At 64.9% G+C, this 55,864-nt stretch carries 54 protein-coding genes and 1 tRNA gene (1 of these 55 cut by a window edge); 32 read left to right on the top strand and 23 right to left on the bottom strand.

All coding sequences use genetic code 11. The features are described 5' to 3' along the window. On the top strand, window positions 1-524 hold the 3' portion of the coding sequence (gene mnmH / locus WIT60_RS14215; RefSeq protein WP_339584542.1) for a tRNA 2-selenouridine(34) synthase MnmH. 568 nt of this gene lie to the left of the window's left edge; the window shows 524 of its 1,092 coding nt (coding positions 569-1,092); its start codon lies off the left edge, out of view; it ends in the stop codon at window positions 522-524. Between the two features lie 30 nt (window positions 525-554). Here mnmH and WIT60_RS14210 read toward each other — a convergent pair whose 3' ends face one another. Both WIT60_RS14210 and WIT60_RS14205 read right to left on the bottom strand, forming a co-directional pair. Next, entirely contained in the window at window positions 555-2,261 is a 1,707-nt protein-coding gene (locus WIT60_RS14210; protein ID WP_339584541.1) for an alkaline phosphatase D family protein, read from the bottom strand. 127 nt (window positions 2,262-2,388) lie between these two features. Continuing rightward, window positions 2,389-4,233, bottom strand: a complete 1,845-nt coding sequence (locus WIT60_RS14205) for a bifunctional metallophosphatase/5'-nucleotidase (protein ID WP_339584540.1) — start codon at window positions 4,231-4,233, stop codon at window positions 2,389-2,391. A 133-nt stretch (window positions 4,234-4,366) separates the two neighbouring features. Between WIT60_RS14205 and WIT60_RS14200 the strand changes: the two genes are divergently transcribed. The 3 genes from WIT60_RS14200 (at window position 4,367) to trmL (ending at window position 9,387) form a co-directional block, all read left to right on the top strand. Further along, window positions 4,367-5,992: an HDOD domain-containing protein gene (locus tag WIT60_RS14200; protein WP_339584539.1), complete on the top strand. Its 1,626-nt coding sequence runs from the start codon at window positions 4,367-4,369 to the stop codon at window positions 5,990-5,992. Window positions 5,993-6,148: 156 nt separating this feature from the next. After that, window positions 6,149-8,908, top strand: coding sequence for a bifunctional diguanylate cyclase/phosphodiesterase (locus WIT60_RS14195; protein ID WP_339584538.1), 2,760 nt, complete (start codon window positions 6,149-6,151; stop codon window positions 8,906-8,908). Window positions 8,909-8,916: 8 nt separating this feature from the next. Further along, window positions 8,917-9,387 (top strand): tRNA (uridine(34)/cytosine(34)/5-carboxymethylaminomethyluridine(34)-2'-O)-methyltransferase TrmL, encoded by a 471-nt coding sequence (trmL, locus tag WIT60_RS14190; RefSeq protein WP_339584537.1) that lies wholly within the window; start codon window positions 8,917-8,919, stop codon window positions 9,385-9,387. A gap of 27 nt (window positions 9,388-9,414) precedes the next feature. Here trmL and WIT60_RS14185 read toward each other — a convergent pair whose 3' ends face one another. The 4 genes from WIT60_RS14185 to WIT60_RS14170 form a co-directional block, all read right to left on the bottom strand. Further along, window positions 9,415-10,419 carry an NAD(P)H-dependent glycerol-3-phosphate dehydrogenase gene (locus WIT60_RS14185; protein ID WP_339584536.1) on the bottom strand — a complete coding sequence of 335 codons (1,005 nt, stop codon included), beginning with the start codon at window positions 10,417-10,419 and terminating at the stop codon, window positions 9,415-9,417. A gap of 4 nt (window positions 10,420-10,423) precedes the next feature. Beyond that, complete coding sequence (gene secB / locus WIT60_RS14180; RefSeq protein WP_339584535.1) at window positions 10,424-10,873, bottom strand: protein-export chaperone SecB; 450 nt, start codon at window positions 10,871-10,873, stop codon at window positions 10,424-10,426. A gap of 232 nt (window positions 10,874-11,105) precedes the next feature. Then, complete coding sequence (gene grxC, locus WIT60_RS14175; RefSeq protein WP_339584534.1) at window positions 11,106-11,366, bottom strand: glutaredoxin 3; 261 nt, start codon at window positions 11,364-11,366, stop codon at window positions 11,106-11,108. A 115-nt stretch (window positions 11,367-11,481) separates the two neighbouring features. Further along, window positions 11,482-11,898, bottom strand: coding sequence for a rhodanese-like domain-containing protein (locus WIT60_RS14170; RefSeq protein WP_339584533.1), 417 nt, complete (start codon window positions 11,896-11,898; stop codon window positions 11,482-11,484). 118 nt (window positions 11,899-12,016) lie between these two features. On the opposite strand from WIT60_RS14170, the gene gpmA reads away from it, so the two are divergent. Continuing rightward, window positions 12,017-12,760, top strand: a complete 744-nt coding sequence (gpmA, locus tag WIT60_RS14165) for a 2,3-diphosphoglycerate-dependent phosphoglycerate mutase (RefSeq protein WP_320362110.1) — start codon at window positions 12,017-12,019, stop codon at window positions 12,758-12,760. Between the two features lie 19 nt (window positions 12,761-12,779). Here the strand turns inward: gpmA and WIT60_RS14160 are convergent, their stop codons facing one another. From WIT60_RS14160 to lysS, 10 genes are all read right to left on the bottom strand, one after another. Then, window positions 12,780-13,784 (bottom strand): endonuclease/exonuclease/phosphatase family protein, encoded by a 1,005-nt coding sequence (locus WIT60_RS14160; protein WP_339584532.1) that lies wholly within the window; start codon window positions 13,782-13,784, stop codon window positions 12,780-12,782. Window positions 13,785-13,844: 60 nt separating this feature from the next. Then, the gene (locus WIT60_RS14155; protein ID WP_339584531.1) at window positions 13,845-14,750 is read right to left on the bottom strand and encodes a carbohydrate kinase family protein; all 906 of its coding nucleotides are present in this window, start codon (window positions 14,748-14,750) and stop codon (window positions 13,845-13,847) included. 21 nt (window positions 14,751-14,771) lie between these two features. Continuing rightward, entirely contained in the window at window positions 14,772-16,148 is a 1,377-nt protein-coding gene (locus WIT60_RS14150) for a zinc-ribbon and DUF3426 domain-containing protein (protein ID WP_339584530.1), read from the bottom strand. 9 nt (window positions 16,149-16,157) lie between these two features. Further along, window positions 16,158-17,102 (bottom strand): 50S ribosomal protein L11 methyltransferase, encoded by a 945-nt coding sequence (gene prmA, locus WIT60_RS14145; protein ID WP_339584565.1) that lies wholly within the window; start codon window positions 17,100-17,102, stop codon window positions 16,158-16,160. 19 nt (window positions 17,103-17,121) lie between these two features. Beyond that, window positions 17,122-18,471 carry an acetyl-CoA carboxylase biotin carboxylase subunit gene (gene accC / locus WIT60_RS14140; protein ID WP_339584529.1) on the bottom strand — a complete coding sequence of 450 codons (1,350 nt, stop codon included), beginning with the start codon at window positions 18,469-18,471 and terminating at the stop codon, window positions 17,122-17,124. 15 nt (window positions 18,472-18,486) lie between these two features. After that, a complete protein-coding gene (accB, locus tag WIT60_RS14135) occupies window positions 18,487-18,954 on the bottom strand; it encodes an acetyl-CoA carboxylase biotin carboxyl carrier protein (protein WP_339584528.1) in 468 nt (155 codons plus the stop codon). A gap of 81 nt (window positions 18,955-19,035) precedes the next feature. Then, entirely contained in the window at window positions 19,036-19,485 is a 450-nt protein-coding gene (aroQ, locus tag WIT60_RS14130) for a type II 3-dehydroquinate dehydratase (RefSeq protein ID WP_339584527.1), read from the bottom strand. Between the two features lie 139 nt (window positions 19,486-19,624). Continuing rightward, window positions 19,625-20,293: a TlpA family protein disulfide reductase gene (locus tag WIT60_RS14125; protein WP_339584526.1), complete on the bottom strand. Its 669-nt coding sequence runs from the start codon at window positions 20,291-20,293 to the stop codon at window positions 19,625-19,627. Window positions 20,294-20,328: 35 nt separating this feature from the next. Continuing rightward, on the bottom strand, window positions 20,329-20,919 hold the full coding sequence (locus WIT60_RS14120; protein ID WP_445207708.1) for a hypothetical protein: 591 nt from the start codon (window positions 20,917-20,919) through the stop codon (window positions 20,329-20,331). A gap of 121 nt (window positions 20,920-21,040) precedes the next feature. Then, window positions 21,041-22,567: a lysine--tRNA ligase gene (gene lysS, locus WIT60_RS14115; protein WP_339584524.1), complete on the bottom strand. Its 1,527-nt coding sequence runs from the start codon at window positions 22,565-22,567 to the stop codon at window positions 21,041-21,043. 65 nt (window positions 22,568-22,632) lie between these two features. Between lysS and WIT60_RS14110 the strand changes: the two genes are divergently transcribed. From WIT60_RS14110 to WIT60_RS14085, 6 genes are all read left to right on the top strand, one after another. Continuing rightward, on the top strand, window positions 22,633-24,009 hold the full coding sequence (locus WIT60_RS14110) for an MATE family efflux transporter (RefSeq protein ID WP_339584523.1): 1,377 nt from the start codon (window positions 22,633-22,635) through the stop codon (window positions 24,007-24,009). Window positions 24,010-24,116: 107 nt separating this feature from the next. Then, window positions 24,117-24,776, top strand: coding sequence for an LbetaH domain-containing protein (locus tag WIT60_RS14105; RefSeq protein WP_339584522.1), 660 nt, complete (start codon window positions 24,117-24,119; stop codon window positions 24,774-24,776). Beyond that, window positions 24,773-25,948, top strand: a complete 1,176-nt coding sequence (locus WIT60_RS14100) for a glycosyltransferase (RefSeq protein ID WP_339584521.1) — start codon at window positions 24,773-24,775, stop codon at window positions 25,946-25,948. Before WIT60_RS14105 ends, WIT60_RS14100 begins: the two co-directional genes overlap by 4 nt. Before the next feature lie 43 nt (window positions 25,949-25,991). After that, a complete protein-coding gene (locus tag WIT60_RS14095) occupies window positions 25,992-27,092 on the top strand; it encodes a glycosyltransferase family 2 protein (RefSeq protein WP_339584520.1) in 1,101 nt (366 codons plus the stop codon). A 21-nt stretch (window positions 27,093-27,113) separates the two neighbouring features. Continuing rightward, entirely contained in the window at window positions 27,114-28,292 is a 1,179-nt protein-coding gene (locus WIT60_RS14090) for a DegT/DnrJ/EryC1/StrS family aminotransferase (protein WP_339584519.1), read from the top strand. 30 nt (window positions 28,293-28,322) lie between these two features. After that, a complete protein-coding gene (locus WIT60_RS14085; protein WP_339584518.1) occupies window positions 28,323-28,919 on the top strand; it encodes a sugar transferase in 597 nt (198 codons plus the stop codon). 21 nt (window positions 28,920-28,940) lie between these two features. Here the strand turns inward: WIT60_RS14085 and WIT60_RS14080 are convergent, their stop codons facing one another. Next, window positions 28,941-29,822, bottom strand: a complete 882-nt coding sequence (locus WIT60_RS14080) for a metal-dependent hydrolase (protein WP_339584517.1) — start codon at window positions 29,820-29,822, stop codon at window positions 28,941-28,943. Between the two features lie 211 nt (window positions 29,823-30,033). On the opposite strand from WIT60_RS14080, the gene WIT60_RS14075 reads away from it, so the two are divergent. The 10 genes from WIT60_RS14075 (at window position 30,034) to groL (ending at window position 40,312) form a co-directional block, all read left to right on the top strand. Then, a complete protein-coding gene (locus WIT60_RS14075; protein ID WP_339584516.1) occupies window positions 30,034-30,978 on the top strand; it encodes an SDR family NAD(P)-dependent oxidoreductase in 945 nt (314 codons plus the stop codon). A 203-nt stretch (window positions 30,979-31,181) separates the two neighbouring features. Then, the gene (locus WIT60_RS14070; protein ID WP_339584515.1) at window positions 31,182-32,228 is read left to right on the top strand and encodes a sulfate ABC transporter substrate-binding protein; all 1,047 of its coding nucleotides are present in this window, start codon (window positions 31,182-31,184) and stop codon (window positions 32,226-32,228) included. A 211-nt stretch (window positions 32,229-32,439) separates the two neighbouring features. Then, window positions 32,440-33,465: a sulfate ABC transporter substrate-binding protein gene (locus tag WIT60_RS14065; RefSeq protein WP_339584514.1), complete on the top strand. Its 1,026-nt coding sequence runs from the start codon at window positions 32,440-32,442 to the stop codon at window positions 33,463-33,465. Between the two features lie 30 nt (window positions 33,466-33,495). Further along, window positions 33,496-34,338 (top strand): sulfate ABC transporter permease subunit CysT, encoded by an 843-nt coding sequence (gene cysT, locus WIT60_RS14060; protein WP_339584513.1) that lies wholly within the window; start codon window positions 33,496-33,498, stop codon window positions 34,336-34,338. Window positions 34,339-34,352: 14 nt separating this feature from the next. Continuing rightward, window positions 34,353-35,261: a sulfate ABC transporter permease subunit CysW gene (gene cysW / locus WIT60_RS14055; RefSeq protein WP_339584512.1), complete on the top strand. Its 909-nt coding sequence runs from the start codon at window positions 34,353-34,355 to the stop codon at window positions 35,259-35,261. Next, entirely contained in the window at window positions 35,258-36,316 is a 1,059-nt protein-coding gene (locus WIT60_RS14050; RefSeq protein ID WP_339584511.1) for a sulfate/molybdate ABC transporter ATP-binding protein, read from the top strand. The genes cysW and WIT60_RS14050 overlap by 4 nt, the downstream gene beginning before the upstream one ends. Further along, window positions 36,313-37,251, top strand: coding sequence for a CysB family HTH-type transcriptional regulator (locus tag WIT60_RS14045; RefSeq protein ID WP_339584510.1), 939 nt, complete (start codon window positions 36,313-36,315; stop codon window positions 37,249-37,251). The genes WIT60_RS14050 and WIT60_RS14045 overlap by 4 nt, the downstream gene beginning before the upstream one ends. Before the next feature lie 225 nt (window positions 37,252-37,476). Beyond that, window positions 37,477-38,127, top strand: a complete 651-nt coding sequence (gene bluB / locus WIT60_RS14040) for a 5,6-dimethylbenzimidazole synthase (protein ID WP_339584509.1) — start codon at window positions 37,477-37,479, stop codon at window positions 38,125-38,127. 185 nt (window positions 38,128-38,312) lie between these two features. Beyond that, the gene (locus tag WIT60_RS14035) at window positions 38,313-38,603 is read left to right on the top strand and encodes a co-chaperone GroES (RefSeq protein ID WP_339584508.1); all 291 of its coding nucleotides are present in this window, start codon (window positions 38,313-38,315) and stop codon (window positions 38,601-38,603) included. Window positions 38,604-38,659: 56 nt separating this feature from the next. Continuing rightward, a complete protein-coding gene (groL, locus tag WIT60_RS14030) occupies window positions 38,660-40,312 on the top strand; it encodes a chaperonin GroEL (protein ID WP_339584507.1) in 1,653 nt (550 codons plus the stop codon). 106 nt (window positions 40,313-40,418) lie between these two features. On the opposite strand, the gene WIT60_RS14025 is transcribed toward groL, so the two are convergent. Then, window positions 40,419-40,586, bottom strand: a complete 168-nt coding sequence (locus WIT60_RS14025; protein ID WP_339584506.1) for a DUF3149 domain-containing protein — start codon at window positions 40,584-40,586, stop codon at window positions 40,419-40,421. Window positions 40,587-40,716: 130 nt separating this feature from the next. On the opposite strand from WIT60_RS14025, the gene WIT60_RS14020 reads away from it, so the two are divergent. After that, on the top strand, window positions 40,717-42,972 hold the full coding sequence (locus WIT60_RS14020) for a patatin-like phospholipase family protein (RefSeq protein ID WP_339584505.1): 2,256 nt from the start codon (window positions 40,717-40,719) through the stop codon (window positions 42,970-42,972). A gap of 12 nt (window positions 42,973-42,984) precedes the next feature. Here WIT60_RS14020 and WIT60_RS14015 read toward each other — a convergent pair whose 3' ends face one another. From WIT60_RS14015 to WIT60_RS14005, 3 genes are read right to left on the bottom strand one after another with little or no spacing between them, the layout of a single operon-like run. Continuing rightward, window positions 42,985-44,127, bottom strand: coding sequence for a protein-glutamate methylesterase/protein-glutamine glutaminase (locus WIT60_RS14015; protein ID WP_339584504.1), 1,143 nt, complete (start codon window positions 44,125-44,127; stop codon window positions 42,985-42,987). 15 nt (window positions 44,128-44,142) lie between these two features. Continuing rightward, entirely contained in the window at window positions 44,143-44,865 is a 723-nt protein-coding gene (gene cheD, locus WIT60_RS14010) for a chemoreceptor glutamine deamidase CheD (protein ID WP_339584503.1), read from the bottom strand. A 26-nt stretch (window positions 44,866-44,891) separates the two neighbouring features. Beyond that, window positions 44,892-45,719, bottom strand: a complete 828-nt coding sequence (locus WIT60_RS14005) for a CheR family methyltransferase (RefSeq protein WP_339584502.1) — start codon at window positions 45,717-45,719, stop codon at window positions 44,892-44,894. 272 nt (window positions 45,720-45,991) lie between these two features. Here WIT60_RS14005 and WIT60_RS14000 point away from each other — a divergent pair, with 272 nt between their 5' ends. The 3 genes from WIT60_RS14000 to WIT60_RS13990 are packed head-to-tail and all read left to right on the top strand — an operon-like array spanning window position 45,992 to window position 48,000. After that, window positions 45,992-46,738, top strand: coding sequence for a GGDEF domain-containing protein (locus WIT60_RS14000; RefSeq protein WP_445207707.1), 747 nt, complete (start codon window positions 45,992-45,994; stop codon window positions 46,736-46,738). Window positions 46,739-46,746: 8 nt separating this feature from the next. Then, entirely contained in the window at window positions 46,747-47,547 is an 801-nt protein-coding gene (locus WIT60_RS13995) for a MinD/ParA family protein (protein WP_339584501.1), read from the top strand. A gap of 33 nt (window positions 47,548-47,580) precedes the next feature. Continuing rightward, the gene (locus tag WIT60_RS13990) at window positions 47,581-48,000 is read left to right on the top strand and encodes a group II truncated hemoglobin (RefSeq protein ID WP_339584500.1); all 420 of its coding nucleotides are present in this window, start codon (window positions 47,581-47,583) and stop codon (window positions 47,998-48,000) included. 42 nt (window positions 48,001-48,042) lie between these two features. Here the strand turns inward: WIT60_RS13990 and WIT60_RS13985 are convergent, their stop codons facing one another. Beyond that, window positions 48,043-48,744 carry a Smr/MutS family protein gene (locus WIT60_RS13985; RefSeq protein ID WP_339584499.1) on the bottom strand — a complete coding sequence of 234 codons (702 nt, stop codon included), beginning with the start codon at window positions 48,742-48,744 and terminating at the stop codon, window positions 48,043-48,045. A gap of 21 nt (window positions 48,745-48,765) precedes the next feature. Further along, window positions 48,766-49,434: a RadC family protein gene (gene radC, locus WIT60_RS13980; RefSeq protein ID WP_339584498.1), complete on the bottom strand. Its 669-nt coding sequence runs from the start codon at window positions 49,432-49,434 to the stop codon at window positions 48,766-48,768. Between the two features lie 269 nt (window positions 49,435-49,703). On the opposite strand from radC, the gene WIT60_RS13975 reads away from it, so the two are divergent. The 7 genes from WIT60_RS13975 to WIT60_RS13945 all read left to right on the top strand — a co-directional run. Further along, the gene (locus WIT60_RS13975; RefSeq protein ID WP_339584497.1) at window positions 49,704-50,165 is read left to right on the top strand and encodes an FKBP-type peptidyl-prolyl cis-trans isomerase; all 462 of its coding nucleotides are present in this window, start codon (window positions 49,704-49,706) and stop codon (window positions 50,163-50,165) included. A gap of 1 nt (window position 50,166) precedes the next feature. Next, a complete protein-coding gene (ispH, locus tag WIT60_RS13970; protein WP_339584496.1) occupies window positions 50,167-51,153 on the top strand; it encodes a 4-hydroxy-3-methylbut-2-enyl diphosphate reductase in 987 nt (328 codons plus the stop codon). 31 nt (window positions 51,154-51,184) lie between these two features. Continuing rightward, complete coding sequence (serS, locus tag WIT60_RS13965; RefSeq protein ID WP_339584495.1) at window positions 51,185-52,486, top strand: serine--tRNA ligase; 1,302 nt, start codon at window positions 51,185-51,187, stop codon at window positions 52,484-52,486. Between the two features lie 78 nt (window positions 52,487-52,564). Next, a tRNA-Ser gene (locus WIT60_RS13960) sits at window positions 52,565-52,655 on the top strand. Window positions 52,656-53,513: 858 nt separating this feature from the next. Next, window positions 53,514-54,146, top strand: a complete 633-nt coding sequence (locus WIT60_RS13955; protein ID WP_339584494.1) for a hypothetical protein — start codon at window positions 53,514-53,516, stop codon at window positions 54,144-54,146. Continuing rightward, entirely contained in the window at window positions 54,143-54,625 is a 483-nt protein-coding gene (locus WIT60_RS13950; RefSeq protein WP_094478839.1) for a hypothetical protein, read from the top strand. The genes WIT60_RS13955 and WIT60_RS13950 overlap by 4 nt, the downstream gene beginning before the upstream one ends. A gap of 318 nt (window positions 54,626-54,943) precedes the next feature. Further along, window positions 54,944-55,864 (top strand): IS1595 family transposase (locus WIT60_RS13945; RefSeq protein WP_339581920.1); only part of this gene is annotated, 921 nt, incomplete at its 3' end.

Raw genomic sequence — 55,864 nt, 5'->3', positions numbered from 1 at the left:
TCGACTTCGAGAACCGTCTGGTCATCGACTTGCTCAAGCAGCGCGCGCGTGGCCATGCCAGCCTCGTCCTCGAAGATGAGGGCACCCACATCGGACGCTGTGCCCTGCCTCTGGTGTTGAGACAGGCCATGGCCCAGGCACCGATGGTGTGGCTGGAGGTGCCCTTTGCCGAGCGCGTCGACCGCATCCTGCGCGACTATGTGGTGGCGCAGCATGCCGACTTCGTCGCCGTGTTTGGCGTGTCCCTGGGGGACGCGTCTTACCGCGCACATTTGCTGGGCAGCCTGGCGAAGATTGCGCAGCGCCTGGGAGGCGAGCGTTACCAGAGTCTGCACACCCTCATGCAGGCGGCTCTGGAGGCGCCGGGAGCGGGTGACCTGACCCTGCACCGCGAATGGATCACGGCACTCCTGGGTGGCTACTACGATCCGATGTATGCCTACCAACGGCAACAGAAAGCCGACCGCATCGCCTTTGCTGGCGCGGCTGCCGAGGTGCTGGCCTACCTGCAACGGCCACGCTGAAGGCCAGGCGACGCAGGCGAGAGACGGCCGTCAGACCGGTTGAGCGGGATACACGTGCCGCACGGTCTCGGCAACTGTGTATTGACGTGCAGAGATGGTGTTGACGAAGACCCAGTCGCCGATCACCGAGGTGGGCGTGAAGGTCATCTTCAGGAAGCCTCGGCGCGATGGGTCCATCCACTTCAGATCGTCCACCACGTTCTCGAAGATGGCCTTGACCTGCACGGACGGAATCGCCGACAGGTACTCTTCCAGACCCGGTGAACTGACGCTGGCCGTGGCGAACTCGGCGCCCACCTGTGTGCCCGCCAAGGCGCTGTTGACATAGCCCGCCAGTTTCAGATCCGAATGCCAGGCATTGTGCGTGTCACCCGCCAGGGTGATGATCGGCTTTTGCAGCTGATAGGCCGTCATCAGCACGGTTTCACGTGCCGCGGGATAGCCATCCCAGGCATCCAGGTTGTAGCCCAGCTTGGGCTGACTCATCAGGGCCTGTTGGGTCTCCGTGCGCGCACCCTCGGGGGTGGCCTTGGCGGTCAGGTAGTCGGTCACGGCTTGCGCGGCCGCGGTCACATCGCCCCCTTCCAGGGTGCTCAATACCGAGATGGGGAAGGCCATGTTCCCCATCAACACCTGCTGGCCCAGCACCTGCCATGTGGCACCGGACTGGGCCATCTGGCCTTGCAGCCAGCCCAGTTGGGTGCTGCCCAGCAACTGGCGGGTCGGCGAGGCCAGGGTGGCCTGGGCTGTGCTCGCCGTGGCCGGATTGAGCAAGTCGCCAAAGCCCACCTGCTGGTCACGGCCGATCAGACGGGTGTCCAGCATGTGCAGGCTCAGCAACTGACCAAAGTCGAAGCTGCGGTAGATGACGGCGGGGTCACTGCCCGTGCGGATCGGCATCCACTCGTGGTAGGCCTGCAAGGCGGCCTGCTTGCGGTCAGCGAAGCTGCCCTCGGTCTGCGGATCGTGGTTGTCCGCCCCGTCCTTGTAGGCATCGTTGGCAATCTCATGATCGTCCCAGACGGCGATCATCGGCATCCGGGCATGCAGGGCCTTGCTGTCCGGATCCGACTTGTACTGGGCGTGGCGCAGGCGGTAATGGCTCAGCAGCGTCAGCTCTTGCGCGGGTTGCGACACACGGCCCAGGGCCGCGGCATTGGCCGAGGCATAAGCCGGGCTGCCGTCGGCGTTCGTGGCGCCGTACTCGTAGATGTAATCACCCAGATGCACCGCAAACTGTGCATCCGAGCGGGCCGCCTCGGCATACACGTTGAAAAAACCTGCCGGGTAATTGGCGCACGAGAACACCGCCAGTTTGACCTCGCTGACACTGCCGGTGGGCAAGGTGCGTGTGCGGCCTACCGGTGACACATGGCGTCCCACACGGAAGCGGTAGAAGTATTCGCGGTTGGCCACCAAACCCGTCGCATCCACCTTCACCGTGAAGTCATGGTCGGCGCTGGCCTGGGTTTGCCCCTGGCTCACGATCTGCTGGAAGGCATTGTCCGTGGACACCTCCCAGACCAGGGGCACCGCCTCGCTGCGGTCCGGGTAGCGGGCATGCGTCCACAAAATCACCCGGTCAGACAGAGGGTCGCCGCTGGCCACACCATATTGAAAAGCGGGCGGCGCATCGTCGCCCCCACCGCAGGCTGACAGCGTCAGCCCTGACGTGCCTGCCGCAGAAAGCGCGGCCAGTTTGATGACGAAATCACGACGTGAAGCAGAGTGAGACATGGCTGCACACAGGCAAATGGAAGGGAGCAAGATTGCCCGATGGGCATGACGGTGGCATGACGGCGGAGGGCGCCCTGCCACGACACACCCCGGCCCGCGCCGGGCGGGCCTGAGCGGGCGGTGGGGGTCAGTCGGCGGCCAGCGTCACACCTGCCTTGGTGATCACGGTCTTGTGCGCGTAATCGCCGCGGGCGGGGCGGCTGATGCTTTGTCCCAGAGCGGTTTGCGCCTGCACATAGTCCACGAAGGTCTGGGTGTACAGCAGGTAGTTGTTCACGTAGTTGCCGCTCGCATAGATCGGACCAAAGGAGGTGTAGCCATCCTTGCCGCTGGCGATGAAGTCATTCGTGGCTACGGTGTAGACCTTGACCAGGCTCAGGTTCGACCAGGTACCCGTCTGGCGATCACGCACCTCCAGGTTGCTGAAACGTGCACCCTTGGCCTGGCTCATGTCGAGATCCCATCGCAGGCCTGCCGCATAGGGATGCCCGCCGTCCGACAGCCCGCCATCCAGGTGGCCCGATGCGGCATCCTCCAGAACGTCCTTCAGCTGTTGACCGGTGACCTTCATCTCCACCAGCACATTGGTGAAGGGCAGCAGGGTGAAGGCCGTGTCCATGCTCAGCGTGCCTGCCGCCACGGCAATGCGCACACCACCGGCATTTTGAACCGCCACATCCGCGGCCAGGCTGCCCGCCAGGAAGGCCTCTGCGACGATCTGTGTGATGTCGCTGCCGCGTGCAAACTGGGCGGAGCTTTCGCAACCGGCCACCCCGGCCGAGCGGGTGGTGCCGGGTACACGGACGAGGCACAGGGCCTGCGAGGCGGTGCCGATGGTTTCGGCCTTCTTCACGGCCACCTGGTCGGCATAGGTCTTCAAGAGCGTGCTGGCCGCCGTGTCCGGGTTGATCACGCGCACCGCCGGGCTGCGTTGCAGGCTGCTCAGGATGGCGGCTTGCGTGGTCTCATCGACCGCGCTGCCGCCACGCTTGAAGTTGGCCCCCACCAGCAAGGAGGCCTGGCCGCTGCACGCGCTGATCTCTCCCTTGTCGTTGAAGCGCAGCCTCAACTCGCCGATGGCCTTGGCGTACTCCCAGGCCTGGGCCACACACACCGGCTTGCCATCCTTGTTGGTGACCTGGGTCGGGTAGGCGCCCGAGCTGCTCAGGCCGAAGGCCTGGAAATCCCCCAGCAGGGAGTGCGAGTCACCGCCCACGATCGCATCCACATCGGTCAGTTGCGTGGCCAGGGCCTTGTCGGCTTCATAGCCCATGTGACTCAGCACCACGAAGTGGCGCACGCCCTGTGCCTTGAGCGTGTCGATGGTGCGTTGGGCGGCCGTCGCCTCGTTTTCGAACACCGTGGTGGCCAGCGGCCGTGAGGACTGGGTGGTCTTGCCCTGTATCGTCAGACCGATCACGGCCACACGCACACCTTGAATGGTCCTCAGGGTGTAGGGTTGGATGTAGTCGTTGCTGCGCTGGCTGGCCAAAGGCGTGCCCACCTGAGGTGTCACATTGGCCGCCACGATCGGCGTCTGACAGCTTCCGGCGCGCAGGTGATCCAGAAACACCTTCAGGCCTGCATCGCCATCGTCGAACTCGTGGTTGCCCAGCGTCATGGCGTCAAAGCAGACGGTGTTCATCAAGTCCGCGTCAGCCTGTCCCTTGAACAGCGTGTAGTAGAGCGTGCCGGTGATGGCATCGCCGGCGTGCAGCTTGATGACATCGCTGCGGTTGGCGTAGCTGTGGAAGGCACTGGTCAACCGGGCAAAGCCGCCGAGTTCCACCTGGGTGTCCACGCCGTCGATCTTCAAGGTGGTGTCTGCAAACGGGGCCAACTGCGAGTGCGTGTCATTGACGTGGGCCACGGTCACGTCCACAGGAGGGAAGGTGGGCGCATCCGAACCACCTCCGCAGGCGGTGAGGGCGGCGACGGACAGGGCCAACAAAAGCGAGGTGTGGGGTTTCATGAGGCAGCGTGATGACAGTTTCTGTAACGATCTGTCGATGGTGCGCAGGCCCCGTGAAATCCCCATGACATGCGGATGATGGGCTGATGACGGAGACCTTGAGGTCTAATTGGGGATCGAGGACACTCCCACCATGCCGGTCAGTTCGCCCACCCCACCCGTATCCACCGAAGAAGAAGCCCATCTCACGCTGGAGTACCTCTTGCGTCGCATGCGCTTCAAGAGCGACTTTCCCGCCCTGGGCACTTCGATCACACGCATCCAGGCTTTGTCCGGCTCCGAGAGCGAGAGCCTGCACACGCTGTGCGATGAAATCCTCAAAGACGTGGCGCTCACGCAAAAGCTCTTGCGTGTGGTCAACACGGCCCATTACCGCCGTGCCGGCACCGATCCCATCAGCACCATTTCGCGCGCTGTCAGCCTGATCGGCCTGGCCGGTGTGCGCAACCTGGCACTGTCCCTCATGTTGCTCGAGCACATGGAGGACAAGGTCCATGCGCAGCAACTCAAGGTCGAGTTCTTGCGCACCGTCATGGCAGGCACGCTCGCCAGCGAGTTGTCGCACCAGCCTCGCGAGGCCGAAGAGGCCTTTCTGGGCGCCCTGTTTCGCAACCTCGGTCGCCTGCTGGTGGCGTTTTACCTGCCTGAAGACGCCGAGCAGATCCGCGTCCTGACCTCTGGCGAAGCCGAGTCGGGCGAGCGCCTGACCGACGCACAGGCCTCCCACAAGGTCCTGGGCGTCAACCACGAGCAGCTGGCCGGGCACGTCGGCAAGAGCTGGGGGCTGCCCGACGGTTTGCTGGCCTGCATGCGCTCGCCCGAAGGGCGCGTCCCCACCCGTTCGCTGGCGGCCCGCCCCGAGCGCCTGTGGTGGCTGGCCAGCATGGCCAACCAGATGGCGCAGACCATGCTCGATACCGAGCCGGTCCAGCTGGGCGATGCCCTCAACGACATCGCACGCACCTACGGGGCCGCCCTGGATGTCACCTCCGGCGAGGTCAGCCAGGCTGCCGGGCGAGCCCGCAAGCGGCTCACCGAGTTGACCCAGGCGCTCAACCTGAATGTGCCAGCACGCTCTCCCGGTGAGCGCCTGCTCGACACCTATTACGTCGATGCCCCCAACAGTGGTCAGGGCGAGGGCCCCAGCCCCGATGCCCTGGGGCTGGGCGACGACAGCGGCACCCTCGCACCCGAGCTGCCGCCCCCCGCCGTCGACACGGCCAGCATCCTTTCCAACGGCATCCAGGACATCACCAACTCCCTGGTCGAGTCTTTCCGTCTCAACGATGTCTTGCAGATGATCCTGGAGACCATGTTGCGGGCACTTCACTGCCGTCGTGTGATCTTCTGCCTGCGCGATGCCCGCACGGGCCAGCTCACCGGCCGTCTGGGGTTGGGGGAGGGGGCGGACGCGGTCAGCGCCTTGTTCAAAGTGCCGCTGGTCCTCCGCCCGGGTGACACCCCCGATTTGTTCTCGGCCGTTTGCCTCAAGCAGGTGGACACCCTGATCGCAGATGCCAGCGCGCCCAACATCGTCAACCGGCTGCCCACCTGGTTCCGCGACCGGGTCCAGGCTCCGACCTTCCTGTTGCTGCCACTGGTCATGAAACGAGCCGGTCAGCCCGACATGGTGCTGGGCCTGATCTATGCCGACAAGGGGCAGGTGGACAGCCTGCAGATCAGCGACAAGGAGCTGTCGCTGTTGCGAACCCTGCGCAACCAGGCTGTGATGGCCTTCCGTCAGGCCGCCAGCGGCTGAATTCTTGTGCCAGATCAAGTCTGGCAACTGGATGCACGGTAGGATCCACCCCCTCGTCCGGGGGGTCTCCGCGGCGCGGTGAACGATGTTGACGGGGTGGATCTTGCAGGACGGATGGCTGGGTTGTTGGGACGTGCGCGTCAAGCGGAGAGGGGCATGAGCGGCACGGCCTGGCGCTGGCCTCAGCCTGCACGCACGCTGCCCACCGATCGCATGGCGGCCGCCGCCAGCACCCAGCCCGTCCGCTTGATCCTGCAGGTTCTGCGGCCCGCTGCGCTCGCGCTCCTGGCCGTCGTGGCGCTCTTCCTGTTTGGTGTCTCGCGCTACCTGCACAGCGTCGAGGTCCGCCGGACCGAGGCCTTTGCTCAGCATGCGGTCGCCATGTGGCAGCACCTGCGTGAGCAGCAACTGGGTCAATTGCGCCTGTTGTCCACCAACCTGACCAGTGATCCCCTCATCGCCCAGGCCATGCGTGAGGCCGATGTCCCACGCCTGCAGGCCCTGATCCGGGAGCGCTTCGCCTCCCTGCGCCAAAGTCACGGCGTCTCACACGGCTACTTCATTGATCCGCAACGCCAGGTGTTGCTGCGTGCGCATGACCCCGGTCACCGCGGTGACCTCATTGAGCGTCGCACCCTGCTCGACGCCATGTCCACCGGCAAGCCCGTGGGCGGCATGGAGTTGGGGGCCTTGTCCACCTTCACCTTGCGCCATGTCCAGCCGTGGTTCGTGGACGGCGTGCTCATTGGCTACCTGGAGCTCGGCTCCGACGCCGACTGGTTCATCCACGAACTCAAGCGGCTGCTCAAGCAGGACATGGCCCTGCTGATCGACAAACGTCACACCAGCGAAGCCCGCTACAAAGCGGGGCAACGCGTCTTTCACCTGCCGGGGCAATGGGGCGATGATGCCCAGGTCGTGGTGCTGGGCCAGACCTTGCCGCACCTGCCCGGTGGGCTGCTGCCAGCGTGGCGTGAACTGGCCTTGCAAGGGGCTGGCGGCGTCATGGATGTCAGCGATGCCAGCCAGGCTTGGTCGGTGGCGGTGCGCCCGCTCACGGACCACGGCGGGCGCGAACTGGCGTCCTTGGCCGTGCTGCGCGATGTGGCCGCCGAGCGGGCCGAAGAGGCGCATCAGCGCCTCAACCTCGCTGCGGCCGGGACCGCTGTGGTGGCCTTGCTCATGTGCGTGCTCTTTTTGCGCGTGCGCGCCGCCGAAGACTGGATTCGGCAATCGGATGCGGCCCTGCGTCTGGCCGCAGCCGCCTTCGAATCGCAAGAGGGCATCATGGTTCTCGACGAGCGGGGGGCCATCTTGCGCGTCAACCAGGCCTTCACCGACATCACCGGCTACAGCTTCGACGACGTGAGGGCGAAGCGGCTGGATGCCTTGCGTGCACCGGATTGCCCCGCCCCCCTGACGGCGCACATCCAGCAGCAACTGCGCCAGCACGGCCACTGGTTGGGGGATGTGCGCAGCCAACGCCGTCAGGGGCAGACCTTCGATGCCCGTCTCAGCCTCACCCTGGTGCGAGGGCAAGGCCGTGAGCCCAGCTTGTGCGTGGGCAGCTTCTCCGACGTCACCGAGCACAAGGCCGCCGAGGCCCGCATCGAGCAACTCGCGTTCTTTGACACGCTCACGGGGCTGCCCAACCGACGCCTCTTGCAGGACCAGTTGCAGCAGGTCCTGGTCGCGTGCCGACAACAAGGGCAGACCGGTGCGGTGCTCCTGATCGATCTGGACGACTTCAAAACCCTCAACGACACCCTCGGTCACGACATGGGCGATTTGCTGCTGCAGCACATGACCGCCCGCCTGCAGACCTGTCTGGGCGAGCAGGACACCCTGGCCCGTTGGGGTGGGGACGAGTTCGTCGTCGTGATGCAGGGGCTCAGCCCCGTCCGTGCGGAAGCCGAGGGGCAAGCCCGCTCGCTGGCGGCGCGTTGCCTAGGACTGCTGTCGCAGTCTTGCGACTTGGCCGGGCAGGAGTACCACACCAGCTGCAGCATCGGCGTCACATTGTTCGGTGCGGCGATCCCGCTCAGCCTCGACGAGTTGATGCGCCAGGCCGACCTGGCCATGTCCGAGGCGAAGCAGGCGGGCCGTCACACGCTGCGCTTCTTTGACCCCGAGATGCAAGCCGCCTTGAACCGCCGGGCGGCGCTGGAGGCCGACATGCGTCGCAGCCTTCAGCGTGAGGAGTTTCGACTGCACTATCAGCCCCAGGTGGACGCCACGGGGCGCATCTTCGGTGCCGAAGCCCTGGTCCGTTGGCCGCATCCCGAGCGCGGCATGATCTCGCCGGCCGAGTTCATCCCCGTTGCCGAGCACGCCGGCCTCATCCTGCCACTGGGTGAATGGGTGCTGGAGACGGCGTGTCGCCAGCTGGTCGCCTGGGCGCGTGAGCCCGGCTTGGCCCACCTCACCGTGTCGGTCAACGTCAGCGTGCGACAGTTCCGTTTGCCCGATTTCGTCGACATGGTGCTTGGCGTGCTGGCCCGCACCGGCGCCAACCCGCATCGCCTCAAGCTGGAGCTGACCGAGAGCGTCCTGATCGACGACATGGAGGCGGTCATCGAGCGCATGGGCACGCTCAAGGGGCATGGCGTGGGCTTCTCACTCGACGACTTCGGTACCGGCTACTCGTCGCTGGCCTACCTCAAACGCCTGCCGCTCGACCAGCTCAAGATCGACCAGTCCTTCGTGCGCCACGTCCTCAGCGACCCGCACGACGCCTCGATTGCCCGCACCGTCGTGGCCCTGGCCGACGCCATGGGGCTGGCAGTCATCGCCGAGGGTGTGGAAACCGAAGCCCAGCGCGACTTCCTGCTGCAACATGGCTGCCGCTGCTACCAGGGCTACCTGTTCGGCCGACCCATGTCGGCGGCGGCGTTTGCGCAGTGCGTGCAGGGATAATGCGGGCCATGTTCCGCATCGTCCTCGTCGAACCCGAAATCCCGCCCAACACGGGCAACGTCATCCGTCTGGCGGCCAACACCGGCTGCGAGTTGCACCTGATCGAGCCGCTGGGCTTTTCGATGGACGACAAGTTGTTGCGCCGCGCAGGCTTGGACTATCACGAGTACGCGCCGGTGCGTCGCCATGCCAGCTGGCAGGCCTTTCTCGAGGCGATGCAGCCCGACCCCAGCCGCATGTTTGCCTTCACCACGCGCGGCAGTCGCCCTTTTGGCGAGGTGGCCTGGCAGCCGGGCGATTGGTTCGTGTTCGGTTGTGAAACGCGGGGCCTGGACCCCGCCTTGCGCGACGGCTTCCCACTGGTGCAACGCGTGCGCCTGCCGATGCGTCCGGAGCAGCGCAGCCTGAACCTGAGCAACGCCGTGGCCGTGGCGGTCTTTGAAGCGTGGCGTCAAAACGGCTACGCGGGCAGCGTCTGAGCTGACCCGCGCAGTCTCGGCCTCAGTTCAGAAAGCGCCGCCCTCGGCCTTGGCCTCGCGGCTCATCAAGGCACCCACGGCTTGCGCCGGGCTGAGGCGGTCGTCCAGCACGGCCACCACCGCTTCGGTGATGGGCATGGACACGCCCAGGCTCTGCGCACGCTGCCACACGGTGGCGGCGCTGTAGACCCCTTCGGCCACATGGCCCAGGTCCTGCAGGATCTGCGGGAGCTTCTTGCCCGTGGCCAGTTGCAGCCCCACGGTGCGGTTGCGCGACAGATTGCCGGTGGCCGTCAGCACCAGGTCGCCCAAGCCCGACAGGCCCATGAACGTGTCGGCACGGGCGCCCAGGGCCACGCCCAGGCGGGTCATCTCGGCCAAGCCACGCGTGATCAGCGCGGCGCGGGCGTTCAGCCCCAGGTTCAGGCCATCTGCAATGCCGGTGGCAATCGCCAGCACGTTCTTGACGGCGCCTCCCACCTCCACGCCGATCGGGTCGGTCGAGGTGTACACGCGCAGGCTGTCGGAGTGGAAGGCGGCCACAGCCTGTTCGGCCAAGGCCGTGTCACGGCTGGCTGCCACCAGGGCGGTGGGCTGGCCCAATGCCACCTCGTTGGCAAAGCTTGGGCCCGACAGCACACCGTTGCGTGCGTGCGGACGCAAGGCTTCGGCAATCTCGCGGCCCAGGCGGCCACTGCCTTTTTCAAAACCCTTGCACAACCACAGCGCGGCGGCATCGTCGGGTAAGCTTTGCAGCATGCTGCCCAGCGCCGCCATGGGTGTGCCGATGATGACCAACCCGTCAGTGCCACGCGCATGCGCCACGGCCTCGTTCAGGTCGTGGGTCAGGCGCAGGCTGTCAGGAAACGGTGCGTCGGGCAGATAGCGCGTGTTGCAACGCGCCGCCTGCATGTCGGCGACCTGTGCGGCGTCGCGGGCCCACAGCAGCACCTCGGGGTGGTGCCGCGCGGCGCTGATGGCCAGCGCCGTGCCCCAGGCCCCGGCTCCCAGAATGGCGAGCTTGGTGCCCATCCGCTCAGGCGTTGCCGGCGGCAGCGGCTTGCTGCAGCTGGGCTTCGTACATGGCCTGGAAATTCACTTCGGTCAGGTGCACGGGCGGGAAGCCGGTGCGGTTGATCACGTCGGCCACGGTGGCGCGCAGGTAGGGGTAGACGATCTGCGGGCAGGCGATGGCGATGATCGGCTGCATCTGCTCTTCCGGCACGTTGCGGATCTCGAACAGACCGGCTTGCTTGGCCTCGACCAGGAACAGGGTCTTGTCATTGACCTTGGTGGTCACGGTGGCGGTCACCGACACTTCGTACAGACCGTCTTGCACCGGCTCGGCGTGCAGGTTCAGCTGCACGTCCACCTGGGGCTGGCCTTGTTCCAGCAGGATCTGGGGTGCATTCGGCAGTTCCAGCGACAGATCCTTCAGATAGATGCGCTGAATGCTGAACGAAGGTTGGTTGGCTTGGTCGCTCATGAGAAATCCTTGGTGTGCGGGTGATCAATCCAGGGCGCTGCACATGGCACGAAAAGTTCAGGCCAGTCAGGCAATCGCCAAGGATTATGAACCAGCCCGATGACGCCTCTGTTGGGCGCAAGTCATGACACCCGAGGAAGTCTCGGCGTGTGGCCCCCACAAACAGGCGGGGGCGGGGCGCAAGAGCGCGTGGATGCCCGCCAGACGGGCTGTGTCAGCTCGGTGCGTGGTCTCAGTCGCCGTTGAGCAGCGGCAGCAGGCCGCCTTGCTGATCCAGGGCGATCAGGTCATCGCAGCCGCCCACGTGGGTCTCACCGATGAAGATCTGCGGCACGGTACGGCGGCCCGTGATGGTCATCATGTGCTCGCGCTGCGCCGGATCCAGGTCGATGCGGATCTCTTCGATGGCCTCGACCCCACGCTGCTTGAGCAGCATCTTGGCCCGCTGGCAGTAGGGGCAGACCTGGGTGGTGTACATCTTGACGGCTTGCATGGTGTCGTGGATTCGGTGAAATCAAAAAAATTGGGACGGCAGAGAGATTGTCTCCGCAGTCCCAAGTCCGCCTGATCTGTGTGGAGATCAGGCACCTGTGGCAGGCAGGTGGCGATCAGGCCTTTTCGGTCGGCAGGTGCGCTTCGCGCCAGGCCTTCAGGCCCCCCGACAGCGACTGGGCGTTCTCGTAACCCATCTTCTTCAACTGCGCCACGGCGCGGGCCGAGCGCGTACCGGCCGCGCACACCACCACCAGCGGCAGGGCCTTGTTCGACGGCAGGCCCTTGCCTTCGGCCAGCTGACCCAGCGGGATGTTTTTGGCGCCGGTGACGTGAGCGGCGGCAAACTCGGCCGGCTCGCACACGTCGATCACCACGGCCTTTTGTTTGTTGATGAGCTGGACAGCCTGTGTCGGTGTCAGGCCGCCGCCTGCGCCGCCCGACCGGATCTGCTGCCACAGCAAGATGCCGCCCGATGCGGCAGCGGCCACGATCCAGTACCAGTTGGCTGTGATGAAGCTCGAAGAATTCATGCAAGTGCTCTCTTGTCTGTCCGCGAGCAAGATGCCACGGGTCGTGCGCGATTATAAAATCGCTGGTTGCCCGGCCGGTCTGCACCGGCCCACTTTCACCTCGATGGGATCGCACGTCATGTACAAACTCGTCCTGATTCGCCACGGCGAATCCACCTGGAACCTCGAAAACCGCTTCACCGGCTGGGTCGACGTCGATCTGACGCCCACCGGCGTGTCGCAGGCCATGTCGGCAGGTCAGCTGCTCAAGGCCGAGGGCTACGAGTTCGACATCGCCTACACCTCGGTGCTCAAGCGTGCCATCCACACCCTGAACTACTGCCTCGACGAGATGGACCGCATCTGGTTGCCGGTGGTCAAGAGCTGGCGCCTCAACGAGCGCCACTACGGTGGCCTGCAAGGTCTGAACAAGGCCGAGACCGCCCAGAAGCACGGCGACGCGCAGGTGCTGGTGTGGCGCCGCAGCTATGACACCCCGCCGCCAGCGCTGGATGCCAACGACCCGATGGGCCAGCGTCAGGACCTGCGTTACGCCGGCCTGCAGCCTGATCAGATTCCGCTGACCGAGTGCCTCAAGGACACCGTGGCCCGCGTGCTGCCGTACTGGAACGAAGAGATCGCCCCGACCATCAAGGCTGGCAAGCGCGTCGTGATCGCTGCCCACGGCAACTCCATCCGCGCCTTGGTCAAGTACCTGGACAACATCAGCGACGACGACATCGTCGGCCTGAACATCCCCAACGGCATCCCGCTGGTGTACGAACTGGACGCCGATCTCAAGCCCATCAAGCGCTACTACCTGGGCGACGCCGAAGCCGCTGCCAAGGCCGCCGCGGCCGTGGCCACGCAAGGCAAGGCCTGATCGGCCAATCAGGTCAGCCTCAGTCGGCTGACCAGATCAAGGGGCAGTGGTCGGAGAGTTGTCGGCCACGGTCCTGTGGGTCATACGACAGGCGCGTCATCCGCAAGGTGGCGCGCCTGTTCTCATATCGGGCCTTCAGGCTGTCGCTGAGCAGGATGTCGTCGATGTAGCGGCTGTGCCGGTCATCGGCATCGCAGGGCAGATACGGTTGACCAGCGGTGACACGGTGCAGCACGGCGCCGCGAGGCTGATCGTCGCTCCAGGCGGGCAGCAGGTTCAGCGGCGCGTTTTCGTCCGGGCCGGCCGCGCGGCGCTCATCCTGGTCCAGGTGGCGGTTGAAGTCGCCCAGGATGGCAAACGCCACGCCTTCCCGCACGCGTTGGTCGATCCATGCCTCCACCACCGGGGCCTGGCGTTGCAGCCCGCGACAGGAGCTGAACTCACGGTCCAGGTCGCCGCGGAAACAGCCGCTTTTCAAATGCACATTGAGCAGGCGGATCTCGTGGGCCGTGCCGGGGTAGATCGTGAGGTCGGCGCCGGCGCGTGAGCCCCCGTCTACATCCAGCGCGCTGAGCTCACCATTGCAGCGGTAGGGCACGCCCTCTCGGATGGCAAAGCCCACTTTCTGTGGGTGCGCGCGGCGCTCAAAGCAGTCCAGCTTCCAGCCTTGGCGAAACACCTGCCGAGCGGCCTCGGGGCCGTCCACCTCCTGCAGTGCCACCACATCCACGCGGCGCGGGGTGTGCAGGGTCTGTGCGGTACGCGCCAGCGCCTCCAGATCGGCCTGGGTGCGTGCGGGCGGGGGCGTGCGACCCGGCGTGCAGGGCAGGGCGCGTTCATGGCTGCGCGGCTGCTGGCGTTGGCAGCGCACGCTCAGTTCGGCCTGGGTGGCCGGAGTCATCAGCCACTCCAGGTTCCAGGTGGCCAGGCTCAGGCTCGCACCCGTCGCGGTCATGCGGCCACCGTCAAACCAGCCCGCATGGGCTGACCAGGCACCCACCGCGGCCAGGCACAGGGCAGCCATCCATCGGCGGGGGTGAGCCCCGCGTTTGCGACGCACGTTCGTGTCTCAGGCGCGGCGCGCTCAGACGCCCAGCGCAGCGCGGTCGAGCGTGTAGTTCTGCGGGCCGGCCACAGCGATCTTGATGGCGCCAATGCGGTTGGCCAGCGCCACCGACTTGACCAGGTCCCAGCCTTGCGACAGACCGAACAGCAGGCCGCCACGGAATGCATCGCCACAGCCGGTCGGGTCGACCACGGCCGCGGCCTTGACGCCGGGCACATGGGTGACCTCACCCTGCACATACACATTGCAGCCCTCGGCACCCAGGGTCTCGATCAGGCCGCGCAGGTGACCGCGCGACAGCTCTGCCAGGCTCTGGCCGGTGCGCTCGGCCAGCATCTTGCCTTCGTAGTCGTTGACCGCCACCCAGCTGGCCTGGCTGACGAAGCGCAGCAGTTCCTCGCCGTTGAACATCGGCAGACCTTGGCCCGGATCGAACACGAAGGGGATGCCGGCGGCCTGCAGTTGTTCGGCGTGCTCGATCATGGCGTCGCGGCCATCCGGGGCCACGATGGCCAGCTGGATCGCCGGGTTGGCTTCGATGCGCTGGATGTGGGCCTGGCCCATCGCACCGGGGTGGAAGGCCGTGATCTGGTTGTTGTCCTGGTCGGTGATGATGATGGCCTGGGCCGTGTAGTCGTTCTCGACCGTGTGCACGTGCTGCAGGCTGATGCCGAGGTTTTCCAGGTGGTTGCGATAGAGCACGCCGTCCTTGCCCAGCGTGGCCATGATCAGCGGCTCGCCGCCGAGCTGTTGCAGGCTGTAGGCGATGTTGCCGGCGCAGCCCCCGAACTCCTTGCGCATCGAGGGCACCAGGAAGGACACGTTCAGGATGTGCACCTGGTCGGGCAGGATCTGCTGCGCGAAACGGCCGGGGAAGGTCGTGATGGTGTCAAAGGCCAGGGAGCCGCAGATCAGGACGGACATGGTGGGTCTCGTGTAAGGGAATCAGGGGTAGAACAGCTCGGCGGTGTAGCCGGCGGGCTGCAGGGTCGGGGCGCGGAGGTGCCAGACCAGCGTGGTGCTGCGCTGCGGGGGCACGGCACTCGGGCGCGCCCCAAAGCGTGTCGGGGGCTCGCCACCGTCGTGCCACAGGGCATCGGTGGGCGAGAAGCTGCGTCGGGCCACCACGCTGCCGGCGATGTCGGTCAAGGTCAGGTCGACGTTGGGCCAGGCCACGGCCACGTTGGCGCGGTTGCGCACCACCACGGTCAGACGGTAACGGTGCGGCCCCTCGGAGTCGGCGCGCAGCAAGGTCGCGCTGTCCACCTGCAGGTCGTCGATGCGCAGGGGCGGCCGCAGCGTGCAGTGCGCCAGTTCGCACCACGAGGTCAGGGCGTCACGCCAACTCGGGTGTTGGGCGGCCAGGTTGTCGCGGAACTGGTGCACGATCTGCGCGCCCAGGGACAGCAGCAGGGCCAGGGACAAGCCGGTGAGCACGCCACGAACCGAGGGCTGGCGCCAGAAGGCTTGCCGTTGCGCCTGACGGATGAAGGCCGGCGTCTCGGTCTGGGGGATGGCTCGGGAGGCTTTCTTGGGGGCGGGCTTGGCCGAAGTCTTGGAGGGCGCGGCCGGGGGGGGGCTCAAAGGTGCAGGGGCCGAAGGCGGGCTCTCCTGGGATGCTGAAACGAAGCGCGAGGCTGATGGCGTCGCCTCGTCGCTGGGCTCGGAAGCGGTCGGCATGGCCAGACCGTGGGCTTCGGCCTCGGCATCCAGCAGCGCGTCGGGCGGGAACTCGGCGTCGGCGAATTCTGGGCCCGGTGTGCGGTGGCGCGGCACGGCCCGCTCCCGGCTCGACGGCATCAGGTAGCGTGAGTCCAGGGCATCGGCCTCGTCGGTACTGGGCAGATCGGACTCTGGCAGCGGTGGGGGTGCCAGCGGGGAGGGGGCGGACGCGCTTGGCGCGGAACGGACGGGCGGAGGCGGCTCGTCAAAGGCCGCCGGCGCAGGTCGGCGACCCCAGCTCATCTCTTCCGCGGGGACCCGGGTGTCGAGCTCGAAGTCGGTGGTGGCCGGTACGGGCCGGGGCGGCTCGGGCGGCAACTCGTCTTCGGTCAGGCGGCCGAAGCTTGGCGCTGGGGCAGGCTGAGGTGGCGGTGCCGCAGGGGCGGCACGCGGTGCACTGACCGCGGCCGGCTCAGGCGTCGGAGGTGCCGGCGTACGGCGAGGCGGTGGCGCCTCGCTGTCCATGTCGAACAGGGTCGGCAGGGCGTTGAAGACCTCATGACAGCGGCCACAACGCACCCAGCCTTCAGAGACCTTCAGTTGGTCTTCGACGATCTTGAAGATCGTGCCACAGTGGATGCATCGGGTCGCCAGGCTCATAAGGCCCGTTTATGCCATTGATTTGGCCGGTTTTTGCGCCGTCATGAGGATCCACCCCTCTTCGGCGTTGGCGACCTGCAACTGCAGGCCCACTTCCGCGTAGGCGTCCTTGAGCTCCTGCTCCTGGCGCGCCAGGATGCCGGCGAGCACCAGATGGCCACCTGGTGCCACGTGACCGGCCAGCAGCGGCGACAGCATCTTCAGCGGCGTGGCCAGGATGTTGGCCAGCACCACCGGGTAGGTAGCCTGGGCTTCGCCGATCACATCGGGCAGGCCGGCCACGATGGGCAGGCTGCCGTCGGCGGCCTTCAGGTGCGCCAGGTTGGCTTCGGCATTGGCCACCGTGGCCTCCACCGCGGCCGGGTCAATGTCGACCGCGTCCACCACGCCCGAGCCATGCAGGGCTGCGCCAATGGCGAGGATGCCCGAACCACAACCGTAGTCCAGCACGCGCTGGCCCTGGTAGGCCGCGCTGTTTTGCGCGATCCACTTCAGGCACATGCGGGTGGTGGGGTGGGTGCCAGTGCCAAAGGCCAGGCCTGGGTCCAGGCGCATCACCGTCTTCGCCTCAGGGGGGACTTCGTGCCAGGTCGGCACGATCCAGAAGCTGTCGGTGATGGGCACGGGCTTGAACTGGGACTGCGTCAGGCGCACCCAGTCCTGCTCGTCCACCGGCTGGATGCCCTGGACATGGATGTCCGTGGCCCAGTCCTGCGCCAGGATCAGGGTGGCGGCCTCCAGGGCCTCGGCCTCGCTCGGGAAGAGGCACTTCAGGGTCGAGCGCTGCCAGGCTTCTCGGGGCACCGGCATGCCGGGCTCGCCCCACAGGGCTTCTTCGTGCTCGGTGTCGGCGTCGGCGTCTTCCACCGAAACCGACAGGGCGTCGATTTCCATGAGCGCATCGCTCAGGGTTTCGACTTCGGCCTCTTTGGCCAGCAGGGTCAGTTCAAACAATGCCATGGGTGTGCTGACCTCAACGCTTGCGCGCTGCCATCCAGTTTTCGAGGTAGTGGATGTCGGTGCCGCCTTCGACGAACTTGGCGTCCACCATCAGCTCGCGGTGCAGCGGGATGTTGGTGTTGATGCCTTCGACCACGGTCTCCGACAGGGCGGTGCGCATGCGGGCCAGTGCCTGGGCACGCGTATCGCCGTGCACGATGATCTTGCCGATCATCGAGTCGTAGTTGGGCGGCACGAAGTAGTTCGTATAGATGTGCGAGTCCACGCGCACGCCGGGGCCACCGGGGGCGTGCCAGGTCGTGATGCGGCCGGGCGAGGGAATGAACTTCACCGGATCTTCGGCGTTGATGCGGCACTCGATGGAGTGGCCGCGCAGCTCGATCTGGCGTTGCGTGAAGGGCAGCTTTTCGCCGGCCGCCACGCGGATCTGCATCTGCACGATGTCCACGCCGCTGACCTGTTCGGTCACCGGGTGTTCCACCTGCACGCGGGTGTTCATTTCAATGAAGTAGAACTCGCCGTTTTCATACAGGAACTCGAAGGTGCCCGCACCGCGGTAGCCGATCTTCTTGCAGGCGGCGGCGCAGCGGTCGCCCACCTTCTCGATCAGGCGACGGGGGATGCCCGGGGCCGGCGCTTCTTCGATGATCTTCTGGTGACGGCGCTGCATGGAGCAGTCGCGCTCGCCCAGCCACACGGCGTTCTTGTGCTGGTCGGCCAGGATCTGGATTTCGATGTGGCGCGGGTGCTCCAGGAACTTTTCCATGTAGACCTGCGGGTTGCCGAAGGCGGCACCGGCTTCGGTCTGCGTGGTCTGCACGGCGTGCAGCAGGGCGGCTTCGGTGTGCACCACGCGCATGCCGCGGCCACCACCACCACCGGCGGCCTTGATGATGACCGGGTAGCCGATGGAGCGGGCGATGCGGATGATTTCCTTGGGGTCGTCGGGCAGGGCGCCTTCGGAGCCGGGCACGCAGGGCACGCCGGACTTGATCATGGCCTGCTTGGCCGAGACCTTGTCACCCATGATGCGGATGGACTCGGGGGTCGGGCCGATGAAGGTGAAGCCGGACTGTTCGACGCGCTCGGCGAAGTCGGCGTTCTCGGACAGGAAGCCGTAGCCGGGGTGGATGGCCTCGGCGTCGGTCACTTCCGCGGCCGAGATGATGGCCGGCATGTGCAGGTAGCTCTGGGCCGAGGGGGCCGGGCCAATGCAGACGGCTTCGTCGGCCAGCTTGACGTACTTGGCGTCGCGGTCGGCTTCGGAGTAGACGACGACGGACTGGATGCCCATCTCGCGGCAGGCCCGCTGGATGCGCAGGGCGATCTCGCCGCGGTTGGCGATCAGGATTTTCTTGAACATGGCGAAGTCCCCGCCTTATTCAATGATGAACAGAGGCTGGCCGTATTCGACAGGTTTGCCGTTTTCCACCAGGATCTTGGAGATCACGCCGTCCTTGTCGGCTTCGATCTCGTTCATGATCTTCATGGCTTCGATGATGCAGACGGCCTGACCGGCCTTGACGGTGTCGCCCACTTCGGCGAAGGCCTTGGCGCCCGGGCTGGAGGCGCGGTAGAAAGTGCCGACCATCGGCGAGGTCACCACGTGACCAGTTTCGACAGCAGGTGCGGGGGCTGCAGCGGCGGCCGGGGCGGCTTCGGCAGCGGCCGGGGCAGCCGCAGCAGCGGCGACCGGGGCGGCTTGCGGAGCAGCCTGCATCATGACCACGGGGGCGGCACCCGCCTTGACGATGCGGACTTTGCCGTCGGCCTCGGTGATTTCCAGCTCCGAGACGTTGGACTCGGAGACGAGGTCGATCAGTGTTTTGAGTTTACGCAGGTCCATGGTGTTTGACTCCAGCAAAGCAGTGAGCGGTGTGCGCTCAGTAGAAACAGGCGACAGTGAGCGCGATCCGTGTGGGATCGGTCAGCCGCGAGACGGGGCGCCCAGACGGTCCAGGGCGGCGTCGAGGGCATGGCGATAGCCCGCCGCACCCAGCCCCACGATCACGCCTTCGGCGAGATCGGAGAAATAAGAGTGGTGACGGAAGGGCTCGCGCCGGTGAACATTGGACAGGTGCACTTCGATGAAGGGCAGGGCCACGCCAGCCAGGGCATCGCGCAGGGCCACGCTGGTGTGCGTGAAGGCTCCGGGGTTGATGACGATGAAGCGCGTGCCGTCGGTGCGTGCGGCGTGGACGCGGTCGATCAGGGCGCCTTCGTGGTTGCTCTGAAACGAGGTGAGCGTGGCGCCGCGCTGCATGGCGTGTTCGGCCAGGCTGCCGTCAATCTGCGCCAAGGTGGTCGACCCGTAAACCTCAGGTTCGCGGGTGCCCAACAGGTTCAGATTGGGGCCGTGGAGGACAAGAACTTGCATGTGCTTCTGGCAAACCCTTACACCGATACTGCAACGGTGGCAGAAGTTAGGCCAAGAAAATCAAAGTAGGCGGATTTTAGCCACAAATGATTGGGCGACCAGATATTTCTTGAGTCTGACTGGATGTCGGGGTTTTCGGTCAGACCGGCTGGATGCGCCGGGCCTGTTCGCTCAGTCGCGCCAGATCGGTGGCGCCCATGATGCGATGTCGAACGCGTCCTTGTGCGTCGATCAGGACCGTGAAGGGCAGGCCCCCCACGGTGTTGCCCAGGGTCTGGGCGAGTTCGGTGCCGCCAAAGCCGGCGAGCCCGATGTCGAATCCTACCTGTACTTTGGCCAGAAATTCGCGCACCGGTGTCGGGCCGTCCACCGCCAGTCCGACGACTTTCCAGCCTTTTGCGCTGAATTCGCGGTGGAAGCGGTCCAATTCCGGCATTTCCTTGACGCAAGGGGGGCACCAGGTGGCCCAAAAATTCAACACGATCGGATGACCTTGCAGTGCACGCCAAGCGAGCGGGGCGCCTTGAGGGGTGTCGAATTGCTGCTGCCAGAAGGCGGCGGTGAGCTGGTCGCCCTCGATCAGCGGTGCGCTGGCGGGCACCTCGGCGGAGGGGGGCTCCTGCTCAGCCGCGGCGGTGTCGGTGGCGGGGAGGCTGTTCCTGCGCCAGGCCAGCCAGCCGCCAGCCAGTGCCGCGCCGAGTCCCGCCGTGACCAGCAGCGCCCGGCGTGCCTGTCCGCGCTGGGAAGCGGCCGACGAGGGCGTCGCGGACGAGGCAGGAGCGGCGGGCAGGTGGCGGCGGGCGGTCATGGGAGGCGGCAGTGGGTGTGGGAGGGGCGGGCGCGTCAGGAGGCGATGTCCAGCAGGCGGCGCAGGGCGGGCAGGTCGCCGCGCTCGCTGCGACCTTGGGCATCGGGTTTGAGCGCGCCGCGCAGGTCGTCGGCATCCAGGATGGTCAGGTGCAGGCCAATCGGCTCGTTCAGGGCTGGGCAGGGCACGGTCAGGCTCAGGCGGTCCACCGGCTGGCCGCGTGGGCCGGGTGCGCTGCCGACGTCGTAGTCCACGCCCTGGTTGAGCAGCATGATCTCGGCGGACTTGCTGTCGTCGCAGTAGAGCTGCAGGTGGATGTCGTTCAGGCGGGTGGCCGTGCCGCGCCAGACGGCACCGGTGAGGTGGGGACGGAACTCCGCCAGGCGTTCCATCCAGAGCGCCGCCAGTTCGCGCAGGGCGCGCAGTTCGGCGGGCTGGGTGTCGGCACAGAACACCTGCAGGTATTCGAACACGGCCGACTCCACCTGGTCGTTGTCCGGCAGGTCGCCCCGGCCGGTCAGGCCCAGTTGTTTGGCGGCACGGCGCTTGGCGGGGCCGTACTCCATGCCTTCTTCCACGACGATGCGGGCGGCGGTGTGGGCGATTTCGATGCTGGCGCTGCTCATCATGGGGGCATTGTGACCGGTCTGCAGGTCAACCGGCGAGGGACATGAAAAAGCCCGGTCTGCGCGAGGGCAGCCGGGCTGTGTCAGTTCGCGTCGCAGGCCGCATGGGCGGCCCGGGCGATCAGCTTTCGCGGCGCAGGGCCGGGAACAGGATCACGTCGCGGATGTTGGGTGCGTCGGTCAGCAGCATCATCAGGCGGTCGATGCCGATGCCGCAGCCACCCGTCGGGGGCAGGCCGTATTCCAGGGCGCGGATGTAGTCGGCGTCGAAGTACATGGCCTCTTCGTCGCCGGCATCCTTGGCGCTGGCCTGGGCGGCAAAGCGGGCGGCCTGCTCTTCGGGGTCGTTCAGCTCAGAGAAGCCGTTGCCGTATTCGCGGCCGGTGATGAACAGCTCGAAGCGCTCGGTGATGCTGGGGTTGCTGTCCGAGGCGCGGGCCAGCGGCGAGACTTCGACCGGGTAGTCGATGATGAAGGTCGGCTGCCACAGCTTTTCTTCCACCACTGCTTCGAACATGCCGAATTGCAACTCGGCCAGGTTCCAGCGGGCCGGGGGCTCTTCGCCCAGGCTCTTGAGCTTGTCGTGCAAGAAAGCAGCGTTGTCGGCCTGCTCCGGCGTCAGGCCGGCGACCTGGATCAGCGAGTCACGCACCGTCAGACGGGCGAAGGGCGACTCCAGGTCCACTTCCTTGCCGCCGTAGGTGATCTTGGCGGTACCGACGGCCGCACGGGCCGCATGGCGCAGGATGGACTCGGTGAAGTCCATCAGGTCGTGGTGGTTCCACCAGGCCGCGTAGAACTCCATCATGGTGAACTCGGGGTTGTGTCGCACGGACACCCCTTCGTTGCGGAAGTTGCGGTTGATTTCGAACACGCGCTCGAAACCACCGACCACCAGGCGCTTGAGGTAAAGCTCGGGCGCGATGCGCAGGAACATCTCCTGGTCGAGTGCGTTGTGGTGGGTGATGAAGGGCTTGGCGTTGGCGCCGCCAGGGATGGGGTGCATCATCGGCGTTTCGACTTCCAGGAACTGGTGGTCGACCATGAAGGCGCGGATCGAGGCGATGGCCTTGGAGCGGGCGATGAAGCGGGCGCGCGACTCTTCGTCGACGATCAGGTCCACGTAGCGCTGGCGGTACTTCTGCTCCTGGTCGGTCATGCCGTGGAACTTGTCGGGCAGCGGACGCAGGGCCTTGGTCAGCAGACGGATCTTGGTGACCTTGATCGACAGCTCGCCGGTCTTGGTCTTGAACAGGGTGCCCTCGGCGCCCAGGATGTCGCCCAGGTCCCAGTGCTTGAAGGCCTGCAGGGCGTCGGGGCCGACGGCGTCCAGGGTCACATAGACCTGGATGCGGCCGGTGGCGTCTTGCAGGGTGCCGAAGCAGGCCTTGCCCATGACGCGCTTGAGCATCAGGCGGCCGCCGACGCTGGCGGTGATGCCCTGGGCTTCCAGTTCGGGCGCTTCGGTGCCGTCGTGGGCGGCGTGCAACTGGGCGGCGCGGTCGGCCGGCTTGAAATCGTTGGGGAATGCCACGCCCTGGGCACGGATGGCGGCCAGTTTCTCGCGGCGCTCGGCCACCAGTTTGTTGGTGTCGATCGTGGGTTCCGGAGCCGTTTCGTGCGGGAGATGGGTGTGGGACGTGGTCATGGTGGCGGCAAAAGTGGAGTCGGCCAAACCCTCGATTGTATGAAACCGTGGGCACAATGAGGGCCATGTTTGTGCAAGATTCCGATTCCCACGCTGCGACGACCGGTTGGCGCCGGCTCTGGCAGGCCTTGCCGAAGGCGGCGCTGGGCAATCTGGTGGCGAAATTGCTGATGGTGAGCCTGGGGCTGGCCATCACGGTGATGGTGGCGCGCCAGGGGCCGCGGGTGCAGGGGGCGTTTGCGCTGTTCGTGGCGGTCGAAGCCGGCTTGCTGACCTTGTTTTCGGGGCTGGGGCTGTGGCTGGCCCGGCAGATGTCGCAGCAGGCCGACGCGCGGTCTGCACGCACCCTGCCGATGTTGCGCGGCGTGTTGCGGGCGGCGGTGGGCCTGGGGGCGGTGGCCTCGCTGGGGCTGCTGGCGCTGTCCTGGGGGGCCAAGAGCCTGCCGTATTCGCAGTTGTGGTTGCTGGCGCTGGCGGCGCCGTTCCTGTTGCTGGTCCCCACGGCCACCGGCCTGTGGCTGGGCGAGGGGCGCATGTGGCCGATCAACCTGGCGCAGGTGGCGGCACCGGCCTTGGTGCTGGGCGGCCTGGCGGGCGTGGCCTGGATCGGCGAGGGCACGACGCGCAGCACCTCCATGGTCGTGCTGGTGCTCACGGCCTGGGTGAGTGGCAAGTCCCTGGTCGCGGTGCTCACGGCCATCTACGCCTTGCGCAACGCCAGCCAGCGCGACGATGACCTGGCCGAGCACCTGCGTCTGTCGGATCAGCCACCGCTGGGGGACACGCACCCGGTGTGGTGGCATCAGTGGCCGTTTGTGGCCACCATCGGCATCACCAATGTCATCAGCCTGCTCAATTACCGCGCGTCACTGTTCTTGGTGGAGCACTTCCAGGGCCTGAGCACGGTGGGGACCTATTCGGTGGCGGTGACGGTGGCCGAGTTGCTGTGGCTGCTGTCCTCGTCGGTGACGGTGTCGCTGTACGCCCGCATCGGGCATCCGGATGTGAAGGTGGCGGCGAGCATGACGGTGCACGCCGTGCGCATCAATGTGCTGGCCACGCTGGCGGCGGCTCCCGTGCTGCTGGGTCTGGCCTGGTGGGGGCTGCCGTGGGTGATGGGCGAGGTGTATGCCGCGTCCTTGTGGCCGCTGGCGGCCTTGCTGCCGGGCGTGGCGGCGTATGCGGCGGCGTCCAGCCTGTCGGCGTTCTACACCAATCACCTCGGGCGGCCGCAGCTGTCCGGGGGCATTGCCGGGCTGTCCTTGCTGGTGAGTTTTGGCCTGGGCTGGCTGCTGGTGCCGCGCTGGGGGGCTGTGGGCGCGGCGGTGTCGTCCAGCCTGGGTTACATCGTGGCGATCGCGGTGGCGTATGGCGTGTTCCTGCGCCACGCTGGGCTGCCGGTGCGGGCACTGTGGCAACCGTCCTTGACCCGGCTGCCGTGAGCACGGGGCCCGCGGAGGGCGCCCAGCCCGTCCTTCAGGGGGCAGAGGGCTGGGAGAGGACGTGGATCGGGGACAATAGCGGGTTGACGAGGCCATCCACTTCCCCCATGTCGGTCCTGATCCAGCGACTCAAACACCCTGTCGTGCGCGTGCTCGCGGCCTTCACTGGTCCGCGCATCGTCTATGGCTGGCGCAATGCCGATGGCAGCTGGTGCCCGCACACGCGGGTCAGCACGCACAGCTGTGTCGAAGGGCGAGACAAGCTGGTCTTGCAAGACCATGTCTTCATCGGGCACTTCAACCGCATCGACGGCTCCAATGGGCTGCTGATCGAAGAAGGCGTGCAGGTGACCAACTACGCCTCCATCCTCAGCCATTCCAGCCACCAGGCGGTGCGGGTGATGGGACGTCGCTATGCGACCGACCCCAACCCCCAGGGTTACGTGCGCAAGGCGACCCGCATCGGGGCGTACAGCTTCATCGGGCCGCACAGTGTGATCGCGCCTGGTGCCCAGGTGGGCAAGGGTGTGATCGTGCAGGGCTTCAGCTTTGTGTCGGGCAGCGTGCCGGACTTTGCGATCGTGGCCACGCGCGAGCAAGGCAAGCGCGCCGAGGTGGTGGGCGACACCCGCGAGCTGGACCGGGCGCTGTTGCTGCGCCATCCTGAGTTGCAGGCGCTGTATGCGCAGTGGGCCGGCAAGGACCATTTGCGCCGGGCCTTGAATGGCGGGGCTGAGGCGGGCACCGCGCAGAAGGAACAGGCATGACGACCCAGGTGAGTTCGGTGGGCAAGGTGAATTCGGCGCAGGCCACGGGCCAGGCGGACGAGGGCGTGCGCATCCTGTTCTTCGCCGATGCGTCGAGCGTGCACACGCGTCGCTGGGTGGCCGCCGTGGCCGAGCGTGGCGCGCGCGCGGTGGTCATCACGCGCCAGCCGGCCGAGGTGCCGGGTGCCGAAGAGGTGATCGCCGTGGCGCCGGGCGCCGACAAGCTGAGCTGGTTCACGGCCTTGCCGCAGGTGCGCCGGGTGGCGCGCGAGGTGGCGGCGCGTTTCCAGCCGAACTTGGTGCATGGCCACTATGTGACCTCGTACGGCCTGTGGGCCACGGCATGTGGGTTGAGCCTGCCCAAGGTGCTGACGGCCTGGGGCAGCGACATCCTGGTCACGCCGCGGCAGAGCCGCCTGATGCGCATGGTGGTGGCCTGGTCCATGCACCATGCCGACCTGGTCACGGCCGATTCGATGGACATGATCGACGAGATCGCGCGTTACCACCCGGCTGGTCCCTGTCACCAGATTCTGTGGGGCGCCGACACGGACAAGTTCGTGCCGGCCCAGCCCGCGGACGGCTTCGAGGTGGTGAGCCTGCGCACCTGGGAGCCCAACTACAACATCGACGTCATCATCGAGGCATTCGCCCGTGTCGTGGCCGAGCGACCGGACACGCAGATGACCTTGCACCTGTTGGGCGGGGGCTTGCAGCAGGCCGAGTTGGAGCTGAAGGTCAAACACCTGGGCGTGCAGGATCATGTGCAGTTCCACGGTCGGGTGGGCGATGCGGCCATGGTGGCCGCCATCCAGCGCAGCCGCGTGTCGGTGTCGGTGCCCACCAGCGATGCCACTTCGGTGTCGGTGCTCGAATCCATGGCCTGCGGCCTGCCCATCATCGCCTCTGACCTGCCGGCCAACCGCCAGTGGATCGACGAACAAGGCGGCTGGATCGTGCCGGTGCGCGATGTCGATGCTCTGACCCAGGCCCTGCTGCAAGTGCACGATCAACCTGAGCAGGCGGCGCAGAGGGGCCAGCACAACCATGCGCGCATCGAGCGCGAGGCCTCTCGCCGGGGACAGATGGACGCGATGTGGCGCCTGTACCAGCGCGTGCTGCACCCGCTGACGCCCCGCTTGGCGCGCCGTCGTCCGGCCGAGCGCACCTGATTTGCCTGCCGCTACCTCGCCACCTTTGATGCCCCTGCCGCCCATGCCTGATGCCCGCATCGTCTCCGTCATCGTGCCGTGCCGCAACGAGCGCGACCACATCGAGGCCTTCTGCCGCAGCGTGGCCGCGCAGCAGGTGCCCGAGGGCTGGACGCTGGAAGTGTGGGTGGCCGATGGCCTGAGTGACGACGGCACGCGCGAGCGCCTGAGCGCCTGGTGTGCGCAGGATGCGCGCTTTCACATGATCGACAATCCCGGGCGCATCGTCTCGTGCGGCCTGAACCGCTGCATCGAGGCCAGCCACGGCGAGTTCATCGTGCGCCTGGACGTGCACACGGTGTACGCCCCCGACTACATCGCGCGCTGCCTGGCCGTGTGGCAGGAAACTGGCGCCGACAACGTGGGCGGACCCTGGCGGGCGCAGGGCGAGAGCGGGCCGGCGGCGGTGGTGCAACGGGCGGTGGCCGCGGCGTTCCAGTCTCGCCTGGTGGCCGGTGGGGCGCTGTCGCGTGACCTGGCCTACAACGGTGAAGTGGACACGGTGTACCTCGGGTCCTGGCCCCGCGCCACCTTCGAGCGTTTCGGCGGCTTCGACGAAAACCTGGTGCGCAATCAGGACGATGAGCACAACCTGCGCATCCACAAGGGGGGCGGCCGCATCTGGCAATCGTCGTCCATCCACTCGACCTACTTCCCGCGGGCCAGCAAGATGGACGTGTTCCGCCAGTACCGCCAGTACGGTTACTGGAAGCCGTTTGTGATGCTCAAGCACGGGCAGGCGGCGGCCTTGCGTCACCTGATTCCGGGGCTGTTTGTGGCCGCGCTGATTCTGCTCTTGCTGGTGACCGTGATCGGGGTGCCGGCCTTGATGTGGGTGCCGCTGTCACCGGGGCTGCGCGAGACCTTGACCGTGGTGGTGACCGCGGCCGCTACGCTGGCCTTGTTGCAGGGCTGGCTGTATGGCACGGCGGTGTTCTGGATCAGCTGGCGCATCGCCCGCGAGCAGGGGCGCGATCTGCGCTGGCAACTGCCCGATGTCATCGCCGCCTATCATTTTGGTTACGGTCTGGGGTCGATCCGAGGCTGGTGGGACGCCCTGGTGCGCCGCCGCCCCGATCCGGCTTTCGGTCGCCTGACGCGTTGACCTGTTTTCAGTGAGATTCCCATGAGTTCAGCTTCTGCCTCGCAGCCCTTCCTGCCCTTTGCCTTGCCCGAAATCGGCGAGGAAGAAATCGCGGAAGTGGTGGACACCCTGCGTTCCGGCTGGGTCACCACCGGCCCCAAGGCCCGCTTGTTCGAGCAGGCCTTTGTCGATTACCTGGGCGACGCCAGTCTGCAGGCGATTGCAGTGAACTCGGCCACCGCCGGCCTGCATCTGGCGCTGGAGGCCTTGGGCATCGGCCCTGGTGACGAGGTGATCACCACGACGCACACCTTCACCGCCACCGCCGAGGTGGTGCGCTACCTGGGCGCCGACGTGAGGCTGGTGGACATCGATCCGGCCACGCTCAACATCGACCCCGCTGCCATTGAAGCGGCCATCACCCCGCGGACCAAGGCGCTGATGCCGGTGCACTATGCCGGTCTGTCGGTGGACATGGACGCCATCCACGCCATTGCACAGAAGCACGGCCTGAAAGTGGTGGAAGACGCAGCCCATGCGCTGCCGACCACCTGGAAGGGGCAACGCATTGGCACCCTGCACAGCGATGCCGTGGTGTTCAGCTTCTACGCCAACAAGACCATGACGACGGGTGAGGGCGGCATGCTGGTGACGCGCGATGCGGCGCTGGCGGCGCGCGCCAAGGTCATGCGCCTGCACGGCATCAACCGCGATGCCTTCGACCGCTTCACCGCCAAGGTGCCGAGCTGGTACTACGAGATCGTCGCGCCCGGCTTCAAGTACAACCTGACCGATATCGCGGCGGCCATGGGCCTGCACCAGCTCAAGCGCCTGCCAGGCTTCCAGAGCCGTCGTGAGCAGATCGCCGCGCGCTATGACGAGGCGCTTGCCGACTTGCCGCTGCTTCTGCCCCCGCGCCCGGTGCACGCAGGCGATCTGCACTCGTGGCACCTGTATGTGGTGCGCCTGAGCGACGAGGCCACGATCAACCGCGACCAGCTGATCGACAGCCTGTTTGCCGATGGCATTGGCGTGAGCGTGCACTACATCCCGCTGCACCTGCACCCGTACTGGAAGGAGCGCTACGACCTCAAGCCCGAGCAGTTCCCGCACAGCCAGAAGGCCTACGAGCGCATGGTGACCCTGCCGCTGTACACCCGCATGACGGACGAGGACGTGGAGCGCGTCATCACCGCGGTGCGCAAGGCCTGTGGCCTTTGAAGTGCACGTGACCTTGATCTTGACTGCGCGATGAGCAAGCGGCTGTTTGATGTGCTGATGTCGTCCCTGGGCCTGCTGGCGCTGGGGCCGCTGCTGATCTTGATCGCGCTGGCGGTCAAGCTGGACTCGCCGGGCCCGGTGTTTTTCCGGCAGGAGCGGGTAGGGCGCTTCGGTGTGCCGTTTCGCATCCACAAGTTCCGCACCATGCGCCACGACCCGGCAGGCAGCGGTTTGCAGATCACCGTGGGCGCCGATCGGCGCATCACGCGGGTGGGGCAGTTCTTGCGCGCCAGCAAGCTCGACGAGTTGCCGCAGTTGATCGATGTATGGCAGGGCACCATGAGCCTGGTCGGCCCGCGCCCCGAGGTGCCACGCTATGTGGCGCATTACCCGGCGGCCTTGCGCGACAAGGTGCTGTCGGTGCGCCCGGGCATCACCGACATTGCGTCCATCGAATACCGCGACGAGAGCGCCGTGCTGGCACGTGCCGCAGACCCCGAGCGCGCCTACATCGACGAGGTGCTGCCCCACAAGCTGGCGCTGGCCGCCAGCTATGTGGATCAGGCCTCGGTGTGGCTGGACATCAGGCTGATTCTGCGCACGATTGGCGCGATCGTGCGCGGGTGAGGCGTACGAGTGGGCTGCACCTCAGTGCGCTGCCTGGAACATCGCCTCACCGGCGGCCATCGGGTTGCCGGTTTGCTCATAGGTCTGGCGCCACAGCGGGTAGCTGTGGATGACCTGATGCTGCCAGGGGTGAAAGCCGGGTTTGTAGTAGCTCAGCATGGCGCCCGTGTTGCGCGCAAACAGGCCCTTGTAGCCGTACAGCCACCATGCGCCCTTCACGCACAGCCAAAGGCGTTGGCTGCGTGAGAAGCCATCGCCCATGAGCAGGCGGTTGGTCAGGCGCATGCTGTCGGTCACCACCTTGTAGAGCGCATGGGTCATGGCCACGCAGCGCATCACGTAACCCACTTTGGCCACCTTCTGCATCACGTCGAAGGCCACAGCCTTGTGCTCCATCTCTTCGATGGCGTGCCAGGCCCACAGGGCGCGCACCTGCGGGTCGGCCGGGCCCATGGCGTCGCGCGTGGCAAACAGCATCTGCGCCATCATGGCCGTGAAGTGCTCGAACGCGGCGGTCAGTGCCAGGTTGTACTTGGCCGAGTAGCGCCGGGTGTAGCCATCGAACAGGGCCTTGGCCTCGGTCAGGATGGTGTCCACATCGCAGCCCTGCTGGCGCAGCAGGTCGTTGTAATGTGTGTGGGCGATGCCATGCTGGCCTTCCTGACGGATGAAGTTCTTCACGTCCTCGGCCAGTTTGGGGTCAGTGATCTGGTGGCGGAAGGCGCGCACACTGGTGATGAAGTAGCGCTCACCATCGGGAAACGCGGCCTGCATGCCGTCGAAAACGCGGGTCTGGAAGGGCTTGTTGCCATACCACCAGCGTGGGGTCTGCGCGGTCAGACCGAAGTCGAGCTTCTCGCGGGGCACGATCTCCCCGGGGCCTTGGTTCTTGATGTGGCTCATGTCCAGTCTCCGTTTTGTCTGTGTGGGCAGTCTAGGAAGACGGGCGCCGTCCGTTGGTTTGGGCGCGCGACAGCAGGGCATCGCCGGCGACACGTTATCGATTTCCCTGGTGGATTCCAATGTGCGGAATCCGGGTTTGCGCGGGGCCTGGGCTAAGCGATGATGTGGCCCTTGCGTTTGTTTCCAACCGTCCCCCCAACGAGATCCCCCCATGAGCACTCTGTCTTCTTCCGCTTCGCAGGACGGCCTGCGTTTTGACGGCCGCGTGGCCATCGTGACCGGTGCCGGTGGTGGTCTGGGCCGCAGCCATGCCCTGCAACTGGCTGCGCGTGGCGCCAAGGTGCTGGTCAACGACCTGGGATCTGCCCGTGATGGCAGTGGCGGCAGCAGCGCCGCCGCCGAGGCCGTGGTGGCCGAGATCCGTGCTGCCGGTGGTGTGGCCATGGCCAACGGTTGCTCGGTGACCGACCCGGCCGGCGTGCAAGCCATGGTCGATCAGGTGATGGCCGAGTGGGGCCGCATCGACATCCTGGTCAACAACGCCGGCATCCTGCGTGACAAGAGCTTTTCGAAGATGACGCTCGACGACTTCCGCCTGGTGGTCGATGTGCACCTGATGGGCAGCGTCTATGTGACCAAGGCCGTGTGGGACATCATGAAGGCGCAGAACTACGGCCGCATCATCTTCACGACCTCGTCGTCGGGTCTGTTCGGCAACTTCGGTCAGGCCAATTACGGCGCTGCCAAGATGGCCGTCGTAGGCCTGATGCAGACCTTGTCGCTGGAAGGCGAGAAGTACAACGTGCGCGTCAACTGCCTGGCACCCACCGCCGCCACGCGCATGACCGAAGACCTGATGCCGCCGGCAGTATTGGCCCTGTTGACGCCCGAGAGCGTGTCGCCCGGCGTGGTCTTCCTGGCCAGCGAGGAGGCCCCCACCCGCGCCATCCTGTGTGCCGGCGCTGGTGGCTTTGCGGCCTCGCACATCACGCTGACCGAAGGCACGGTGGTGCTGGAGGGTGCCGACGCGGCCGAGCAGGTGGCCGCCCGCTTTGCGCAGATCGACGATCGCCACGGCGAGCTGGTGCCGGCCAGCGGCTCGGCGCAGTCGCAAAGCCAGTTGGCCAAGGTGATGGCTGCGCGCTCGCTGGGCTGATCGGGCACATACCTGCGCGCGAACCTGCATCCACGTGCGCGCGCACCGGTGCACGCAGCGGGGCAACCCCTCGCTGCTGCGCCCGGCGCATATGCGGGTACACAAAGTTGTTGCCTGCATATGGATGGGCGATTTGCTTCGTTCACGACAGATCGGTGTTTTTCTACAGTGAATCCACTGTCTCACAACACACCGCTGTCACCATGTCGAGCTCTGTCAAACACCCCTCTACGCGTCGTCACCTGCTGAGCGTGGTCAGTTCGCTGGCCCTCACTGCCACGGTGGCCCTCGGGTCCCTGGCGCCTGTGGCCGCCCACGCCAAGGACATCGAGCTGCTCAACGTGTCGTACGACCCGACCCGTGAGCTCTATCAGGAATACAACAAGGCCTTCTCGTCCTACTGGAAGAGCAAGACCGGTGACAACGTCACCATCAAGACCTCGCACGGTGGTTCGGGCAAGCAGGCCCGCTCGGTCATCGACGGCCTGGATGCCGACGTCGTCACGCTGGCGCTGGCATATGACATCGACGCCGTCGCCGAGAAGAACCTGATCGCCAAGGACTGGCAAAAGCGTCTGAAGCTCAACAGCTCGCCCTACACCTCGACCATCGTGTTCCTGGTGCGCAAGGGCAACCCCAAGGGCATCAAGACTTGGGACGACCTGGTCAAGCCCGGCGTGGCCGTCATCACGCCCAACCCCAAGACCTCGGGCGGGGCCCGCTGGAACTACCTGGCCGCCTACGGCTATGAGCTGAAGAAGACCAAATCCGAAGCCAAGGCCAAGGAGTTCCTGGGCAAGCTGTTTGCCAACGTGCCGGTGCTGGATTCCGGTGCCCGTGGTTCGACCACCACCTTCGTCGAGCGTGGCATTGGTGACGTGCTGCTGGCCTGGGAAAACGAAGCCCTGCTGGCCATCAAGGAGCTGGGTCCGGACAAGTTCGACATCATTGCGCCCCCGCTGAGCATCCTGGCCGAGCCTCCGGTGACGGTGGTCGACAAGGTGGTCGACAAGAAGGGCACCCGTGCCGTGGCCCAGGCCTACCTGGAATACCTGTACTCGCCGCAAGGTCAGGACATCGCGGCTCAGAACTACTACCGCCCGACCGATCCGAAGGTGGCTGCCAAGTACGCCGCGCAGTACCCGAAGGTCAATCTGTTCAAGATCGACGAACTGGGCGGCTGGACCAAGGTGCAAAAGGAGCACTTCGGTGACGGTGGCGTCTTCGACCAGATCTACGTGAAGAAGTAAAACTCAGACACACGCATCAACATCCAGTGGGGTGGTGCCGGCGCAGGGATGGAGGTCGCGCCGCTGCATCTTGGGGGCTGCTTCACACAGGGGCAGCCCCTTTTTTCGTGCCTCATTGTCGTTTCGTGCATAAGCAAGTAAGAAATCAGTTGTTTGTCGAATGAGGTCACGTCCCTAACATGCCTTCATTGCATCTAGAAAGGGCCTTGTCATGCTGTTTTCTTTGAAGACCTCCTTGCTTCGTCTGACCGCGGTGGCGGTCATCGCCTCGGGCCTGAGCGCCGGTGCCCAGGCCGACACCAACCTGCTCAACGTCAGCTACGACGTCAGCCGCGAGTTCTACAAGGCCTACAACGTCGCTTTCGCCAAACATTGGAAGCAGACCACGGGCGAGACCGTGAACATCAACCAGTCTCACGGCGGCTCCAGCAAGCAAGCCGGCAGCGTCATCGCCGGTCTGGCGGCCGATGTGATCACCATGAACCAGGCCAGCGACATTGACATCCTCGCCGACCGCGGTGCGCTGGTGCCCGTGGACTGGGCCAAGCGCTTCCCGAACAACAGCGCCCCCACCACGTCCGTCACTGTGATTCTGGTGCGCAAGGGCAACCCCAAGGGCATCAAGGACTGGGCAGACCTGGCCAAGCCGGGCGTGTCGGTCATCATCCCCAACCCCAAGACGGCGGGCAACGGCCGCTACACCTACCTCGCCGCCTGGGGCTCGGTGATCAAGACCGGCGGCAAGCCTGAGCAGGCCCGTGCCCTGGTGAGCAAGATTTTTGCGAACGTGCCGGTGTTCGACGGCGGTGGCCGCGCCGCCACCACAACCTTCGCCCAGCGCAACATGGGCGATGCCCTGGTCACCTTCGAGAGCGAGGTGCCCCTGATCCAGAACGAGTTCAACGGCGACTACCAGGTGGTCTATCCCAAGATCACCATCCTGGCCGAGAACCCGGTCAGCGTGGTGGACAAGGTGGTCGACAAGAAGGGCACACGCAAGCAGGCCGAGGCCTATCTGAAGTACCTGTGGTCCGACGAAGGCCAGCAGATCGCGGCCAAGTTCCACCTGCGTCCGCGCTCGCCCCAGGTGCTGGCCCAGTACAAGTCGGCCTTCCTGCCGGTGTCGACCTTCACGGTGGACGAGGTGTTCGGCAGCTGGCGCAAGGCCCAGGCTGACCACTTCAAGGACGGTGGCATCTACGACCAGATCACCCTCGGCGCTCGCCGCAACAAGTAAGCCGCGCCGTCGTTCTCCAAGCGAGTTGTCATGATTTTGTCCAAAACCCTGCTGCGGCGGCACACCGTGCTCCCCGGCTTCGATCTGGCACTGGGGCTCACGCTCACCTACCTGTGTCTGATCGTGCTCATTCCCTTGAGCGCCACCTTCCTGCGCAGCACCGAGCTCACCTGGGATCAGTTCATGGAGGTGGTCACCTCGCCGCGCGTGGTGGCCTCCTACAAGCTGACCTTTGGGGCCTCCTTGCTGGCTGCGGTGATCAATGGCGTGTTCGGGCTGCTGGTGGCCTGGGTACTGGTGCGTTATGACTTCTTCGGGCGGCGCATCGTCGATGCGCTGGTGGACCTGCCGTTTGCGCTGCCCACGGCCGTGGCCGGCATCACGTTGACGGGCCTGTACTCGGCCAATGGCTGGATCGGGCAGTACCTGGAGCCCCTGGGGCTCAAGGTGTCCTTCACACCCATCGGGGTCTTTGTGGCGATGACCTTCATCGGGCTGCCCTTTGTCGTGCGCACGGTGCAACCGGTGCTCGAAGACATGGCCTCCGAACTGGAAGAAGCGGCCGCGACCTTGGGCGCCAGCCGCTGGCAGAGTTTCACCAAGGTGATCCTGCCTATCGTGATGCCCGCCTTGCTGACCGGGTTTGCGCTGGCCTTTGCCCGCGCCCTGGGTGAGTACGGCTCCATCATCTTCATCGCCGGCAACATGCCGATGGTGTCCGAGATCACGCCGCTGCTGATCATCACCAAGCTCGAGCAATACGACTACGCCGGAGCCACCTCGATCGCCGTGGTGATGCTGGTGATGTCCTTCATCATGCTGCTGGCCATCAATGGCTTGCAGGCCTGGACGCGCAAGCGCCAGGGCAAGTAAGAGAGGTTGTGACCATGAGTGCTGTGTCTGTGGCCCAACCCTTGCCGGTGCAGAGCGTGGCCCCGCCGAATGTGGCCCGTGCCACCACCGAGCCGGTGTGGGTGCGTCGCGTCTTGATCGGCGTGGCGCTGGTGTTTTTGTCCTTGTTCCTGTTTGTGCCGCTGGTGTCGGTCTTCTTCGAGGCTTTCAAGAAAGGCTGGGAGGTCTATGTCGCCGCCATCACCGAGGCCGATGCAGTGTCCGCCATGTGGCTGACCCTGATCGCGGCGGCCATCTCGGTGCCGCTGAACCTGGTGTTCGGCGTGTCGGCCGCCTGGGCCATTGCCAAGTTCGACTTCCGTGGCAAGAGCGTGCTGCTCACCCTGATCGACCTGCCGTTCTCGGTCTCACCTGTGATCGCCGGTTTGATCTATGTGCTGGTGTTCGGCCTGCAAGGCTGGTTTGGCGAATGGCTGATGGCGCACGATTTGAAGGTGATCTTCGCGGTGCCGGGCATCGTGCTGGCCACCATCTTCGTGACCTTCCCCTTTGTGGCGCGTGAGCTGATCCCGCTGATGCAGGCGCAGGGCCAGGAGCAGGAAGAGGCCGCCCGCGTGCTGGGCGCCTCGGGCTGGCAAACCTTCTGGAAGGTGACGCTGCCGAATGTGAAGTGGGGTCTGCTCTACGGCGTGATCCTGTGTAACGCCCGCGCCATGGGTGAGTTCGGGGCCGTGTCGGTGGTGTCGGGCCACATCCGGGGCGAGACCAACACCATGCCCCTGCACATCGAGATCCTTTACAACGAGTACCAGTTCGCCGCGTCGTTCGCCGTCGCGTCCCTGCTGGCCAGCCTGGCGCTGGTCACCCTGGTCCTCAAATACATCGTTGAACGCCGGGTCCATCAGCAGATGGCCCAGGCCCAGCAAGCCGGAGCGGCAGCATGAGCATCGAAGTCAAGAACCTGGCCAAGCGTTTCGGTCAGACCGTGGTGTGCGACAACCTGAACCTGAACATCCCTTCGGGGGAGTTGGTCGCCTTGTTGGGCCCTTCGGGCTCGGGCAAAACCTCCTTGCTGCGCATCATTGCCGGCCTGGAAACCCCTGACAGTGGCACCGTGCTGTTCAACGGCGAAGACACCACCCATGTGGCCGTGCGCGAGCGCAATGTGGGCTTCGTGTTCCAGCATTACGCGCTGTTCGGCCACATGACGATCTTCGAGAACGTGGCCTTCGGCCTGCGGGTGCGCCCCAAGGCCACGCGTCCACCGGAAGCCGAGATCCGAAAGAAGGTCACCGAGCTGCTCAAGCTGGTGCAACTCGACTGGATTGCCGACCGCTATCCGCACCAGTTGTCCGGTGGTCAGCGTCAGCGCATCGCCTTGGCGCGTGCCCTGGCGGTGGAGCCCAAGGTGCTGCTGCTCGACGAGCCCTTCGGCGCCCTGGATGCCAAGGTGCGCAAGGAACTGCGCCGCTGGCTGCGTCGCCTGCACGATGAAATGCACATCACCAGCGTCTTCGTGACCCACGACCAGGAAGAAGCCATGGAAGTGGCCGACCGCATCGTGGTGATGAACCAGGGCCGCATCGAGCAGGTGGGTGCCCCGGATGAGGTCTACGACCACCCCGCCACACCTTTCGTGCTCAAATTCCTGGGCGACGTCAACCTGTTCCACGGGCGTGACCACGCGCAAGGCGCCGTGGCGGGTGATGCCGGGCAGGCTCAGTCGGTGAGTTACGTGCGTCCGCACGAGGTGCAGGTGCTGGCCCAGCCCGCCGAGGGCAGCGTGGCCGCCACCTTGATCGACGTGCTGACCGTGGGTCCGAACACCCGCCTGGCTTTTGAGCGCGGCGATGGCAAGGGCGAAATCGAGGTCGAGCTCTCGCGTGACGAGTATGCGGCGCTGCGAGATGCCGGCGTCCTGGTCGTGGGCCAGATCGCCCACCTCAAGGCACGTCGCGTGCGCCACTTTGAAGCGCCGGCACAGGCGGGGGCAGCATGAACTTTCAGCAATTGCGTTCGGTCAGGGAGGCCGTTCGGCGGGGGTTCAACCTGACCGAGGTGGCCAACGCACTGCACACCTCGCAACCTGGCGTGAGCCGTCAGATCCGCGAGCTCGAAGACGAGTTGGGCGTGGAGTTGTTCCAGCGCGTGGGCAAGCGCCTCACGGGCATGACCCCACCTGGTCAGCAGCTGCTACCGGTGGTGGAGCGTCTGTTGCGCGAGGCAGAGAACCTGCGCCAGGCCGCGCGCGATTGCGCCTCGCACGATGTCGGGCCACTGTCACTGGCGGCCACCCACTCGCAGGCGCGTTATGCACTGCCAGGCGCTGTGAAGGACTTTCGGCAGCTGTACCCGCAGGTCACGCTCAGCCTGCACCAGGGGTCGCCACGTCAGGTGGCCCAGATGCTCATCAATGGTGAAGCCGACATCGGCATCGCCACCGAAGCCCTGGACCAATATGACCAGCTGGTGACCTTGCCTTGCTACAGCTGGACCCACAGCGTGGTGGTGCCGCCCGATCACCCCTTGCTCGATGGCGAGCCCTTGACCCTCGCACGCCTCGCCCGTTTCCCGATGATCACCTACGACGAGGGCTTCACTGGTCGCTCGCACATCGACGAGGCCTTTGCCAAAGAAGGGCTCAAGCCCAGCATCGTGCTGTCGGCCATGGATGCGGACGTGATCAAGACCTATGTAGAGCTGGGCATGGGCGTGGGAGTGGTGGCGTCGATCGCCTTCGATCCGGATCGCGACCGCAACCTGCGTGCCATCGACGCCGGCCACGTGTTCGCCATCAACATGACCCGGCTGGCCTTCCGCCGCGGCGCTTTTTTGCGCGGGTATGTCTATGGCTTCATCGAGACCTTTGCACCTCCGTTGACCCGTGAGGTGGTGGAGCAGGCGGTGAGGCAGGCCAACGACCACGCAGCATGAGTCCTGTGTGCTCGGGTGAGTGGCCGGGCTTGAGCCTGCGTGACAGCTGGCCCCAGGCACGCTGAAGTAGCGGGGTGGACGGCACGCATCGATACAATTGGAGCGGTGGCGTCCTGCCATGCCAACGGTTACCCGCCCCTCATGTCAGGTCAAGCCCACGTCAGTGATCCCGCTGAATCGACGGGGTGCCGCGACCACGCTGCCGTCGAGGCACCAGGCGGGCATGTGTTTTCTGCGCAAGACCGCGCGGCGTTCCATCAACTGGTTCAGGCGCGGCGCGACATGCGCCACTTCACGCCAGGTGCTTCCGTCGCGCCCGAGGTGTTGCGGCGCTTGCTGCAAGCGGCTCACCACGCTCCATCGGTCGGGCTCATGCAGCCTTGGCGCTTCGTGCGCATCACCGATACCAGCTTGCGTCGGCGCATCGCCGAGTTGGTCGAGGCCGAGCGGCTGAAGACCTGCGAGGCCCTGGGCGAGCGCGGCGACGCCTTCATGCAGCTCAAGGTTGAGGGCATTCGGGAGTGTGCCGAGCTGCTCGTGGTGGTCCTGGCGCCTGACGATGGCACCGTGTTTGGCCGCCGCACCATGCCCAAGGAAATGGCCCTGTGCTCGGTGGCATGTGCGATCCAGAACCTGTGGTTGGCTGCGCGTGTCGAGAATCTGGGCATGGGATGGGTCTCCATGTTCGATCCCGTTGCATTGGCGCATGAGCTGCAACTGCCTGACACCGCTCAGCCCATTGCGATCCTGTGTCTGGGGCCTGTGCCTCAGTTTTATGACGCTCCGATGCTGGAGCTGGAAGACTGGCGCCACGGTCGGTCGCTGGACGAGATGCTGTTGACCAATTGCTGGCCGCCATCTGCGCTGCGCGGGTGAAGTGTCTGTCGAAATGCCCCTTGAAATGTCTCGGAGCGTCCCTATAATCTGTTAGCACTCGCTGAATGTGAGTGCTAATGGTGAGGTCGCTGCGGCGGCTGAGCCCCACATTCGTACCGTCGATGTGAGCATTCACTCACGTCGAATCCATTGTCAAACCGATGTCTCAAGAGACTGGAGAAGTCATGAAACTGCGTCCCCTGCACGATCGCGTGATCGTCAAGCGCCTGGAACAAGAAACCAAGACCGCCCTGGGCATCATCATCCCCGACAACGCTGCCGAGAAGCCTGACCAAGGCGAAGTGCTGGCCGTTGGCCCTGGCAAGCGCAATGACAAGGGTGAGTTTGTGGCCTTGAACGTCAAGGTGGGCGATCGCGTCCTGTTCGGCAAGTACTCCGGCCAGACCGTCAAGGTCGATGGCGAAGAGCTGCTGGTCATGCGCGAAGAAGACCTGTTTGCCGTCGTCGAGAAGTAATCCGACGCCCTGCGCAAATCCCCATCCATTGATTCACTGAATTCGGAGAAATACACATGGCAGCAAAAGACGTCGTTTTCGGCGGCGAAGCCCGCGCACGCATGGTTGAAGGCGTGAACATTCTGGCCAACGCCGTGAAGGTCACCCTGGGTCCTAAGGGTCGCAACGTGGTGCTCGAGCGCTCCTTCGGCGCCCCCACCGTGACCAAGGACGGTGTGTCCGTGGCCAAGGAAGTCGAACTGAAGGACAAGCTCCAGAACATGGGCGCCCAGATGGTCAAGGAAGTCGCTTCCAAGACTTCTGACAACGCTGGCGACGGCACCACCACCGCCACCGTGCTGGCTCAAGCCATCGTGCGCGAAGGCATGAAGTACGTGGCCGCCGGCATGAACCCGATGGACCTGAAGCGCGGCATCGACAAGGCGGTTGCCGCCCTGATCGCCGAGCTGAAGAAGCAATCCAAGGCCACCACCACCACCAAGGAAATCGCTCAGGTTGGCACCATCTCCGCCAACTCGGACGCTGACGTCGGCGAGATCATCGCCAACGCCATGGACAAGGTCGGCAAGGAAGGCGTCATCACCGTTGAAGACGGCAAGAGCCTGAACAACGAGCTGGAAGTCGTCGAAGGCATGCAGTTCGACCGCGGCTACCTGTCGCCCTACTTCATCAACAACCCCGAGAAGCAAGCCGCGCTGCTGGACAACCCCTTCGTCCTGCTGTACGACAAGAAGATCTCGAACATCCGTGACCTGCTGCCCACCCTGGAGCAAGTGGCCAAGGCCAGCCGTCCGCTGCTGATCATCGCCGAAGACGTCGACGGTGAAGCTCTGGCGACCCTGGTGGTCAACACCATCCGCGGCATCCTGAAGGTTGTGGCCGTCAAGGCGCCTGGCTTCGGCGACCGTCGCAAGGCCATGCTGGAAGACATCGCCATCCTGACCGGCGGCAAGGTCATCGCCGAAGAAGTCGGCATGGCACTCGACAAGGTCACCCTGGCTGACCTGGGCCAAGCCAAGCGCATCGAAGTGGGCAAGGAAAACACCACCATCATCGACGGTGCTGGTGAAGCGGCTGACATCGAAGCCCGCGTCAAGCAAATCCGCATCCAGATCGAAGAAGCCACCAGCGACTACGATCGTGAAAAGATGCAAGAGCGCGTGGCCAAACTGGCCGGTGGCGTTGCCGTGATCAAGGTGGGTGCTGCCACCGAAGTCGAAATGAAGGAAAAGAAGGCCCGCGTTGAAGACGCCCTGCACGCGACCCGTGCCGCCGTCGAAGAAGGCGTGGTTGCCGGTGGTGGCGTGGCCCTGCTGCGCGCCAAGCAGTCCGTGGGTGACCTCAAGGGTGACAACCACGACCAAGACGCTGGCATCAAGCTGGTCCTGAAGGCCATCGAAGCGCCTCTGCGCGAAATCGTGGCCAACGCCGGTGGCGAACCCTCTGTGGTCGTCAACGCTGTCCTGGGCGGTTCGGGCAACTACGGCTTCAACGCTGCCAACGACACCTACGGCGACATGATCGAAATGGGCATCCTGGATCCCACGAAGGTCACCCGCACGGCTCTGCAGAACGCCGCTTCCGTGGCTTCGCTGATGCTGACCACCGAGTGCATGATCTCCGAGGCTCCGAAGGACGAAGCCGCCGGTGGCATGCCCGACATGGGTGGCATGGGCGGTATGGGTGGCATGGGCGGCATGGGCATGTAATGCCCTGAGGTGCGGTTCGCCGCACCTGTCGCCTGGCAACTTCAGCCAGACCAAAGAAAAAGGCCGCTGGGTTCAGCGGCCTTTTTTCATGTCTGCAGGAACTGGCTCAGTGAGCGCGGCCCTCGCGCACATCCTTGTCATGTCGCTCGGTGTCTTGCTTGACGTGTTGAGCAACGTACCAAGCGATGTAGCCCAGCATGACGAACATGAAGGCAATCACGGCCAAGCTCATCAGGCCATAGTCGGTGGTCAGGAAGTCGGTCAATGCTTGCATGATGGTTCTCCGTTGTGCTTTCTTGGATCTATCAAACCGCGGATTGAGCCAGGGCGTTCTGACTTGGATCAAGTTTGTATGCGCCTTGCGCGGCTTTGGCAAGCGGCTTTGACGCGGCACAATCTGCCACATGCTTTCCCCTTTTCTTCGCACGTGCTGGCGTGCTGTCTGTGGCTGGGCCTTGCTCGGCTTGCTCTCGGCCTCGGCGCTGGCAGAGCGGCCCAAGGTCGGCCTCGTGCTGTCCGGTGGCGGGGCGCGTGGCCTGGCTCACGTCGGGGTGCTCAAGGTGCTGGAGCGAGAGCGTATTCCGGTCGATGTGATCGCAGGCACCTCCATGGGGGCCATCGTCGGTGGCCTGTACGCCAGCGGCCTCTCGGCACAGGAAGTGGAGCGGGAAGTCGAGCGACTGGACTGGGACAATGTGTTTGCCAGCCGCGTGGAGCGGCGAGAGCTGTCCCAGCGTCGCAAGGAGCACGACTTCGAAGTCTCCCCCTTGCTGGAAATCGGCATTGGTGCCGATGGATTCAAAGCGCCGTTGGGCTCGCTCTCCAGCCGTGTGCTGGAGGCCCATCTGCGTCGCCTGACCCTGTCGGCCAGCCAGGTCCGCCACTTCGATCAGCTGCCCACCCCCTTCCGTGCGGTGGCGACCGACATGGAAACCGGGCAGGCCGTGATCCTGTCCGAGGGAGACCTGGCCACCGCCTTGCGCAGCAGCATGTCGGTGCCCGGCATTTTTGCGCCGCTGGAGGTCAGTGGGCGCATCCTGGGTGATGGTGGCCTGGTCAACAACACGCCGGTCGATGTGGCCCGCGCCATGGGGGCGCAGCGACTCATCGTGGTCAACATTGGCACGTCGCTGGCGCCGCGTGAAACCCTGTCGACCCTGACCGGGGTGACGGCGCAGATGATCAACATCCTGACCGAGCAAAATGTGCAGCAAAGCCTGCGCTCGCTCACGCCACAGGATGTCTTGATTGCGCCTCGACTGGAAGGGCTGACCTCGGCCGACTTCAACCGGGCACGTGAATTCATGGACCAGGGCGAGGTGCAGGCGGAGGCCATGGTGCTGCGCATGCAGGACCTGCAGATGTCCGCGGCCGATTACGCGGCCTGGCAGGCTGCTCGGCAGCGCCGCCAGCCGCCGCCACCTACCTTGCAGTTCGTGCGCACCGAAGGATCCGAGTTGACCCGACCGGATCGGCGCGCCGACATGTTCGCCAGTCAGCCGGGCCAGGTGTTCGACGTGGCCAAGGCTGAGCGTGACATCAATTTGCTGGCCGCTTCGGGCGACTACCTGCGCACCGACTACCGACTGGTGCGCACACCGCAGGGCGAGGCAGGGCTGGTGTACGAACTGGAGGACAAGCCCTGGGGCCCCAACTATCTCCAGATGGGCCTGGATTTCAGCGCGGACAACCGTGGGCGCAGTGCCTTCAACCTCAAGCTGGTGCACAACCGCCATTGGCTTGACAACGCGGGCAGCGAGTGGCGCAACATCCTGCGTCTGGGCACCAGCCCTTTGCTCGGCACCGAGTGGTATCGCCCCATGGCGTGGCAACTGCCCGATGGGTTGAGCGGCTTTGTGGCCGTGGCGGCCAACGCACAGCGACGCACCTTTGACGTCTACCGCGACCCCGATGGCGAGGAGGAGGCACGCAACGAGCGCGGACAGACCCAGTTCGCCCTGGATGTGGGCCTGAACTGGCGTGAGTTGGGGGAGTGGCGCTTGGGCTGGGTCGAGCAGATCGGGCGCGATCGCCTGTCGTTGGCCTCGGACGACTACCTGATGTCACGCCCTGGCGTGTCTCTGGTGGAGCGGTGGCGGGAGAGTGGCTGGCGCCTCAAGGCTGTGTTCGATCAGTTGGACCACGCCTACTTTCCGTCCAAGGGGTGGCGGCTGGATGGGCAATGGTTCCAGGGGCAAGGTCGTGCGCGCCGTGACAGCAGCTACGCCGAGGGCTACCTGCGCTACCTCGACGTGCAGGGTCAGTGGGTGAATTCCTGGGGGCCCCACACGGTCAGCCTGATGGGCCGCCTGGCCCTCTCCGAGGGGGCGCAGCCGGCGATCGGGCGCTTCGGTCTGGGTGGCTTCCAGCAACTGTCGGGCTACGCGCCCTTTCAGGTGGCCGGGCCTCAAGTGGCCCTGCTGCGGTGGGGCTACCACGTGCGCCTGAGCGACATGATCCTGACCCGAGGCCTGTTTGCGGGCGCCAGCCTGGAGGTGGGCAACGCCTGGCAGCTGCCGCGAGATGTGTGGACGGGACCCAAGAAGACCGGCTTCAGCCTCTACCTGGGTGCCGACACGGCCATCGGGCCGGTGTACACCGCCATCTTGCACAGCCCAGGCGTGGGGCCGACCCTGATGCTGTTTGTCGGTCGGCCGTGATTCGAATCGGGGTCAGACGCGGCTGAGCGCCTGACCCACGGTGGCGCGCAGGTGGTCCAGCACATGCTGCGCAATCTTGTTGAGCGGCAACACCTCCTGCACCGCGCCTGCGGCGATGGCCTCCCGAGGCATGCCGAACACCACGCAGCTGGCCTCATCCTGGGCCACGCAATAGGCGCCGGCATCGCGCATCTCACGCATGGCCTTGGCGCCGTCGGCGCCCATGCCGGTCAGCATGATGCCGATGGCATTGGGCCCGGCCACACGCGCCGCCGACTTGAACAGCACTTCCACGCTGGGCTTGTGGCGGTTGACCGGATCACCGTCTTGAACACGGGCAATGTAGTTGGCGCCCGAGCGCTCCACGCTCAGGTGCAGGCCACCGGGGGCAATGTAGGCATGGCCGGGCAGGATGCGCTCGCCATCGCTGGCTTCCTTGACGCGGATCTTGCACAGCCCGTCCAGACGGGCCGCGTAATTGCGCGTGAAGCCAGGCGGCATGTGCTGGGTGATGACCACGCCGGGGGCGTCTGCGGGCAGCGACAACAGCACCTCCTTGGTGGCCTCGGTGCCGCCCGTCGAGGCGCCAATGAAAATCAGCTTCTCGGTGGACAGACGCCCCAGGCTGTAAGAGCCGGTGTTCAGGGGCTTGGGGGCCGCTGGCGAGGCACCTGGCGTTGCGCGTGCAGCGGATGTCGGCACACCACCGGTGGACGAGGTCGCCGGTGCAGCGCTGGTGGCCAGCCGATGAATGCGTGCTTTCGAGGCCACCCGGATCTTGTCCGTGATGTCGTCGGACAACTGACGCAGGCCGTCCACCACACCGATCTTGGGCTTGGACACGAAGTCCACCGCGCCCAACTCCAGCGCCTTGAGGGTCACCTCGGCGCCGCGCTCCGTCAGCGTGGACACCATCACCACCGGCATCGGCCGCAGGCGCATCAGCTTGGACAGGAAGTCCAGGCCGTCCATGCGCGGCATCTCCACATCCAGCGTGATCACGTCCGGGTTGAGGTTACGGATCATCTCGCGGGCCACGAAGGGGTCGGCCGCCGCGCCGATGCATTCCATGTCAGGCTGTCGGTTGATGATCTCGGTCAGCATGCTGCGAACCAGCGCCGAGTCGTCGACCACCACCACACGAATCTTGGGCATGTCGTTCTCCGCCTGTCAGAACAGGTCGATCGAGCCGCCGCCACTGGAGACGGGGGCCACTTTTTGCGCCGCCAGGCGCTCTTGTTGCAGGATGGCTTCCGGATTGCTGGGCGCCAGGCGCTTGACCATGGCCTTGCCGCTGTGTGGCAGGAAGCAGACCTTGCGCGGATAGATGTCGAGGACGTCCTTGGAGACCACCGGAATGCGTTCGGTCTTGAGGTATTCCATCACGAAGGCGGTGTTGCGCTCACCCACGTTGATGGTGTTCATGCCGCTGATCACCGCGCCACCGCCAAAGACCTTGGCCTCCATCGTCATCCGCGAGGCCCCCAGTTTCAGCAACTCGTTGATCAGCAATTCCATGGCGTACGAGCCATACCGGCCGGAGTCCTGACCATTGCCGCCACTGTCGGGCAGCATGAAGTGGTTCATGCCGCCGACCTTGGCTTGGCGGTCCCACAGGCACACGGCAATGCACGAGCCCAGCGTCGTCATGATCAGCAGGTCTTCGTTGTAGACGAAGTACTCGCCCGGCAGGATCTTGACGGCTTCAGATTTGAAGTGCGCGTCGAAAAAGTAAAAGGAGGCTTCGCCCGGTTTGGGCGTGCGGGCCTTGAGCCGCGCCAGACGCTCCGTGCGTGGTCCGGGTGCCAGGGCCGCCGAGGCCAGAGGTCCCGGCGCTTTGCTGGCGCCCGGGGAGGCACCGCGCGCGTGACCGAAGGGGGGGATGCTGGACATGAGGTGAATCCTTGTGGCGCGGCGGCTCAAACCCGATCGTAGACGGTCTTGCCCTTGAGGACGAAGATGTCACGCGATTCGGTGAAGTTTTCAGAGTGACCGACGAAGAGCATGCCCTTGGGCTTCATGACGCCGTGAATGCGCTCGAGCACCTTGCGCTGCGTCGGGCCGTCGAAATAAATCATCACATTGCGGCAGAACACCACATCGAACGGGTCGCCCAACTGCCATTGGGGCTGCATGAGGTTGAACGGGCGGAATTCCACCATGCGCGTCAATTCCGGCTTGACCCGGATGTAGCCGGTGTTGTTGCCTTTGCCGCGCAGAAAGAACTGCTTGAGCCGTTGCGGGCTCAGGCCGCGCGCACCCGCGTCGTACACCGCGCGGGAGGCCGTTTGCAGCACATTGGTGTCGATGTCGCTGGCCAGGATCTTGACGGGGGCGTTCAGCCCCAGCGTTTCGGCCACCGTGATGGCCAGCGAGTACGGTTCTTCCCCTGTGGAGGCGGCGCAACACCAGATGCGGGTCGGTTGCGGGCCTCGCGCCTTGAGCCAATCGGCCAGGGTGTGAAAGTGGTGCTCTTCGCGGAAGAAGGAGGTCAGGTTGGTGGTCAGGCAGTTGACGAACTCCTGCCACTCCTGATGGGCCTGAGGGCCCGAGGCGCTCTCCAGCCACTGGAGGTAGCTCTCGAACGAGGGGTGTCCGGTCTCCCGCAGACGCCTCGACAGGCGGCTGTACACCATCGCCTGCTTGCCCTCGTGCAGGCTGATGCCCGCTCGATCGTAGATGAGCGTGCGTACGCGCGCGAAATCACGGGCGTGAAAGTGAAACTCGCGGTCGGCAACGGTGTCCATGAAGGCGATGGCGTGAGGGCAAAAACGACGACAGGCAAGAAGGTGTGCCCATGATGACACCTTATCCTTCGTTTGGAATATCGGACTGCATGCCCGCCGGCTTGAGTCTGCCTTTGGTCACACAAATCCGGTTCCGGGCAACTCCTTATTGGGCGCCACAACAGGGTGCTTAAGTGCCGCCCGGCCTGCTAGACTTGCGGACAATTGACGAATTTGTCGTGGAGTGAGCCATCGCATCCCCCAGCTGTCACCCTGCAGTACCTGAGACAAGGTTGATTCCGGAAGGCGTGCTGGATTTGAGCAACGCGGTGGCCTTGCTGACCCAGGCTGGCTGGCGTGCTCCCACGAATGCCCTGGCCGGTGAGTGGCCTTGGGCACAGGCCATTGTCGATGGCCTGTGCGACCTCTCCAGTCGCGACCCGCTCACGGGCCTGGCCAATCGCCGCCAGTTTGAAACCTCTCTGGCGCGTGAGATCGACCGGGTGGCGCGTGTGGGCGAGCCCTCGCTGTTGTTGGTGGCGGACATCGACCATTTCAAGGCCATCAATGACACCCACGGTCACGTGGCCGGCGATGCCGTCATCCGTGCGGTGGCCGAATGCCTGCAGGAGTGCGTCCGCCCCATGGACCTGGTGGCCAGAGTCGGGGGCGAAGAGTTTGCGATGATCCTGCCCAATTGCCCACCCGCCTTCGGCCAGGCCGTGGCCGAGCGCATCCGCCACCGTGTGGCGCAGCGCCAGATCACCCTCCTGGGCGGCAGCCAGACCTCGGTCACCGTCAGCATTGGCGGGGCATTTGCGCCCCAGTGGGTGCGCTCCTCCGTCATCATCTGGTCCGAACGTGCGGACCAACAGTTGTACCGCGCCAAGGCAGAGGGGCGTAACCGCACCTGCCTGGACACCCCGCCCCTGACCGTCGTCAGCGCCGAGGAAAAGAGTTGCCTGTTCAGCAGTCTTGCGCAATCTGACACCCTTTCGGCCTCAGAAATGCTTGAGGAATACCCGAAAACGACCTCATGATGGTGCCCATGCCAGTTTCCGAGACCAATCCTTCCAAACCATCCGGCAAGATTGCCCGCACGGTGGCCGTCACCAGCGGCAAGGGTGGGGTGGGCAAGACCTTCTTCAGTGCCAATCTGGCCACCTCGCTCAGCCGTCAAGGTCTCAAGGTGCTGGTGCTGGATGCCGACCTGGGCCTGGCCAACCTTGACGTCGTGCTGAACCTGTACCCCAAGATCACTCTGCATGATGTGTTCACAGGCAAGGCCCAGCTGGACGAAGCCATCCTCCCGGCGCCGGGCGGGTTCCATGTGCTGCTGGCCGGTTCAGGGCTTGTCGAGTATTCGCGCCTGACGCCAGAGGTGCGCGAAAAGCTGCTCGACATCTTCGAGGCCGTCAAGCCGCGTTTTGATGTGATCATCATTGACACCGGTGCGGGCATTTCCGATGTGGTGCTCTACGCGGTCTCCATGGCCACCGAGGTCATTGTGGTGGCCACGCCAGAGCCGACGTCCATGACCGACGCCTATGCCACCATCAAGGTGTTGGCGGCCCAGCAGTCACGCGAGAAGCTCAACCTGGTGGTCAATCAGGTGGCGCGCCCAGGCGACGGACGCACCATCTGCCAGCAGCTGCAACAGGTGGTCGACCGTTTTGTGGTGAGTCCCAGCGGCGTGGTGCCCAAGCTGCAATTCCTGGGTGACATTCCCTTCGATCCCTGCGTGCGCGAAGCCGTGCGCAAGCGCCAGTTGTTGCTGGAGTTGCACCCCGGCAGCGGTGCGGCCCTGGGCGTGAACCAGGTGGCGGTGCGCCTCCTGGGACGTGCCTGATTTCGCCGGGCTGTTTTCTCTTTCGGTTTTCCCATGCACGATCCCGTTCAGGCCGATGATCCGGCCGAGGCCCTGCCTGCCACGACCGCGTACGCGTTGCTCGGGGGCGATGGCCGGGTGCGTGAGTTGGTCGACCGGTTCTACGACCTGATGGATCTGGAGCCCGCCTACACCGAACTGCGCGCTGCACATGGCACCACGCTGGATGAGGCGCGTGACAAGCTGTATTGGTTTCTCAGCGGTTGGTTGGGCGGCCCCAGCCTGTACATCGAGCGTTTCGGGCATCCGCGTCTGCGTGCCCGGCATCTGCCATTTGCCATCGGCATCAAGGAGCGCGATCAGTGGGTTGCCTGCATGAGCCAGGCCATGGCCGAGGTGCAGGTGCCCGACGAGCTGGCGCAGCGCTTGCAGCAGGCCTTCATGCAGACGGCCGACTGGATGCGCAACAAGTAGGCGAGCCTGCGCATCTCGCGGTAGCGGGTGCGCCTGTCGCGGTCACAGGCTGGATGTCGACCGGCCTTTGCCGGGTTTGAGCAGCACGACCAAGGCGCCGACGCCCCCTTCGTCGGCCCGCGCCTGGACGAAAGCCAGCACCCGCTCACTTTGCACCAGCCAGCGCCGGGTTTTGTCCTTCAGGACAGGCTGCTTGCCAGGGGACCCCAGACCTTTGCCATGCACCACGCGCACGCACCGCCAGCCCTTGAGGTGGGCTTGGCGCAGGAATTCACTCAAGGCTTCACGGGCTTCATCGGTGCGCAAACCATGCAGGTCCAATTCACCCTGTAGCGCCCAGACGCCGCGGCGCAATTTGCGCACCACGTCGATGCCCAACTCGGGGCGGCGCCACGACAATGTTTCATCGGTTTCCAGCAGGCTTTCCACGTCGAATTCATCAGACAGGGATTCGCGCAGGGCGGCCTGTTCGTCAATCTGGCGGCGTGCCGGAATGGGTTGGGGGCGTGGTGGTGTGAGGGTGGCGCGCCCCGTTGGGGCAATCCCATGCACCGCTCCGACCATGCGCTTGAACAAGGCGGCGTCGGCCTCCTGATGGCGTTGCGCGGCCTCACGTCGCGCTTGTTCGGCGCGCTCTTGCTCACGGCGTGCGGCGGCCTCTTTCGCGGCCTTGCTCAGGGCGCGTTTGAGGTCGGCAAAGTCACGCAGTGTGGTGTTGAGAGGGGGCTTGTTGGTGGGGCTCACAAGGCGCAAGCCTACAACAAACTAGATCAGGCCCTTCTCGGCGAAAGACAGGGCCCCGCCCCTTCCCACGACGAGGTGATCCAGGATGCGCACATCCACCAACTGGAGGCTGCTCTTCAAGGTCTGGGTCAGCAGTTCGTCGGCCCGAGAGGGCTCCAGCACGCCCGAGGGGTGGTTGTGGGCCAGGATCACGCTGGCAGCGTTGAGCTCCAGCGTGCGCTTGACTACCTCCCGCGGGTAGACGGAGGTTTGCGTGAGCGTGCCGCGAAACAGCTCTTCGCAAGCGATGAGCCGATGCTGGGCGTCCAGAAAGATCACGGCAAACACCTCGTGAGGCAGGGGGCCCAGGCGCATTTGAAGGTAGTCCTTCACCAGTTGAGGTGAGGAGAACACCGGTTGGCTTTGCAGCGTGCCCGAGAGGCTGCGCCGCGCCATCTCCATCACCGCCAGCAACTCGGCGCGTTTGGCGGGCCCCAGGCCCTTGATGCGGGTGAGTTGTGCCGGAGGGGCAGCCAGCAAGCCAGGTAGGCCGCCCAGATCGGCCAGCACCTTCTCGGCCAGTTGCAACACGCCCAGGCCCTTCATGCCGGTGCGCAGCAGCAGGGCCAGCAGTTCGGCGTCGGCCAGGGCGGACGGACCATGGGTCAGCAGCTTTTCACGGGGGCGCAGGGCGGCAGGCAGGTCTTTCATCGGGCGTGGCCAGGGGGCGAGAGGGGCGGGCGAGGAATTCTCGGCCGAGGTGGCATGGGTGACCATCCTTCGGAAGAAGGCACCCGCAGGAGCGCCCTCCAAAGGAGGGGTGTGAAAGGCGATCCCCGCAGGACATCCATTTCGGAGGAGCCTGACGCGGGACAAGTCTTTCGCTCATACCTCAGCGCAAACAGCTTCTGAAACCTAAAATCGGCGTTTTCTTTCTCTGAAGCCCTGTGGCGGCGTTGGCGCGCGGGGACAACACGACCATGACCTCTGCTGCCCCCGTGGTGACCCCTGGCGCCTTCCTGACCCTGCACTACCGCCTGGCGGGGCCGGACGGCGGTGACGTGATCAACACCTTCAACGAGAAGCCCGCCACGCTGTCCTTGGGCTCGAATGAGTTGGCGCCGGCCATCCAGGCCCGCCTGATGGGCTTGGCCGAGGGCACCCGCACGGTCATTGAATTGGCGCCTGGCGAGGCCTTTGGCCCGCGCAACCCCGAAATGATCCAGCGTGTGGCCGTGTCGCTGCTGCGTCAACTGGGCGACCCCGACGAAACCTGGGATGTGGGTGACGTGGTGCAGTTTCCGACGCCGGATGGCAAAGGCTCGTTCGCGGGCGTCGTGCGCGAGGTGGACCCAGCCGGCGAGTGGCTGCTGTTCGACTTCAACCATCCGCTGGCGGGTGAAGCGTGCACGTTTGAAGTCCAACTGATCGGTGTGCTCTGAGATGACACAGGTTCAAGATGTCCTGTTGGCCGAGCCGCGCGGCTTTTGCGCGGGGGTGGACCGCGCCATCGAGATCGTCGAGCGGGCCTTGGCGCAGTTCGGCGCGCCCATCTACGTGCGTCACGAGATCGTGCACAACACCTATGTGGTCAATGACCTGAAGGCCAAGGGCGCCATCTTCATCGAAGACCTCGCCGAGGTGCCGCCGGGTGCCACGCTGATTTTCAGCGCCCACGGCGTCAGCCAGGAGGTGCGCCGCGAGGCCGATGCTCGTGGGTTCCAGGTGTTTGACGCCACCTGCCCGCTGGTGACCAAGGTCCATGTGGAAGTGGCCAAGCTGCACCGCGAGGGCTACGAGTTCATCATGATCGGCCACAAGGGCCATCCCGAGGTGGAGGGCACGATGGGCCAGGTCACCGAAGGCATCTACCTGGTCGAAGACGAAGACGACGTGGCCACCGTGCAGGTGCAGCGCCCCGAGAAGCTGGCCGTGGTCACGCAGACCACGCTGTCGGTGGACGATGCGGCGGGCATCCTGGCGGCGATCAAGCGGCGCTTTCCACAGATCCGCGAACCCAAGCAGCAAGACATCTGCTACGCCACCCAGAACCGTCAGGACGCGGTCAAGATCATGGCGCCGCAGGTGGACGTGGTCATCGTGGTGGGCAGCCCCACCAGCTCGAACAGCAACCGTTTGCGCGAACTGGCCGAGCGTCTGGGCACGCCGGCTTACATGATCGATTGCCCCGAGGACCTGCAGGAAACCTGGTTCGATGCACACCCGCGCGTGGGTCTGACCGCGGGGGCTTCGGCGCCCGATGTGTTGGTGCAGCAGGTGATCGCGCGTCTGCGTGCGCTGGGCGCCGTGGGCGTGCGCCGCATGCAAGGCGTGGAAGAGCACGTGCGCTTCCCGCTGCCCAAGGGCCTGGGCGGCACCGGTCTGGACCGCCCGCTGCCCGCCGAGCGCAACAGCGACAATAGCCAGTAAGCTCCACCTCATTCCAACCTGATTTCTCACCATGCTCGACATCGCCCTGCTGCGCAAAGACCTTGACAGCGTGCTGGCCCGCCTGGCCAAGCGCAAGAACCCGCAGCCGTTCCTGGACGAGGCCGCTTTCCGTGCCCTCGAAGCCGAACGCAAGACCATCCAGACCCGCACCGAAGAGTTGCAGTCCCAGCGCAACAGCCTGTCCAAGCAGATCGGCATGCTCAAGGGCAAGGGCGAAGATGCCTCGGCTGTGATGGCACAGGTGGGTGGCATCGGTGACGAGTTGAAGGCCAGCGCCGAGCGCCTGGAGGTCATCCAGTCCGAAATGGCCGCGATGCTGCTGGCCGTGCCCAACCTGCCTCACGACAGCGTGCCGGTGGGCTCGGACGAGTCGGGCAATGTGGAAGTGCGTCGCTGGGGCACGCCGGGCACCTACGGTTTCGATGTGAAGGACCATGTGGACGTGGGCGCGCCCTTGGGTCTGGATTTCGAGACGGGGGCCAAGCTCTCCGGCTCGCGCTTCACCTTCCTCAAAGGCCCAGCCGCCCGCCTGCACCGCGCACTGGCCCAGTTCATGCTGGACGTGCAGACGCAAGAGCACGGCTACACCGAGTGCTACACACCGTATCTGGTGCAGGCCAAGGCCCTGCAGGGCACAGGCCAGTTGCCCAAGTTCGAGCAGGACCTGTTCCATGTCACCTCGGGTGACGGCGAGGCGTCGGACAGCAAGTGGTACCTGATCCCGACCTCGGAGGTGACGCTCACCAACACCGTGGCCGACACCATCGTGCCGCTGGAGCAGTTGCCCATCAAGCTCACAGGCCACACGCCGTGCTTCCGCTCGGAAGCGGGCAGCGCGGGCCGTGACACGCGCGGCATGATCCGCCAGCACCAGTTCGACAAGGTGGAAATGGTGCAGATCACCACGCCTGAGCAGAGCTATGCGGCGCTGGAGGAAATGGTGGGTCACGCCGAGGCCGTGTTGCAGAAGCTGGAACTCCCTTACCGCGTGATGTCGCTGTGCACCGGTGACATGGGTTTTGGCGCGACCAAGACCTATGACCTGGAAGTGTGGCTGCCGGCGCAGAACGCCTACCGCGAGATCAGCTCGGTGTCGAACTGCGAGGCCTTCCAGGCCCGCCGCATGCAGGCGCGTTTCAAGACGGCACAAGGCAAGAACGAGCTGGTGCACACTTTGAATGGTTCGGGCCTGGCCGTGGGCCGTGCCATGGTGGCGATCCTGGAGAACCACCAGCAGGCCGATGGTTCGGTGTATGTGCCGGTGGCGCTGCGCCCCTACCTGGGTGGCGCCGAGTTCATTCGCATGGCGTGATCAACGTCTGCAAGAAGCATCAAAACTGATGCTATACTTGTAGGCTACACACCGTTGACCACGGTTGCAACCAGTTTAGGAGAGGTGGCAGAGTGGTCGAATGTACCTGACTCGAAATCAGGCGTACGTGCATAACGTACCGTGGGTTCGAATCCCACCCTCTCCGCCATTAAGTAAGCAAAAAAGCGGCCTACGGGCCGCTTTTTTTATGCTTTCCACCATTGCTTCTACCATTGGCTCAGGTGCTTGAAAATGCATCTAAAGGTGCGTTCTTGCTCCCTCGGACAGCCCAATCGGTAGCCCAGTGTCAGGCCGCGCTCCTGCGCGGAAGCATCTGACCTTGGCGAAAAGCACGAAGCATCCGAATCGCGATATCGCGGCGGACGGCGACGTAGCCATATCTCTGGCTTCACATGCCCGCGCCTGGAGGTCGTGCGTTTGCTGCCCTCCGCTTCATTCGCCTGGACTCGCCTTATCGACCGCCGACGTTCGCACCTCCATATGCTAGGAGGGGACGAAAAAAAACGGCAGTGACCGTTGGAGCGCATCTGCAGTCATCAGGCGTCCAGCGCTGGTGCCGAAGTCACTTCATGTCTCGGCGGGACGCTTGCCGCCGTTTCCGACGCCGGCACCTCTGCGCTCATCCATCGCTGGGCTCAACGACTCCTATATGGTCTCAACGGTCACTGAGATGGTAGAGATTGTCGGCCCCGTCCGAGAGCTGCTGCGCCTGCAACAGCAGAACCCCAGCCGATTTCCTGACTCGGATTGCCGGATTTTTCGTACCTCCTCCGGGAGGCCAGTTTGGACTAGCGACCGCCTATTTCTGAGCCTGGGGCGGAGCACGGCAGGACGAACTTACCCGCTCCAGCTTCCCCTTCAAGAGGACACAGAAATCAAGCCGATGCTGTACCCGGGAATGCTCATCGCGCTAGGACGTCATGCAGGCCGGTCGATGTTCAGTGTGTACGGACGGTCGCCTGAGTCGAAGTTGATGTCAATCAAGCCGCACAGTCTTCGGCATCTCATGAACACAGAGATGTTCCGTAAGAATGTGCCTGACACCATCATTACGCACCAGTTCGGTCGACGGACCGTCGCTCAGAGCTACGAGTATGACCATCGCAACCTCGCAGAGAAGTTGAGCTTCGTCAAACTGCCGCCTGCAGCGTCCAAGGTCCTTCCCGCAGGAAGCGCCAAGGAATTGGTGGGCAAGATGGTCGTCAGTGGTATGGCGCTGCAAAGCCATTTGGGGCAATCGTTTAAGCGCATCCAGCACGAGAGCGGTGATGAAGCAGCCTTCATCTACTTGGCGGCCAACGCAGATGGCTTCCACGTCACGCCGTACGGTTTCTGCACCAACAGCTTCTCTGTCAATCCCTGCACTCGACACCTCAAGTGCTTCGACCAGTGCAAGCACTTTACGGCCAGCGGGGTCGCTGAGCACCGGGTGACTCTTGAAGACCTTCGCTCGAAGCTCGTGGCGATGCGGGACGCGGCTCGTTGCAAGCCGGCCACCACCGTGGGGCGCAAGAACCAGATTGCCCATGCCGAGCGGCTGATTGCTGGTGTGTCGGCTGCGCTTCACGCCCAACCGAACCAATCCGTCTTCGCAGACGGCATCGACCATTCCACCCTGAAAGAGGACATCTTCAAATGAGGCTGCTCTTAGACCCCAAGAACGAGGAGCTGGCCGACATCCTCAACACGCTACTCACCGACAACATCGACATCACAGCGCGGGAGGTGGCACGGCGCCACAGCACGTTGAAGAACCCTTCAGCGTTCACGCGCAATGAGGCTAGAAGCGCGCTCATCGCTGCGGCCCAGGCACAGCAGCAAGGAGTACGCAAAATCGTCGCCGGAGGTGGAGGCGCCGGCAGTCTGCAAGACCAGGCCGCAGGCTACCGGCAGGACATCAAGCGGCTGGAAGCCCAGCTCACGCATATGGTGGCAGCCCACGCCGGCCTCATCCGCGCGGTTCAAATGGCCGGAGGCGGGCCTGCACTTGAGCGGTTCTGGCGAGACTACAAGGCGGTGGGCGACGCGGTACACAGCCTTTCAGCAGCCAACGCCGAGCGTCCAGTAACGCATCTGCCCTTGCGCGTCGTCAAGATGTCAGACGGAACGGCAGATTGAAAGGTCGGAGCCGACCTGCCTGGGTTGAGTTTTTGCAGCAAATCCACAATGCGTTCGCATAACAAAACCACCACTGATTCGCGTCGCCAATCCACCACCTAATCGCGCAGTGGCAACAGCAATGAGCGCTGATGTAGCCGAAGAAAGCTAGCGCCAGCGCAACTGTGTTGGTGTTCCTGTGATGGCAGCTATCGGCCAGAAGCAGACATTCGTTTTGCTATTTATATTCTATCCTGATTAGAAACCTGCCTCAGCGAGGCTCACCCCATGAGCTTGTGACTCACTAATCTGTGGTCTTCTTACAGTGGGGTGAGCACCATGGCCTTCAACCAGATTCAGTTCCAGCACGGCATGTCGATTCCGGAATTCCTTCGTAGCTTTGGCACCGAGGCACAGTGCGCCGAAGCGATCAAGGCCGCGCGCTGGCCTGAGGGATTTCGCTGTCCGCGCTGCTCCAGCAGTGATCACTATGTGGTCGGCCACGGTGTCCGTAAGCTCTTCCAGTGCAATGGCTGTCGGCATCAGACCTCCCTGACCGCAGGCAGTCTCATGGCACACACCAAACTGCCCCTGACGACCTGGTTCTTGGCCATCTACCTCATCAGTCAGGCCAAAACCGGCCTGTCTGCCCTGGCGCTCAAGCGTCAGCTTGGCGTGAGCTATCCCACTGCCTGGCTGTTGCATCAGAAGATCAACCGGGCCATGGCCTCGCAAGACGCCACCCACCAACTCAGCGGCACGGTGCAACTCGATGACGCTTACCTCGGAGGCGAGCGCACAGGCGGCAAAGTCGGTCGGGGCTCCGAGAACAAGGTCCCCTTTGTCGCGGCTGTCTCGGTCAATGATCACGGGCATCCGATGTTCATCAAGCTCAATGTGGTCAGAGGGTTCACCTCTGAAGCGATCAGCAAGTGGGCCAAGTCCAATCTGGCACCGGGCACCAGCGTGCACAGCGATGGTTTGGCCTGCTTCAGTGCGGTGGCCGATGCCGGTTGCCTTCACCTCCCGATGGTGGTCGGCTCCCTCAAGCCGCGCGACCTGCCCAGCTTCAAGTGGGTCAACACCGTGCTGGGCAATCTCAAGACCACGTTGGCCGGAGCCTTCCATGCCCTGAACTACCGCAAGTACGCCGAGCACTACCTTGCTGGCTTCGCCTACAGGTTCAACCGCCGCTTCGATCTGCGTGGTCTGGTCGCAAGTCTCATCGTCGACGTCGTGAGAGCAAAGCCCATCAAGGAA

It is taken from the genome of Aquabacterium sp. G14 (genome assembly GCF_037482285.1).
In the GTDB taxonomy this organism is placed as follows: domain Bacteria; phylum Pseudomonadota; class Gammaproteobacteria; order Burkholderiales; family Burkholderiaceae_C; genus Aquabacterium.
Note: the sequence above shows the minus strand (reverse complement) of the source record. Positions and strands in the feature narration are given on the sequence as shown.

Excerpts from the sequence above, each read along its gene's own strand:
- WIT60_RS14050 (WP_339584511.1), top strand. The coding sequence starts at position 35,258 with ATGAGCATCGAAGTCAAGAACCTGGCCAAGCGTTTCGGTCAGACCGTG.
- WIT60_RS14170 (WP_339584533.1), bottom strand. The coding sequence starts at position 11,898 with ATGAATTCTTCGAGCTTCATCACAGCCAACTGGTACTGGATCGTGGCC.
- WIT60_RS13955 (WP_339584494.1), top strand. The coding sequence starts at position 53,514 with ATGAACACAGAGATGTTCCGTAAGAATGTGCCTGACACCATCATTACG.
- WIT60_RS13975 (WP_339584497.1), top strand. The coding sequence starts at position 49,704 with ATGACCTCTGCTGCCCCCGTGGTGACCCCTGGCGCCTTCCTGACCCTG.
- WIT60_RS14090 (WP_339584519.1), top strand. The coding sequence starts at position 27,114 with ATGAGTTCAGCTTCTGCCTCGCAGCCCTTCCTGCCCTTTGCCTTGCCC.
- accB (WP_339584528.1), bottom strand. The coding sequence starts at position 18,954 with ATGGACCTGCGTAAACTCAAAACACTGATCGACCTCGTCTCCGAGTCC.
- WIT60_RS14150 (WP_339584530.1), bottom strand. The coding sequence starts at position 16,148 with ATGAGCCTGGCGACCCGATGCATCCACTGTGGCACGATCTTCAAGATC.
- WIT60_RS13990 (WP_339584500.1), top strand. The coding sequence starts at position 47,581 with ATGCACGATCCCGTTCAGGCCGATGATCCGGCCGAGGCCCTGCCTGCC.
- WIT60_RS14120 (WP_445207708.1), bottom strand. The coding sequence starts at position 20,919 with ATGAGCAGCGCCAGCATCGAAATCGCCCACACCGCCGCCCGCATCGTC.
- WIT60_RS14125 (WP_339584526.1), bottom strand. The coding sequence starts at position 20,293 with ATGACCGCCCGCCGCCACCTGCCCGCCGCTCCTGCCTCGTCCGCGACG.
- WIT60_RS14065 (WP_339584514.1), top strand. The coding sequence starts at position 32,440 with ATGCTGTTTTCTTTGAAGACCTCCTTGCTTCGTCTGACCGCGGTGGCG.
- WIT60_RS14155 (WP_339584531.1), bottom strand. The coding sequence starts at position 14,750 with ATGTCCGTCCTGATCTGCGGCTCCCTGGCCTTTGACACCATCACGACC.
- secB (WP_339584535.1), bottom strand. The coding sequence starts at position 10,873 with ATGAGCGACCAAGCCAACCAACCTTCGTTCAGCATTCAGCGCATCTAT.
- WIT60_RS14085 (WP_339584518.1), top strand. The coding sequence starts at position 28,323 with ATGAGCAAGCGGCTGTTTGATGTGCTGATGTCGTCCCTGGGCCTGCTG.
- WIT60_RS14025 (WP_339584506.1), bottom strand. The coding sequence starts at position 40,586 with ATGCAAGCATTGACCGACTTCCTGACCACCGACTATGGCCTGATGAGC.
- WIT60_RS14200 (WP_339584539.1), top strand. The coding sequence starts at position 4,367 with ATGCCGGTCAGTTCGCCCACCCCACCCGTATCCACCGAAGAAGAAGCC.
- WIT60_RS14045 (WP_339584510.1), top strand. The coding sequence starts at position 36,313 with ATGAACTTTCAGCAATTGCGTTCGGTCAGGGAGGCCGTTCGGCGGGGG.
- groL (WP_339584507.1), top strand. The coding sequence starts at position 38,660 with ATGGCAGCAAAAGACGTCGTTTTCGGCGGCGAAGCCCGCGCACGCATG.
- ispH (WP_339584496.1), top strand. The coding sequence starts at position 50,167 with ATGACACAGGTTCAAGATGTCCTGTTGGCCGAGCCGCGCGGCTTTTGC.
- WIT60_RS14110 (WP_339584523.1), top strand. The coding sequence starts at position 22,633 with ATGTTTGTGCAAGATTCCGATTCCCACGCTGCGACGACCGGTTGGCGC.
- WIT60_RS13995 (WP_339584501.1), top strand. The coding sequence starts at position 46,747 with ATGCCAGTTTCCGAGACCAATCCTTCCAAACCATCCGGCAAGATTGCC.
- gpmA (WP_320362110.1), top strand. The coding sequence starts at position 12,017 with ATGTACAAACTCGTCCTGATTCGCCACGGCGAATCCACCTGGAACCTC.
- WIT60_RS14195 (WP_339584538.1), top strand. The coding sequence starts at position 6,149 with ATGAGCGGCACGGCCTGGCGCTGGCCTCAGCCTGCACGCACGCTGCCC.
- WIT60_RS14095 (WP_339584520.1), top strand. The coding sequence starts at position 25,992 with ATGCCTGATGCCCGCATCGTCTCCGTCATCGTGCCGTGCCGCAACGAG.
- WIT60_RS14080 (WP_339584517.1), bottom strand. The coding sequence starts at position 29,822 with ATGAGCCACATCAAGAACCAAGGCCCCGGGGAGATCGTGCCCCGCGAG.
- aroQ (WP_339584527.1), bottom strand. The coding sequence starts at position 19,485 with ATGCAAGTTCTTGTCCTCCACGGCCCCAATCTGAACCTGTTGGGCACC.
- serS (WP_339584495.1), top strand. The coding sequence starts at position 51,185 with ATGCTCGACATCGCCCTGCTGCGCAAAGACCTTGACAGCGTGCTGGCC.
- WIT60_RS14210 (WP_339584541.1), bottom strand. The coding sequence starts at position 2,261 with ATGTCTCACTCTGCTTCACGTCGTGATTTCGTCATCAAACTGGCCGCG.
- WIT60_RS14015 (WP_339584504.1), bottom strand. The coding sequence starts at position 44,127 with ATGCCCAAGATTCGTGTGGTGGTGGTCGACGACTCGGCGCTGGTTCGC.
- cheD (WP_339584503.1), bottom strand. The coding sequence starts at position 44,865 with ATGTCCAGCATCCCCCCCTTCGGTCACGCGCGCGGTGCCTCCCCGGGC.
- cysW (WP_339584512.1), top strand. The coding sequence starts at position 34,353 with ATGAGTGCTGTGTCTGTGGCCCAACCCTTGCCGGTGCAGAGCGTGGCC.
- WIT60_RS14160 (WP_339584532.1), bottom strand. The coding sequence starts at position 13,784 with ATGGCTGCCCTGTGCCTGGCCGCGGTGGGTGCCTGGTCAGCCCATGCG.
- WIT60_RS14105 (WP_339584522.1), top strand. The coding sequence starts at position 24,117 with ATGTCGGTCCTGATCCAGCGACTCAAACACCCTGTCGTGCGCGTGCTC.
- accC (WP_339584529.1), bottom strand. The coding sequence starts at position 18,471 with ATGTTCAAGAAAATCCTGATCGCCAACCGCGGCGAGATCGCCCTGCGC.
- cysT (WP_339584513.1), top strand. The coding sequence starts at position 33,496 with ATGATTTTGTCCAAAACCCTGCTGCGGCGGCACACCGTGCTCCCCGGC.
- WIT60_RS14035 (WP_339584508.1), top strand. The coding sequence starts at position 38,313 with ATGAAACTGCGTCCCCTGCACGATCGCGTGATCGTCAAGCGCCTGGAA.
- WIT60_RS14070 (WP_339584515.1), top strand. The coding sequence starts at position 31,182 with ATGTCGAGCTCTGTCAAACACCCCTCTACGCGTCGTCACCTGCTGAGC.
- radC (WP_339584498.1), bottom strand. The coding sequence starts at position 49,434 with ATGAAAGACCTGCCTGCCGCCCTGCGCCCCCGTGAAAAGCTGCTGACC.
- WIT60_RS14205 (WP_339584540.1), bottom strand. The coding sequence starts at position 4,233 with ATGAAACCCCACACCTCGCTTTTGTTGGCCCTGTCCGTCGCCGCCCTC.
- WIT60_RS14005 (WP_339584502.1), bottom strand. The coding sequence starts at position 45,719 with ATGGACACCGTTGCCGACCGCGAGTTTCACTTTCACGCCCGTGATTTC.
- trmL (WP_339584537.1), top strand. The coding sequence starts at position 8,917 with ATGTTCCGCATCGTCCTCGTCGAACCCGAAATCCCGCCCAACACGGGC.
- WIT60_RS13950 (WP_094478839.1), top strand. The coding sequence starts at position 54,143 with ATGAGGCTGCTCTTAGACCCCAAGAACGAGGAGCTGGCCGACATCCTC.
- WIT60_RS14020 (WP_339584505.1), top strand. The coding sequence starts at position 40,717 with ATGCTTTCCCCTTTTCTTCGCACGTGCTGGCGTGCTGTCTGTGGCTGG.
- WIT60_RS14075 (WP_339584516.1), top strand. The coding sequence starts at position 30,034 with ATGAGCACTCTGTCTTCTTCCGCTTCGCAGGACGGCCTGCGTTTTGAC.
- WIT60_RS14185 (WP_339584536.1), bottom strand. The coding sequence starts at position 10,419 with ATGGGCACCAAGCTCGCCATTCTGGGAGCCGGGGCCTGGGGCACGGCG.
- grxC (WP_339584534.1), bottom strand. The coding sequence starts at position 11,366 with ATGCAAGCCGTCAAGATGTACACCACCCAGGTCTGCCCCTACTGCCAG.
- lysS (WP_339584524.1), bottom strand. The coding sequence starts at position 22,567 with ATGACCACGTCCCACACCCATCTCCCGCACGAAACGGCTCCGGAACCC.
- WIT60_RS14100 (WP_339584521.1), top strand. The coding sequence starts at position 24,773 with ATGACGACCCAGGTGAGTTCGGTGGGCAAGGTGAATTCGGCGCAGGCC.